This is a genomic window from Actinomyces ruminis (genome assembly GCF_002154335.2).
GTDB classification, from domain to species: domain Bacteria; phylum Actinomycetota; class Actinomycetes; order Actinomycetales; family Actinomycetaceae; genus Actinomyces; species Actinomyces ruminis.
In genome coordinates, this window is sequence record NZ_MTPX02000031.1 from 1 (window position 1) to 57355 (window position 57355).

General features: G+C 67.7%; 52 protein-coding genes and 4 pseudogenes (1 of these 56 cut by a window edge). 40 read left to right on the forward strand and 16 right to left on the reverse strand.

The genetic code is table 11. The features are described from left to right. Positions 1-100: 100 nt before the first annotated feature. The 3 genes from BW737_RS04575 to BW737_RS04585 form a co-directional block, all read right to left on the reverse strand. Entirely contained in the window at positions 101-1183 is a 1083-nt protein-coding gene (locus BW737_RS04575) for a hypothetical protein (protein ID WP_086614977.1), read from the reverse strand. Next, on the reverse strand, positions 1174-2193 hold the full coding sequence (locus BW737_RS04580) for a PrsW family glutamic-type intramembrane protease (protein WP_086614976.1): 1020 nt from the start codon (positions 2191-2193) through the stop codon (positions 1174-1176). The genes BW737_RS04575 and BW737_RS04580 overlap by 10 nt, the downstream gene beginning before the upstream one ends. A 335-nt stretch (positions 2194-2528) precedes the next feature. Continuing rightward, positions 2529-3332, reverse strand: a complete 804-nt coding sequence (locus tag BW737_RS04585) for a 3'-5' exonuclease (RefSeq protein WP_086614975.1) — start codon at positions 3330-3332, stop codon at positions 2529-2531. A gap of 55 nt (positions 3333-3387) precedes the next feature. Here BW737_RS04585 and BW737_RS04590 point away from each other — a divergent pair, with 55 nt between their 5' ends. Next, on the forward strand, positions 3388-4221 hold the full coding sequence (locus tag BW737_RS04590; RefSeq protein WP_086614974.1) for an NADPH-dependent oxidoreductase: 834 nt from the start codon (positions 3388-3390) through the stop codon (positions 4219-4221). 10 nt (positions 4222-4231) lie between these two features. Continuing rightward, complete coding sequence (locus tag BW737_RS04595) at positions 4232-5053, forward strand: serine hydrolase domain-containing protein (RefSeq protein WP_420835703.1); 822 nt, start codon at positions 4232-4234, stop codon at positions 5051-5053. Between the two features lie 45 nt (positions 5054-5098). Here the strand turns inward: BW737_RS04595 and BW737_RS04600 are convergent, their stop codons facing one another. Further along, entirely contained in the window at positions 5099-5905 is an 807-nt protein-coding gene (locus tag BW737_RS04600) for an exodeoxyribonuclease III (protein WP_086614973.1), read from the reverse strand. Between the two features lie 62 nt (positions 5906-5967). Here BW737_RS04600 and BW737_RS04605 point away from each other — a divergent pair, with 62 nt between their 5' ends. The 9 genes and pseudogenes from BW737_RS04605 to pyrE all read left to right on the forward strand — a co-directional run bounded on the left by BW737_RS04605 (position 5968) and on the right by pyrE (position 15370). Beyond that, positions 5968-6804: an SDR family NAD(P)-dependent oxidoreductase gene (locus BW737_RS04605; RefSeq protein ID WP_086614972.1), complete on the forward strand. Its 837-nt coding sequence runs from the start codon at positions 5968-5970 to the stop codon at positions 6802-6804. A 119-nt stretch (positions 6805-6923) separates the two neighbouring features. Continuing rightward, positions 6924-7421, forward strand: coding sequence for a cytochrome c nitrite reductase small subunit (gene nrfH, locus BW737_RS04610; protein ID WP_086614971.1), 498 nt, complete (start codon positions 6924-6926; stop codon positions 7419-7421). A 6-nt stretch (positions 7422-7427) separates the two neighbouring features. Further along, positions 7428-8969, forward strand: coding sequence for an ammonia-forming cytochrome c nitrite reductase subunit c552 (locus BW737_RS04615; RefSeq protein ID WP_218961778.1), 1542 nt, complete (start codon positions 7428-7430; stop codon positions 8967-8969). Positions 8970-8986: 17 nt separating this feature from the next. Then, positions 8987-9937, forward strand: a complete 951-nt coding sequence (locus tag BW737_RS04620) for a tetratricopeptide repeat protein (RefSeq protein ID WP_086614969.1) — start codon at positions 8987-8989, stop codon at positions 9935-9937. Positions 9938-9941: 4 nt separating this feature from the next. Beyond that, complete coding sequence (locus tag BW737_RS04625; RefSeq protein ID WP_086614968.1) at positions 9942-10634, forward strand: cytochrome c biogenesis CcdA family protein; 693 nt, start codon at positions 9942-9944, stop codon at positions 10632-10634. 14 nt (positions 10635-10648) lie between these two features. Continuing rightward, positions 10649-11380 carry a cytochrome c biogenesis protein ResB gene (locus BW737_RS17735; protein WP_257210478.1) on the forward strand — a complete coding sequence of 244 codons (732 nt, stop codon included), beginning with the start codon at positions 10649-10651 and terminating at the stop codon, positions 11378-11380. A 68-nt stretch (positions 11381-11448) separates the two neighbouring features. Next, on the forward strand, positions 11449-12192 hold the full coding sequence (locus BW737_RS17740) for a cytochrome c biogenesis protein ResB (RefSeq protein WP_257210487.1): 744 nt from the start codon (positions 11449-11451) through the stop codon (positions 12190-12192). Continuing rightward, complete coding sequence (gene ccsA / locus BW737_RS17745) at positions 12185-13795, forward strand: cytochrome c biogenesis protein CcsA (protein ID WP_257210479.1); 1611 nt, start codon at positions 12185-12187, stop codon at positions 13793-13795. The genes BW737_RS17740 and ccsA overlap by 8 nt, the downstream gene beginning before the upstream one ends. Before the next feature lie 1006 nt (positions 13796-14801). After that, positions 14802-15370: pseudogene (pyrE, locus tag BW737_RS04645) on the forward strand (orotate phosphoribosyltransferase). A gap of 331 nt (positions 15371-15701) precedes the next feature. On the opposite strand, the gene BW737_RS04655 reads toward pyrE, so the two are convergent. After that, a complete protein-coding gene (locus tag BW737_RS04655) occupies positions 15702-17288 on the reverse strand; it encodes an SIR2 family protein (RefSeq protein ID WP_086614965.1) in 1587 nt (528 codons plus the stop codon). A 115-nt stretch (positions 17289-17403) separates the two neighbouring features. Here BW737_RS04655 and BW737_RS04660 point away from each other — a divergent pair, with 115 nt between their 5' ends. Beyond that, positions 17404-18150 (forward strand): TrmH family RNA methyltransferase, encoded by a 747-nt coding sequence (locus BW737_RS04660; RefSeq protein WP_086614964.1) that lies wholly within the window; start codon positions 17404-17406, stop codon positions 18148-18150. Positions 18151-18224: 74 nt separating this feature from the next. Here BW737_RS04660 and BW737_RS04665 read toward each other — a convergent pair whose 3' ends face one another. Next, positions 18225-18656: an Hsp20/alpha crystallin family protein gene (locus BW737_RS04665; protein WP_086614963.1), complete on the reverse strand. Its 432-nt coding sequence runs from the start codon at positions 18654-18656 to the stop codon at positions 18225-18227. 255 nt (positions 18657-18911) lie between these two features. On the opposite strand from BW737_RS04665, the pseudogene fbaA reads away from it, so the two are divergent. The 10 genes and pseudogenes from fbaA (at position 18912) to BW737_RS04710 (ending at position 27340) form a co-directional block, all read left to right on the forward strand. Beyond that, a pseudogene (gene fbaA, locus BW737_RS04670) lies at positions 18912-19958 on the forward strand (class II fructose-bisphosphate aldolase). Positions 19959-20173: 215 nt separating this feature from the next. Continuing rightward, the gene (locus BW737_RS04675) at positions 20174-21202 is read left to right on the forward strand and encodes a hypothetical protein (RefSeq protein ID WP_143233270.1); all 1029 of its coding nucleotides are present in this window, start codon (positions 20174-20176) and stop codon (positions 21200-21202) included. Between the two features lie 153 nt (positions 21203-21355). Continuing rightward, the gene (locus tag BW737_RS16040; protein WP_180272056.1) at positions 21356-21532 is read left to right on the forward strand and encodes a hypothetical protein; all 177 of its coding nucleotides are present in this window, start codon (positions 21356-21358) and stop codon (positions 21530-21532) included. Positions 21533-21996: 464 nt separating this feature from the next. Next, positions 21997-23100 carry a sensor histidine kinase gene (locus tag BW737_RS04680; RefSeq protein WP_086614961.1) on the forward strand — a complete coding sequence of 368 codons (1104 nt, stop codon included), beginning with the start codon at positions 21997-21999 and terminating at the stop codon, positions 23098-23100. A gap of 76 nt (positions 23101-23176) precedes the next feature. Then, positions 23177-23923: a response regulator transcription factor gene (locus tag BW737_RS04685; protein ID WP_086614960.1), complete on the forward strand. Its 747-nt coding sequence runs from the start codon at positions 23177-23179 to the stop codon at positions 23921-23923. 275 nt (positions 23924-24198) lie between these two features. After that, positions 24199-24372 carry a hypothetical protein gene (locus tag BW737_RS16045; protein WP_180272057.1) on the forward strand — a complete coding sequence of 58 codons (174 nt, stop codon included), beginning with the start codon at positions 24199-24201 and terminating at the stop codon, positions 24370-24372. A 282-nt stretch (positions 24373-24654) separates the two neighbouring features. Continuing rightward, the gene (locus BW737_RS04695) at positions 24655-24879 is read left to right on the forward strand and encodes a hypothetical protein (protein WP_086614958.1); all 225 of its coding nucleotides are present in this window, start codon (positions 24655-24657) and stop codon (positions 24877-24879) included. A gap of 209 nt (positions 24880-25088) precedes the next feature. Continuing rightward, on the forward strand, positions 25089-25811 hold the full coding sequence (locus BW737_RS04700; protein ID WP_218961779.1) for an ABC transporter ATP-binding protein: 723 nt from the start codon (positions 25089-25091) through the stop codon (positions 25809-25811). Positions 25812-25922: 111 nt separating this feature from the next. Continuing rightward, positions 25923-26750, forward strand: a complete 828-nt coding sequence (locus BW737_RS04705) for a DUF7224 domain-containing protein (protein ID WP_143233271.1) — start codon at positions 25923-25925, stop codon at positions 26748-26750. After that, on the forward strand, positions 26747-27340 hold the full coding sequence (locus tag BW737_RS04710; RefSeq protein WP_086614955.1) for a hypothetical protein: 594 nt from the start codon (positions 26747-26749) through the stop codon (positions 27338-27340). The genes BW737_RS04705 and BW737_RS04710 overlap by 4 nt, the downstream gene beginning before the upstream one ends. Positions 27341-27451: 111 nt before the next feature. On the opposite strand, the gene BW737_RS04715 is transcribed toward BW737_RS04710, so the two are convergent. From BW737_RS04715 to BW737_RS17750, 3 genes are all read right to left on the reverse strand, one after another. Then, on the reverse strand, positions 27452-28438 hold the full coding sequence (locus BW737_RS04715; protein WP_143233272.1) for a hypothetical protein: 987 nt from the start codon (positions 28436-28438) through the stop codon (positions 27452-27454). A 251-nt stretch (positions 28439-28689) separates the two neighbouring features. Next, on the reverse strand, positions 28690-29085 hold the full coding sequence (locus BW737_RS04720) for a type II toxin-antitoxin system VapC family toxin (protein WP_086614953.1): 396 nt from the start codon (positions 29083-29085) through the stop codon (positions 28690-28692). Beyond that, positions 29082-29225, reverse strand: a complete 144-nt coding sequence (locus BW737_RS17750; protein ID WP_257210480.1) for a hypothetical protein — start codon at positions 29223-29225, stop codon at positions 29082-29084. The genes BW737_RS04720 and BW737_RS17750 overlap by 4 nt, the downstream gene beginning before the upstream one ends. Positions 29226-29586: 361 nt before the next feature. Between BW737_RS17750 and BW737_RS04730 the strand changes: the two genes are divergently transcribed. The 4 genes from BW737_RS04730 to BW737_RS04745 all read left to right on the forward strand — a co-directional run bounded on the left by BW737_RS04730 (position 29587) and on the right by BW737_RS04745 (position 33415). Beyond that, complete coding sequence (locus BW737_RS04730; protein ID WP_086614952.1) at positions 29587-30930, forward strand: ABC transporter substrate-binding protein; 1344 nt, start codon at positions 29587-29589, stop codon at positions 30928-30930. A 147-nt stretch (positions 30931-31077) separates the two neighbouring features. Next, the gene (locus tag BW737_RS04735; protein ID WP_086614951.1) at positions 31078-31923 is read left to right on the forward strand and encodes a carbohydrate ABC transporter permease; all 846 of its coding nucleotides are present in this window, start codon (positions 31078-31080) and stop codon (positions 31921-31923) included. 44 nt (positions 31924-31967) lie between these two features. After that, positions 31968-32828: a carbohydrate ABC transporter permease gene (locus BW737_RS04740; RefSeq protein ID WP_176760762.1), complete on the forward strand. Its 861-nt coding sequence runs from the start codon at positions 31968-31970 to the stop codon at positions 32826-32828. Between the two features lie 14 nt (positions 32829-32842). Next, on the forward strand, positions 32843-33415 hold the full coding sequence (locus BW737_RS04745) for a MusI family membrane protein (protein WP_338063865.1): 573 nt from the start codon (positions 32843-32845) through the stop codon (positions 33413-33415). Positions 33416-33626: 211 nt separating this feature from the next. Here the strand turns inward: BW737_RS04745 and BW737_RS04750 are convergent, their stop codons facing one another. Then, a complete protein-coding gene (locus tag BW737_RS04750) occupies positions 33627-34919 on the reverse strand; it encodes a hypothetical protein (protein ID WP_257210481.1) in 1293 nt (430 codons plus the stop codon). A 209-nt stretch (positions 34920-35128) separates the two neighbouring features. Between BW737_RS04750 and BW737_RS04755 the strand changes: the two are divergent. Then, a pseudogene (locus BW737_RS04755) lies at positions 35129-36414 on the forward strand (adenylosuccinate synthase). A gap of 63 nt (positions 36415-36477) precedes the next feature. Here the strand turns inward: BW737_RS04755 and BW737_RS15560 are convergent. Further along, on the reverse strand, positions 36478-37356 hold the full coding sequence (locus tag BW737_RS15560; protein ID WP_143233273.1) for a hypothetical protein: 879 nt from the start codon (positions 37354-37356) through the stop codon (positions 36478-36480). Continuing rightward, a complete protein-coding gene (locus BW737_RS17755; protein ID WP_257210482.1) occupies positions 37299-39362 on the reverse strand; it encodes an LppM family (lipo)protein in 2064 nt (687 codons plus the stop codon). Before BW737_RS17755 ends, BW737_RS15560 begins: the two co-directional genes overlap by 58 nt. A gap of 157 nt (positions 39363-39519) precedes the next feature. Here BW737_RS17755 and BW737_RS04775 point away from each other — a divergent pair, with 157 nt between their 5' ends. The 3 genes from BW737_RS04775 to BW737_RS04785 all read left to right on the forward strand — a co-directional run bounded on the left by BW737_RS04775 (position 39520) and on the right by BW737_RS04785 (position 43370). Then, complete coding sequence (locus BW737_RS04775) at positions 39520-41370, forward strand: phosphoenolpyruvate carboxykinase (GTP) (protein ID WP_086614949.1); 1851 nt, start codon at positions 39520-39522, stop codon at positions 41368-41370. Positions 41371-41679: 309 nt separating this feature from the next. After that, positions 41680-42540, forward strand: a complete 861-nt coding sequence (locus tag BW737_RS04780; protein ID WP_257210483.1) for an endonuclease domain-containing protein — start codon at positions 41680-41682, stop codon at positions 42538-42540. A 251-nt stretch (positions 42541-42791) separates the two neighbouring features. Next, positions 42792-43370, forward strand: coding sequence for an isochorismatase family protein (locus BW737_RS04785; protein ID WP_086614948.1), 579 nt, complete (start codon positions 42792-42794; stop codon positions 43368-43370). A gap of 6 nt (positions 43371-43376) precedes the next feature. Here BW737_RS04785 and BW737_RS04790 read toward each other — a convergent pair whose 3' ends face one another. The 4 genes from BW737_RS04790 to BW737_RS04805 all read right to left on the reverse strand — a co-directional run bounded on the left by BW737_RS04790 (position 43377) and on the right by BW737_RS04805 (position 48066). Further along, positions 43377-44858, reverse strand: a complete 1482-nt coding sequence (locus tag BW737_RS04790; RefSeq protein ID WP_086614947.1) for a hypothetical protein — start codon at positions 44856-44858, stop codon at positions 43377-43379. A 95-nt stretch (positions 44859-44953) separates the two neighbouring features. Further along, positions 44954-45199, reverse strand: coding sequence for a hypothetical protein (locus BW737_RS04795; protein WP_086614946.1), 246 nt, complete (start codon positions 45197-45199; stop codon positions 44954-44956). Positions 45200-45240: 41 nt separating this feature from the next. Further along, positions 45241-46497, reverse strand: a complete 1257-nt coding sequence (locus tag BW737_RS04800) for a hypothetical protein (protein ID WP_086614945.1) — start codon at positions 46495-46497, stop codon at positions 45241-45243. Positions 46498-46746: 249 nt separating this feature from the next. Beyond that, a complete protein-coding gene (locus tag BW737_RS04805; RefSeq protein WP_086614944.1) occupies positions 46747-48066 on the reverse strand; it encodes a hypothetical protein in 1320 nt (439 codons plus the stop codon). A gap of 332 nt (positions 48067-48398) precedes the next feature. On the opposite strand from BW737_RS04805, the gene BW737_RS04810 reads away from it, so the two are divergent. The 10 genes and pseudogenes from BW737_RS04810 to BW737_RS04855 all read left to right on the forward strand — a co-directional run. Continuing rightward, positions 48399-48632 (forward strand): hypothetical protein, encoded by a 234-nt coding sequence (locus tag BW737_RS04810; RefSeq protein WP_086614943.1) that lies wholly within the window; start codon positions 48399-48401, stop codon positions 48630-48632. A gap of 72 nt (positions 48633-48704) precedes the next feature. Further along, entirely contained in the window at positions 48705-49958 is a 1254-nt protein-coding gene (gene purD, locus BW737_RS04815) for a phosphoribosylamine--glycine ligase (protein ID WP_086614942.1), read from the forward strand. Between the two features lie 3 nt (positions 49959-49961). Beyond that, on the forward strand, positions 49962-50588 hold the full coding sequence (locus tag BW737_RS04820) for a hypothetical protein (protein WP_143233275.1): 627 nt from the start codon (positions 49962-49964) through the stop codon (positions 50586-50588). A 45-nt stretch (positions 50589-50633) separates the two neighbouring features. Beyond that, positions 50634-51587, forward strand: coding sequence for a phosphoribosylaminoimidazolesuccinocarboxamide synthase (locus tag BW737_RS04825; RefSeq protein WP_086614940.1), 954 nt, complete (start codon positions 50634-50636; stop codon positions 51585-51587). After that, a pseudogene (locus BW737_RS04830) lies at positions 51584-52188 on the forward strand (hypothetical protein). The gene BW737_RS04825 and the pseudogene BW737_RS04830 overlap by 4 nt, the downstream one beginning before the upstream one ends. Continuing rightward, positions 52185-53051: a PsbA protein gene (locus tag BW737_RS17760; protein ID WP_257210484.1), complete on the forward strand. Its 867-nt coding sequence runs from the start codon at positions 52185-52187 to the stop codon at positions 53049-53051. Before BW737_RS04830 ends, BW737_RS17760 begins: the two are co-directional and overlap by 4 nt. Positions 53052-53624: 573 nt before the next feature. Continuing rightward, positions 53625-53909, forward strand: a complete 285-nt coding sequence (gene purS, locus BW737_RS04840) for a phosphoribosylformylglycinamidine synthase subunit PurS (protein WP_086614939.1) — start codon at positions 53625-53627, stop codon at positions 53907-53909. Continuing rightward, on the forward strand, positions 53910-54605 hold the full coding sequence (gene purQ / locus BW737_RS04845) for a phosphoribosylformylglycinamidine synthase subunit PurQ (protein WP_086614938.1): 696 nt from the start codon (positions 53910-53912) through the stop codon (positions 54603-54605). Positions 54606-54782: 177 nt separating this feature from the next. Continuing rightward, positions 54783-56489, forward strand: a complete 1707-nt coding sequence (locus BW737_RS04850) for an ABC transporter substrate-binding protein (RefSeq protein ID WP_086614937.1) — start codon at positions 54783-54785, stop codon at positions 56487-56489. A 193-nt stretch (positions 56490-56682) separates the two neighbouring features. After that, positions 56683-57355, forward strand: partial view of an ABC transporter permease gene (locus BW737_RS04855; RefSeq protein WP_218961780.1) — the 5' portion only. It continues 125 nt past the right edge of the window; the window shows 673 of its 798 coding nt (coding positions 1-673); it begins with the start codon at positions 56683-56685; its stop codon lies beyond the right edge, outside the window.

The following is a 57355-nucleotide window of genomic DNA, read 5'->3' on the forward strand; positions in this document are numbered from 1 at the left end:
AACTTATTGTGCTTCTGGAGCTCGAGGAGTCGTTCGTATAGTTCTTGTTCGGCGATGTGCCAGTGTATGGGGGTGTTGGTGCCGGTGGCGCGCACCGCCCCTACCTGCTTCCAGGCCTGCTCCTGCATGTCGGGGATGATGTGCTCGCCCCAGGCTTGTTCATGAGGTTGGCCAGGCCCTCGCCCTTGGCCTCGATGAGCACGCCGTCCTTGAAGCCGTCGAACTCCTTGCCGTTGACGAAGTAGGAGTCGTCCACGCGCACGCCGGTGACCTGTTCCTCATACGTCGCCGAGCGCCAGGAGGGACTGTTGTTCTTGCCCTTGCGCCAGGTACCGACACCGCCCTCACTGGACCCGCGCACGGGTTTGCGTACACCGGGGTAGTGCTTGCCGGCACGTGGATCGAACATACCGGGTTTAACCGCGCCGGTCTCATCGCTCAGGTACTTGCGCACGGCTCGGTTGCGTTCCTTGACGTAGCTGCGCCAGGCGGGCCGGTTGTTGCGCCACAGCCAGTACTCGTAGCGGGCCTCGCGGGCGGCCTGCCGGGAGGCCCAGTGGGCGCCACGGGCGGCCTGGCCGCCCATGCCGCTGACCGCACCGCCGCCCACAAAGGTCAGTCCCGCCAGTGCCAGGTCCAGGGCGATCTCCGCGGGCGTATGGGTGGACAGATAGCGGCGCACGGTGCCGGACGGGTCCCGCATCAGATCGGCGGCTCCGTGGGAGGCTGCGAACACAGTGGAAAGCCCCATGCCGACCTCAAAAGCCAGACCCAAGGTTCCGCCGGTCAATATCACGATAGCCCCGGCCAGTGCCAGCACCATGGCCTTCTGCCCCAGGCTGAGCCCCTCCCACCAGGTTCCCAAGGCATGAAGGATCCCCGCCAACCACCATGAGAACCCAGAACTGCTCAGCTGCTCCTGCAGCGCAGCGGCCAGCACCGGAGTAAGGGCCAGCAGGCCGACGGCCGCCGCCAGGGCGCCCGCCCCCGCCAGCCGCCAGCGCCACCAGCGCTGGGGCGGCGCGTCCAGAACGACCCGCACCGCCTCCTCCCGGCCAATGCGCAGCCTGGACGGCGCAACCGCCAGCAGCCCCGGCCGGCGGGTGCTAGTGGCCTCCAACAGCGTGCGGTACGCCCAGCGCCACTCGATCCCGGCGGTGGCCACCAGGTCAATCAGCACCACCCGCAGCGGTCGCCAGCGATCATAGGGCAGCGCTTGATGCGCCGCTCCCGCCACAGTCCCAACCGGCCCCCGCCGTCGCTGCCCTCAATCGACAGCGTGTAACCACCTTCCCACAGGGTGCGCACGTCCAGCAGCCATGCCACACTCAGCAGCGCCAGCAGCACCCAGCCGCGCCCGTGCCCACCCAGCGTCAGCGTCGAGGTAACGCCCACCGGCCACCACGGCGCCTGGTCCCCGGTCTGCGACCAGGCGCCGTACTGACTGGCATTGCGGCCGGAGTGATCCACCATCGCCACCCACAACGCCCACGGTGGCGCAAGCACACACGCGGCGCGCGCCACCACGCGCCTCCAGCCGGCCTTGCCTCCGCACCGGCGCCATATGGCGATCGCCACGCCCAGTGTTCCGGCCGCCAGACCGGTGAGAATCGCGTGCCCGGCGAAAACCAGATACTCCCCCGTCTGACCCGAGAACGGGCTTAGGGAGAACATGGACGCACCCAGGCACTCCAGATCGCCGACGCCCTGGTAGGAGCACGTCAACAAATCCAGTGCACCAAACAAGCCCGGCTGTGTCTCCAGGATGGCGACCCGCCGCGCCATCTCCTCAACCGCCTCAAACCCTGCACCACAGGCCACCCCCAGCACCAGCCAGTCGCTCGCCAGTAGCCGCCGCACCCGTCCCGGAGCCGCCAGCGCCAGTACCGCCAACGGCACTAGTTTCAGGACCTCCTCCACCAGCGGCGCCACCACGACCTGGGCCGCCGTGTATGAGACTCCCACTTGGGCGCGTTCCGAGATCCACGTGCTTATCGCGGCGATAACCCCTGCCCACGGCATCGCCGCCGCCAACACACCTGACACCAGCACCCAAGACACGGTCTTCGCCCGGGCCAGCGCGAACCAGCACAGCACCAGCCACAGGCAGCCCACCCAGGCGCCCAACGCCGCTCTAAACGTCGGCGACACGATCAGCCCCAGCAGTACCACCATGGCCGCCAGCAGGAACACACCGCCCGAACCCTCATCAGCCGCCCGAACCAGCGGGCGCCGCTTGCGCGATCGCGCAACACCTCCCACCACTCCGCACGACCTTCAGCGGACGAACCGGTCTGCCAAGCTCCGGCAGACTGCGCGGGGAAAACAGACATCAAGGGAACCTTTCAGCAGGGGAAGGGCTCGGGTCGACGGCAGTAAATCACAAATCGGAATCGGTCGCGCTTTACTCAGGGGCAAGCACGGAGACGAGAGCGATTCTCGGTGACCTCTCGTCGGCGGGATCGATGCGACCGCTCAGACCGGCACTAATGACGTGCCGAGACCGGCAGAAAACGGCACCCGGCTCCTCACCGTCGGCCGTCGTCGACCTGGCGCAGCACGCCGTCGCCGCGGCGCGGCACCAGCCCGGACTCCTGGGCGCTCGCGGCCGCCTCGCTCCAGCGCCAGCCGTTGAAGGCCACCGCCTCCGCCAGCGAGCGCGACCAGGCGACCGGCTCCTCGCCACGCTCCCGCCCCACCGCCAGGTAGTGGCGCAGCAGGCCCGCGCTGGCCAGGGCGTCGTCGAGGGCCGTGTGGTGCCGCCCGATCTGCACCCCGGCGGTCTCGCAGCAGGTCACCAGTCGCCGCGACGGCGTAGCCATGAAGTGCCGCGCCAACTCCATGGTGCACACGCGCGGCACCCGCGCCCCGCGGTCCAGATGGTTCAAGCCGCCCAGCGCCTGGGTGAGGAAGCCGACGTCGAAGCGGGCATTGTGGGCGACCACCGCCCGCCCCGCCAGATCCCGCACCAGCAGATCGGCGACGTCGGCCAGAGCGGGCGCCCCCGCCAGGTCCTCGGCCACCAGCCCGTGAATATGTGTAGGCCCCACATCGACTCCCGCGCCCGGGTTCACCAGGGTCGCCCAGGTCCGCTCCACGGCGCCGTCGGGATCGGCCAGCACCAGCCCGATCTCAATGATTGAGTCCGATGCCGGCGACAGGCCCGTGGTCTCCAGGTCGACGACGGCGTAGCCACCTGAGAAACATCCACAGCCTCGAGCGCATCCGTGACAGGGCGGGGCTGGAGGGTCTGGCGCAGCGGGCGACGCGTGCGGTGATAGAAGGGCATCGCCCCCATCGTAGGTGTTCGCCGCCGGGCCGTCCCCGTCCACTGTTCGGTCCCGACTCTCTCGGCCGGGACTGGGCCGACCGGGCTAGAGTCGAGTCATGACGACCACGCCTGCAAATGAGTCCGCCGCCGCTGCTACCGCGCCCACCGACGCCCTAACCACCCCGGCGACGACGCCCGTCACCAATCCCACCATCGCCGCCCAGCTGGCTCACCGCACCATCCGCGCCTACACCTCCGAGCCGGTGGGCGAGGACGTCGTGGAAACCCTGCTCGACGTCGCCCGCCACGCCGCCACCTCCTCATTCCAGCAGCAGGTCACCGTCATCCGGGTCAAGGACCCCGCCGTGCGTGAACAGCTCCACCTCGCCTCCGGTCAGCCCTACGTGGGCGGCGATGCCGGTGAACTGTTCGTGTTCGTGGTCGACCTGCACCGCAACGCCGTCATTCGTGAGCGCGCCGGTGCCTCCCTGGAGCCGCTGGAGCGCACCACCCTGTTCCTCCAGGGTGTCGAGGACGCCGTCATTGCCGCCCAGAACGTTGTCGTCGCCGCCGAGTCACTGGGGCTGGGAACCGTCTACCTCGGCTCCATCATCGGGGACGTGCGCCGCGTCATCACCGCCCTGGGCCTGCCCCAGCGCACCTACCCGTTGCTCGGCCTGCTCGTGGGCCACGCCGCCCAGGAACCCCAGTACAAGCCGCGCCTGCCCCGCGAGATCGTCACCGCGGTGGACACCTACCCCGACTTCGACGCCCACGCCGACGCTCTGGCCGCCTACGACGCCGAGGTCGAGCAGTACTACGACCTGCGCGACACCAATAACCGCGTCGACTCCTTCACCACCCAGATCGCCCGCGCACTGGGCGGCGGCCCGGCCTCGCAGGCCCCCGTCCTGGACGTCCTGCACGAGCAGCTCCTCTGCCTGCACTGAGGCGGCGACGGTGCTGACGGGATTCGGCTTTCCGGTCGCACTCATTGCCACCGAGCGGGTAGACGGCACCGGGGGAGCCTTCCCGGAGTTCCGGGTCCTCGCCCAGGTGGGCGACGTCCACGCGGTCTACCCGCTCGCCTCGCTGACCAAGCCGATCGTGGCCTGGAGCGCTTTGGCCGCCGTGGACCGCCACCTGCTGGACCTGGATGCGCCCGCCGCGCCCGAGCTGCCCGGCGCCACCATCCGCGACCTGCTCGCCCACGCCTCCGGCATCGCCTTCGACTCCGATGCCGTCCTGGCGCCGCCGCGCCACCGTCGCATCTACTCCAACCGTGGCTTCGAGCTCCTCGGCCGACGCCTGGAGGAGGCGACCGCGACCCCGCTCGAGGAGTGGGTTGAGACCAGCGTCCTCGAACCTCTCGGCATGGCGAGTGTCCGCATCCCCGGCTCGCCCGCCCACTCGGGGACGGGCAACGCCGCGGACCTGGCCGCCTTCGCCCGGGAACTGGCGGCCCCCACGCTGGTCTCGTCCGCTCTGGCCGAAGCCGCACGCCGCCCCGTCCACCCCGGCCTGCCGGGCGTGCTACCCGGATATGGGCGCCAGGACCCCAACGACTTCGGCCTGGGCCTGGAGATCCGCGGCGCCAAACAGCCGCACTGGACCGCGTCGACGGGCAGCCCCGAAACCTTCGGCCACTTCGGCCAGTCCGGATCGTTCATCTGGGTCGATCCGGTGGCCCGCCGCCAGGCGGTGTTCCTGGGGGAACGGCCCTTCGGAGCCGTCCACAGGAGGCTCTGGCCGGAGCTCAGCGCCCAGATACTCGCGCTCTGAACGTCCTGCTGCCTACGCCGTCAGCGGCTCGGGCGGCCCATCGGCTCAGTCGAGGTCCACGACGACCGGCACGTGGTCGCTGGGCCCCTTGCCCTTGCGCTCGTTCCGGTCGATGGCGGCGTCGCGCACCCGGGCGGCGAAGGCCGCCGAGCCGTAGACGAAGTCGATGCGCATGCCCTCATTGCGCGGGAAGCGCAGCTGCTGGTAGTCCCAGTAGGTGTAGTTGGTGACGCGCTCGCGGGTCACCTCCTGCAGGCCGGCCCCCTCCAGCGCTGCCAGTGCCGCCCGCTCCGGGGCGGACACGTGCGTGGCACCCTCGAAGACGCTCATGTCCCACACGTCCTCATCCCGCGGCGCCACGTTCCAATCGCCGACTAGCGCCAGCGACTGGCCCGGATCGGCCGCCAGCCAGTCGGCCACGGCGTCGCGCAGCGCCGCCAACCAATCCAGCTTGTACCGGTAGTGCGGGTGGGTCAGCTCCCGCCCGTTGGGCACGTACAGGCTCCACAGGCGCACCGGTTCGCCGTCGGCGCCCCCGACGGTGCCCCCCAGCGCCCGCGCCTCCACCACCGGCTCGGCCCCCGCCTTCGCCGCCCAGCCGGGCTGGCCGGGGAATGCGGTTGCGACATCGTCGAGCCCGACTCTGGAGGCAATAGCCACCCCGTTCCACTGGTTCAACCCGTGCACGGCCACCTCGTAGCCCGCCGCCTCGAAGGGCGCGCGCGGGAACTGGTCCGGGCGGCACTTGGTCTCCTGCATGGCCAGCACATCCACGTCCCGGCGCGCGAGGAAGTCGATGATCCGGTCGACGCGGGTGCGGGCAGAGTTCACGTTCCAGGTGGCCAGACGCATGCGTGCAGGCTACCGCGGCCGCTTGCCGACGACGACGAGGCCGGGCGATTAGGCTCGCCCGTATGGGAACCGCACTCATCACCGGCGCGACCAGCGGCATCGGCCTGGAGCTGGCCTGGCAGCTCGCCGAGGCCCACCACGACCTCGTCCTCGTCGCCCGCACCCGGACGCGGCTGGATCAGGTCGCCGCAGAAATCAGCCAGGTGGCGGGCGTCGGCGTGCAGGTGATCGCCGCGGACCTGTCGGTTCCCGACGACGTCGCCCGCGTCGCCGAACGTCTGCGCGTAGAGGCGTCCACGCCCGGATACGAGGCGGGGGCGACCCCTTCGGACGCCCCGCACACCGCCGAACAGGTGGCCGCCCGGCCCATCGACCTGCTCGTCAACGACGCCGGCTTCGCCGTGGGCCAGCCCTTCACCACCGGTGACATCGCCCAGGAGCGCCGCGCCCTGAACGTCATGGTGGGCGCCGTGATGGAACTGACCCACGCCGCGCTGCCGGGCATGATCGCCCGTGGGCACGGCGCCGTCCTGAACGTCTCCTCCGTGACCGCGCTGACCGCGATGGGCACCTATGCCGCACACAAGGCCTGGGTGCGCACCTTCACCGAGGGCCTGGCCAGCGAGCTGCGCGGCACCGGGGTGACGGCCACGGTAGTCAACCCCGGCCTGACCCGCTCGGAGTTCCACGACCGCGCCGGCATGGATGCCGCCTGGCCGGATATTGCCTGGTTGCGGGCCGAGGACGTCGCCCGGGCCGCGCTCGCGGCGGTGCGTCGCGGCCAGGTCATCTGTACCCCGTCGCTGCGCTACCTCGGCGTCAACGCACTGCTGCGGATCGCGCCCCGTGGGGTGGTGCGCCGCGTCGCCGGGCATGCCAGCGTGCGCACCCGTTACTGACGCTTAGTCCTGACTTTCCTGACGCTGTGTGATATCCTTCATAAAGTCAGGAAGCCCTGCGTCAGTCCGTGTCCCCAACGGACGGGGCGTGACATTCCCGGAGCGTGAGGGGGTGCCGCGTGGTACGTCTGTTCAAGGCGCTATGGCGCGGATACACGCGCCTGTTCACCGGGTGGACGCGGGTCGCGCTGGCGGCGCTGCTGGGCGTGCTCCTGGGAGTCGGCGGGTTCACCGTGTACTACTCGGGCGTGACCGGCTACCTCGGCGACGATCCGGCCACCTGCGCCAACTGCCACGCGATGGATGAGCAGTACGAGGCCTGGCAGCGGGGCAGCCACCACGACGTGGCCACCTGCAACTCCTGCCACGCCCCGCACGACAACATCGTCTACAAGTACATCAACAAGGCGGACAACGGCTTCTGGCACTCCTTGAAGTTCACCTTCCAGAACTACCCGGAGAACATTCAGATCCGCGAGCACAACCGCGAGATCACCGAGGCGGCCTGCCTGTACTGCCATGGCGACTTCGTCGACCAGGCCACCAACAGTTCCACCCACAAGGACGAGACGGTGTCGTGCATCCGCTGCCACGACGGCGTCGGGCATATGAGGTGATGCGACATGAGTACCGAAAGGGAAGATGCTGCTATGGAGGACCCCCAGGTGGATGCCCTGGAACCCGACGACGACGTCGTCGACCCCGACGCCGGGGATGCGGATGACGTCAAGCAGGCGGCCCGGTCGGGCCGCTCCCGCAAGTGGGTGCCCGCCCTGGTGCTGGTGACCGTGGCCGTGGCGGCAGGGGTCGTGACCTGGCTGCTGACCACCATCTTCGAGCACAAGCAGGAGTCGGCGGCCTCCTTCACCGAGGTGGTGGAGCTGACCGACACCTCCTACGACCCTGCCGTGTGGGGCCAGAACTTCCCCATCCAGTACGAGCAGTACCTCAAGACCGCTGAGGACACCGACGGCGACTTCATCGCCGTCACCCCCACCGCCGACGATCCGCGCGAGTACCACACCATCTCCCGGATCGAGTCGGAGACCCGCGCACAGCGGATGTGGCGCGGTTATGCCTTCGCCGTGGACTACACCGAGCCCCGCGGGCACGAATGGGCGCTGGCCGACCAGCGCTACACCGAGCGCACCGATGAACGCTTCAACCAGCCCGGCACCTGCCTTAACTGCCACGCCTCCATGCCCGAGGTCTACGACGAGTTGGGCGACGGCGATCGCGAGGCCGGTTTCCACGCCATGAACGCCATGAGCTACGACGAGGCCTACGAGCACGCCTCCTCCTCCATCGCCTGCATCGACTGCCACGACCCGCAGACCATGGAGCTGACCATCACCCGGCCCGCCTTCATCGACGGCATTCGCAAGGCCAAGGCGGCCGAGGGCATTGAGGACTATGACGTCAACCGCGACGCCACCAACCAGGAGATGCGCACCTACGTATGCGCCCAGTGCCACGTCGAGTACTACTTCGCCGGCGACTCCAAGACCCTGACCTTCCCGTGGGACAACGGCCTGACCGTGTACGACGCCATGGACTACTACGACGAGGTCGGCTGGACCGACTTCACCCACGAGGAGTCCGGCGCCGAGCTGCTCAAGGCGCAGCACCCCGACTTCGAGACCTGGTCGCAGGGCATCCACGCCGCCAACGGCGTCACCTGCGCCGACTGCCACATGGCCTACAGCCGGGTGGGTGCCGCCAAGGTCTCCAACCACCAGATCATGAGCCCGATGGCCAGCGACGAGACCATCAACGCCTCCTGCCTGACCTGCCACCACTCCACCACGGAGGAGATGCGTGATCGCGTCGAGGGCATCCAGACCCGTTGGCAGGACTCGCTGAACGTCTCCTTCACCGCCCTGGACGCGCTGATCACCGACATCTCCGAGGCGGATGCGGACGGCAGTGCCACCGCAGAGGATCTGGCTACGGCCCGCGACTACCAGCGCAAGGCACAGTTCGTGATCGACTACTCCTTCTCCGAGAACGGCCGCGGCTTCCACGCCCCCGCCTACTCGATCTCCATCCTCAACCAGGCCACCGACTGGGCCCGCTCCGGGCAGCTGGCACTGCGCGGCGTCGACGTCGAGAACGGGATCGGCCCGGCCATCCCCGAGCAGCACCTGCCGGACGCCGGCAACTGACGGGGCGCGGCAACGGTATGCGTGAAGCGCAGGAAAACGAGGAATCGCGAGCACAGGGCGTCGGTGGCCAGCCGGACCGGGAGGAGCTCGCCGCCTTTCTGGCCACCGCCCCGGAGGGACTGAAGGAGTGGGCGGACGCCCAGATTGCCCGGCTCGGGGCCGAGCAGACTGACACCGCCGCTGCCACCAACGAGCCCGAAGGTGGTGTGGGGAACGAGTCGGACGAGGAGGACGCGGCCGACGTCGAGGACCTGTTGGCTGATGACGACGCCGACGTCGTCCCCTCTGCGCCCTCCGCAAAGGCCGCGCCGCGGGGGCAGCGCACCCCCTCCGCGCTGGAGCGCCGCACCGGCGTGTCCCGGCTCAACCTGGTGCTGGTGGCGCTGCTCGCGGCCGCCGTAGTCATCATCGTCCAGCAGGCGGGCCGGGGCGACGTCACCGCTGATTCGGCACTGCCCTCGGGCCACCCGTCGGTCGCGGCCACGGCCGACGCGAGCGCCATCGCCGCCATGGACGAGGCCGAGCCGGTTGACACCGAGCGGGAGAAGGAGCTCAAGGTCCAGGCGGAGGCGGACCCCGCCGATGTCGAGGCCCGCCAGGAGTTGGGCGTCATGTACCTCAAGGCGGCCCTGTACCAGGACTCCATCACCTGGCTGCAGCAGATCCTCGACGTCGATCCCGACAACCTGGACGCGCTGCTGACCATCGGTGTGGCCGAGTATCAGTCCAACCTGTATGACGAGGCGGAGGCGCACTGGCTGCGCGCCTCCGAGATCGACCCGGATGTGGCCGAGCCCTGGTACAACCTCGGCTTCCTGTACATGGCCCGCACCCCGCCCGACGCCGACCGGGCCACCGAGTGCTGGGAGAAGGTGCTCCAACTCGCCCCCGACTCGGAGATGGCCGCGAACGTCCGCGGCCACGTGGGCACCATGGGCACCGCCACAGCGACGCCGAGCGCAGGGTGAGCGGATGGAACTAACCCTTCCGGTCGCCCTGCTGGCGGGCCTCGTCTCCTTCGCCTCACCCTGCTTCCTGCCGATTGTGCCCGCCTTCGTGGGACAGCTGGTGGGGGTTGACGCAGGCCGGGTGAGCCGTCGCACCGCCCTGGCCAACTCGGTGAGCTTCATGGTCGGCTTCTCCGCGGTGTTCATCGCACTGTGGGCCGCCCTCGGGCTGCTCGGGCGCTCACTGGGCCCCTACGTGGTCTACGCCCGCATGGCGGGCGGGGCGGTGCTGGTGCTGATGGGGCTGCACGTGGCGGGCATTCTGACGCTGCGGCCCTTCGACACCCTGGTGCGGGCATCCGGCCCCGCCGACGCCGCCGGCTCCCCGCTGCGCGCCGCCCTAATGGGAATCGCCTTCGGGGCCGGCTGGACCCCGTGCATCGGTCCGATCCTCGGCGGCATCCTCGCCCTGGCGACGGCCAGCCCGACGGCGTGGTCCGGCATCACCCTGATGGTTGCCTACTGCCTGGGACTGGGCATGCCGATCATCGCGGTCGCCCTGGGCTCGGCGCAGGTGACCCGGAGGTTCAACTGGTTCCGCCGCCACCACGTGGGCGTGTCCCTGGTCAGTGGGGGCGTGCTCGTCGTCATCGGGCTGCTTATGATCGCCGGACTGCTGGGAAGACTGTCCGCCCTGATCCCCGCCCTGGGGCTTTAAGGAGGCATCTAAAGGTGAAACAGACCGACACCGGCACTGCGCGCGCCGAGACCGCCGAGTCGACCGGGCGGGCGAAGCCGTCGGACACGACACCGACGGGAATGGGTGCTGCATCCCGCGGCTCCACGGCCGTGGACGGCCTTGACGATCAGGCCGCGCTGTCCCCGGGGCAGGTGGCCAAGCAGATCTATGCCTTCTTCTACAACAAGACCGTGGGACTGGTGCTGATTCTGCTGGCCGGACTGCTGGGCCTGATGGGGGCGATCCTTCCGCAGATGCCCGCCTCCACCGCAGGCGACGCCCAAGCCACCGAGCAGTGGCTGGAGCAGGTGCGGCCGGCCTTCGGCGGCTGGACCGGCATCCTGCACACGCTCGGGGCGTTCAACATGTTCACCTCGGTGCCGTTCCTGGTGGTGATGGGGCTGCTGGCGGCCTCCATCCTCGCCTGCACGGCACACCGGCTCCCGGTGATCTGGCGGGCCTCCCGCCACCCGCGCACCCGGGTGACCGCCCGCTTCTTCGAGCGGGCCCGGCTGCGCTCCCACTTCACCGCGCCGGTCAGCACCGAGAAGGCCTTCGAGACCGTGTGTGTCGACGCCCGCAGGCACCACCTGCGCGTAATCGTCGACGAGCGCGGCCCTGGCCACAACGCCTACCTGGACCGCAACCACTGGGCTCCGTTCGGCACGGTCCTGGCCCACCTGGCCTTCGTGGTGGTTATGGCCGGGTTCGTGGTCTCCTCCTGACGGGCTTCCGCGACCAGCAGTTCACCCTGACCGTCGGCTTCCCCAAGGATGTCGGCCACGGCACCGCCCTGACGGCCCAGGCCAACAGCTTCCAGGACACCTACTACGAGGACGGCTCCCCCAAGGACTACGTTGCCGACCTGACCCTGCTGGATGCCGGCGAGCAGGTCGCCTCCCAGCAGGTGCGGGTCAACACCCCGCTGAGCTACCACGGCATCATGTTCCACCAGTCCTATTTCGGGGTCTCCGCCGTCATGCGCGTGGCCGACGCCTCGGGGACGGAGATCCTCCACGACGGCGTCGCCTTGGAGTGGACCACCTCGGACAAGATCTTCAACTACGGCCACACCACCCTGCCCGACGGCACTGTCCTGTACGTGGTGGAGGCGGCCTCCGGGCAGGTCGGCACCGGCATCGAGCCCGGCCAGGTGCGTGTCGAGCTGTACGCGGGCGAGGCCACCACCCCCAGCGCCGAGGCCATCCTGGACCAGGGTGAGCCGAGCGTGGTGGGCGACTACACCCTCGCCTTCGAGCGGGAGCAGCAGTTCACCGGGATGATTGTGCGCCGCGACCCGGGCGCACCGGTCGTGTGGGTCGGCTTCGGCCTGCTGGCGATCGGCGTGTGCATGACCATGTTCTTCCCGCACCGGCGCATCTGGGTGCGCGTGACCGATGCCGACGACGGCGCCCTGGTGCAGCTGGCCTCCCCCGACCGCCGCGACTTCGGATTCAGCGCCTTCTTCACCGACATGGCCGTCCGCCTGAGTGGACGAATGACACAGCACGCGGAAAGGAACGACGTCGATGCTTGAGTACTCCCAGGCTCTACTGCTGATCACCACCGGCCTGGTGGTGGTCTCCACCATCGCCTATCTGGGCGCCTTCTTCGCGGCCCGCATGTCCCGGGCCGCTGCACCGGCGTCGACCGGGGCCGCGGGCAGCACCGTTATCGTCGACACCGGCGACGGCGAGCGCACCGTGGAGGTGACCGGCGGCGTCCAGCGGGCCCCGATCAAGCGCTTCACCGTCACCTGGTGGGCCGCCAAGTCCACCCAGCTGGCGCTGCTGCTGCTGACCGGCTCGCTGATCGCCCGCACCATTGCCACCGGGCACGCGCCCTTCTCCAACCACTACGAGTTCGCCATCTGCTTCGCCTGGGGCATGATGCTGGCGCAGGTGGTCTTCGAGTGGCGCTACCGGGTGCGCACCGTGTCGATCATCGTGCTGCCGGTGATCCTGGCGATGCTCATCTACGCCTCCACGCTGTCATACCAGCCCAGCCCGCTGATGCCGGCGCTGCAGAACTCTCCGCTGCTGACCCTGCATGTGTTCACCGCGTCCCTGGGCTACGGGGCGGCGGTGGTCTCCTTCGCCGCCGCGGTCATGTACCTGCTCGCCCCACACGTGCGCTGGCGGGGCTGGCCCCGGCAGGAGGTGCTCGACGACCTGGCCTACCGGGCCACCGTGGTTACCTTCCCCATGCTGACCCTGATGCTGATCCTGGGGGCGCTGTGGGGCAACGTCGCCTGGGGGCGCTACTGGGGCTGGGACCCCAAGGAGACGGCGGCCCTGGTCACCTGGCTGATCTACGGCGCCTACCTGCATGCCCGGGTGACACGCGGCTGGCGGGGCAATCGCGCCGCCTGGCTGCTGATCCTGGCTTCGCCGCCGTCCTGTTCACCTACCTGGGCAACCTGTTCTTCGGAGGACTGCACTCCTATGCGTGACGATCTGCCGGAGGAGAACTCCACTGACGTAGACGACCGGCTCGACGCCGTGCCGCCCACACCCCGGGACGAGGACCCCGACGAGCCCGCCTGGCGCGCCGGCATCCGCGGTTCCCGCTTCGGGCAGGTTGCCGTGGTGCTAGTAGCCGCCTTCGCCATCGCCATTGCGGCCTGGTGGGCGGTGGGACCGGACGACACCGGGCCGGCCCAGGCCGAGACCGCCGTGGTCACCGAGGTGGACGTCGCGGGGGCGAGCACTGCCCCGGTGGCGGGGCAGACGGCCCCGGCCTTCACCGCCACCGGCATCGACTCCGCGGAGGTGTCGCTGGATCCGACGGCGTCGGAGGGGCGGCCGGTGTGGCTGATGTTCGTGGCCACCTGGTGCACCGGCTGCCGCACGGAGATGCCGGATGTGCAGGCGGCGGCCGCCGCCTACGGGGACGACGTCGAGGTGATCGTGGTCTACGTGGGGGAGGATGCCGCCGCGGTGAGCGCCTACTCCGAACGCGTCGGCAACGAGTTCACTCAGGTGCCCGACCGCAGCCAGACGATCTCCGCCGCCTACGGGATCATGGGCGTGCCCTCGCACTTCTTCATCGGCGCCGACGGCGTGGTGCAGCAGGTCCACGTCGGCCTGCTCACCCCCGAGCAGATGGACGAGTCGCTGCAGGCCCTCACCGGCAACTGACCCCGCAGCCCCGCTCAGTCCCTCGCCGAGACCGGTGGGAATCACGTGGCGCTTTCGGTTTGCGGCTGTGGTGGGCCGATCCCGGGTGTAGGCCGCAGTGGAATGTCCAGATTCGGCACGAACGGTGCGAGCCGTGTCAGCGGCCGCAAACAAAACGTTGAAATCATGCGGATGCCGCATCGGACTGCATTCGCTTCGACGGCGTTAATGCCGAATATGGACATTTTCGGCCTCCGCCCGGCACCACGCAGTGCGCAGCCGCGAATCCTCCACAACCGTCGGCACTCCACCATCCGCACACCCCATGCCCTCCTCGCCATCACACCCTCAAGCGCCAGGAGCCGAACCCGCGCACGGGTGGGCCCGGCGCGAGCACGCGCCGCATGCTCATTCGCGGCGCGTTTCTAGCGATTTGGTGTAATTACGCGGAAAACACGTCAACTGATGAACGGTGTAGTTGGCTCCCATGTGCGGCGACCCCCGCGGCGCACATGGGAGCCGGCCAACCTCCGCGTGCCCAAAACCAAGAACCTTGAAATACCAGGCAAAACCCGCTGACCGGTCAGAGCCGCAAGGTGATTGAGCGTGCGCCACCCCCGGGAGCACTCACCCGACCAGGACCTAACCACCCCTGACTGGCACCACCGTCGACCCATACACGCCCAGCCGAGCCCACCACACCCCAAACCGGAAGAGCCGGTTTGAGGTTGTGATGGTGGCCGGGGTGCTGCGAGGGGAGCGGCAGTACGCGTGCGTAAGGGTGTCGGGTCGGCTCGCCACGCCGGAGTTGACTGCTTGGGTCTCCCGGCTCGCTGGTGAGGACATCTGCAACGCTACTTCGAGGTTAACAACGCCGGTTAACGGTCTGTTGAAGCTTGTGGGGCATACAGCAGACCGTTAACCGGCGTTGCTGACGCACAACCGGCGTAGTAAACGCCCCGGCCCACCCCGGACTGAATCGTCCAGCAGCCACCGCCGGGTTAGCCTTGGTGGCGTGAGTACCGACGTGATCGCCAACGACTCCCACCGCGCCCGCCTGGCCGAACTCATCCGCGAACTCGCCGTCGTCCGCGGAAAGGTGACCCTCGCCTCCGGGCTGGAATCCGACTTCTACGTGGACATGCGCCGCGCCACCCTGCACCACGAGGCCGCCCCCCTCATCGGCCACGTCATGCTCGACATGCTGGAGGAGGCCGGCCTGGGTACCGAGGACGTCGACGCCGTCGGCGGGCTCACCATGGGCGCCGACCCCGTCGCCACCGCCATGCTGCACGCGGCCGCCTCCCGCGGTCTCGACCTGGACGCCTTCGTGGTGCGCAAGGCCGCCAAGGATCACGGTATGAAGCGCCGCATTGAGGGGCCCGACGTCGCCGGCCGCAACGTCGTCGTCCTGGAGGACACCTCCACCACCGGCGGCTCCCCGCTGGAGGCCGTCGCCGCGCTGCGCGAGGCGGGCGCCAACGTGCTCGCCGTCGCCGTGATCGTGGACCGCGCCACCGGGGCACGCGAGCGGATCGAGCCGCCGGCCTGCCCTACTACGCCGCTCTCGGACTTGCGGACCTGGGACTTGACTGACGTCGCCGACCGCATGGGCCAGGCGTCACGTTACCGGCTGTCCGCGCATCAGCGGGCCAGCAGACATCCATCAGCTACGAATCGGCGACGGTCAGGCGCTTTTCGCCGTCCTCGACTGCGGTTCGGTGCGTTGCGGCTTGGGCTGCATGCGAATGTTGCGGCGGCCGGTACGTACGGTCACCAGACGGAACCGAGTTCCGTCGCTAGTGACCGGGACGGCGACAACACGCTCTTCCTGTGCGGGCTGGTTCGGTGACTGCGGTAGAGGCTGCATCATCATCGTCATGTCTGCTCCTTAAGAGACTAAATCAGGATACATGACTCGGGGCGTCTAGGCGAGGGGCCCTACCTGGCCTTCAAGAACATCGGCTACGTCCTTGATGAGCTTATCAAGGTAATCGTGCAGGGCGTGGTCATCGACTATGGCATCCGCGAGATCCTGGGCGTTTTTCGGACCGGCGTCAGCATCATCTGCGAGTTGGACTGCGATCGTGACGGATCCGCATACGGTTGGTGGTTTGTCCGGCTGGGAGATTGTCACGCGCTGTCCAAGAATTGCGTCCCAATGCTCTATGTCTTTCGTCTCCACTTGCTGTGTTTCAGAATGAAGCGCCTGTGCTGCTACCCACATACTGCCTGGTCGGGTGCCTATCGTCTTGACGACCTCCGGAATCAGGAAGACGTGTCCTTGCTTGCCGATCCTGTGCAGTTGATGGGAGCCGTCGGCAAGCCATACCGAGACGTCTGACCGTGCAAGCCGGTCGTCCTCCAGGTTTAGCGTGGCGCATCTGGCGAGCGCTCGGGATGTAGTCTCGAGACGGTTGCCGCTGACAATGCTGTTGAAGATGTGAGAAACGCGTTCTTGGGGTGACTGGTGGCCGCTGCGGGAGGTGGAGCCGGCACCATAGCGATACAGGTGTTCCTCGATTAGCGTCGTTGCGTCAGAAAAGTGTTCCGTGATAAGCACCGTGATGCCGAGTTGTTCCCACTGCTGTTCAAGAAGTCGGCGGTATTCCGCGAAATCGGCGTCCCCCAGATCTCGTAGCCGTCCTAGGCTCTCCTTCGCGATCACCAGGTAGCCCAGAGGTACGCTCTCGGTGGGAGATGTTGAGTCGTCACTGCTGTGTGAGTTGGATGCGGAGTCTCGTATCGCTTCGAACCATGCCTGTAGATCGTGGTCCGTCAGTGAGTGTCCGACTATGAACAGGCTGAATCCAGATGCTCTGATCGCCTTCAGTAATTCGAGTTGCCAACTGCTCCTGTCGCGCAGTACTTTATTGTAGTCGGACTGGGTTACTATGGGGTTGGCGGACGTGAATCCTGTGAGAGTTCCGCCCTCCTGTGACATTGTGTCATCAACATAACCGTGCAGGTGAAATACCGTAGGGCGATAACTGTCGTCTCTACTATCGTAGTTGATGAAAGATTCGCCCAGTTGGAAATCGTCTCGAACAAAAACCTCTGATCTGTTAAAGTCTGATGCGGCTCCTTCGTGTAGCAGATCGAAATTGGTAGTCAGGATCGGAAGCCCGTGAGTGGTCGCGTGCCTAGCGAGAATGTGATGCAGGGTGGTTGGAGGTGCGATGGCGTCATCGGGGGTGTTGGCGGGATGCAGCGCGCGGGCTACTAGCAGTAACCAGGCGTCGTCCGGGTTTTGTCCGCGTCTACGTGAGTCGTCGTAGCATGCCGCGCGGGCGCCTTCCGCGATGACTTGTCTGTTGCCGACAGCGGCGAGGTATCCGCGCGCGGAGTCTCGATCCGGCAGTGCGCCCGAGCCCACCAGCAGGTTGATTACGAACTCGTCCCAAGTGGGGTAGCCCGCCTCGTAGGAGACTCCCGAACCGGTGAGAAAGATCAGTTTGTCTGGAGGTGTGACGATGCGATCGATCAGCTCCCGGGTGATGTCGGGGAAGGCCATGGGACTCCTTGGATGACGTCGTCATGTTAAGGCCGTGTCAGTAGGACGGTTATTAAGCTACCGCGGGTGCGATCGTTGAGGTGGTCGTATGTGGTGTACTGGCAGGGGGCAGATAATGTCGGGTTACCGAGGTGAACGGTGTGTAGGTGACGCCGGTGGCGCGGGCATCCCAGACGTCATCGACGCCGCCGACCGCCCGGAGTCGCCCGGGCCAGACGCGCGGCCGGAGGTGGAGCGCGTGCCGCGTGAGGTCGGCGTCGGCCCCTGGCCCGGGGGACCGGACGCCTGGCCCGACGACCCCCGCTACGACCCGGTACTGCTGGCCGACGGCGACCGCCGCAACGTCGTCGACCGCTACCGCTACTGGACCGTGGAGGCCATCCGCGCCGATCTGGCCGGCCGCGCCCATGCGCTGCACGTGGCCGTGGAGAACCTCTCCCAGGACCTCAACATCGGCTCGATTGTGCGCACCGCCAACGCCTTCAACGTCGCCGCCGTGCACATCATCGGGCGCCACCGCTGGAACAAGCGCGGCGCCATGGTCACCAACCGCTACCTGGACGTGCGCCACCATCCCGAGCCGGACGCGCTGCTGGCCTGGGCCGCCGATGCCGGCTACGAGGTCATCGGGATCGACAACGGCCCGCGGGCGGGCCTGCTGGAGGAGGCCGTGCTGCCGGAGCGTTGCCTGATGGTGTTCGGCAGCGAGGGGGAGGGCATCAGCCCCGCGCTGCTGGAGCGCTGCTCACGGGTGCTGCGGATCGGCCAGTACGGCTCCACCCGCTCCATCAATGTGGCCGCGGCGGCCGCCGTCGCCATGCACACCTGGGTGCTGCAGCACGCCGGACCCGCACCAGACTGAGTCGGGCACGGGCCCGGGAGGGACGACGGCGCCGACCGGTTCCGTACCGCCAGCGCGGGCGCGTCGTATCAGCTCTACTCGGCCTCGATGACCGGGTGGTCGGCGGGTGCGTGGGTGACCTCGATCTTGCGCGGCTTGGCCTCCTCGGCCACCGGGATCGTCAGCGTGAGCACGCCATCGGTGTACTGGGCGGAGATGCGGTCCAGTGCCAGCCCGTGACCCAGCGTCAGCTGGCGGGCGAAGGTGCCGGTCGGGCGCTCATGGGCGAGCCACTGCACACCCTCGGCCTCGTGCGCCGGGCGCTCGGCGCGCACAGTCAGGGTGCGGTCCTCGACGTCGACGTCGATCGTCGCCGGGTCCACGCCGGGCAGGTCGATGCGGGCCACGAAGGTCTCGCCCTCGCGGTACAGGTCCAGCGGCATGCCCACGGACGCGGGTGTGCGCACCAGTCCGCCAGTCAGCCAGCGGTCCAGATCGCGGAACGGGTCGAAGGATGTTGTTGCCATGTCAACCACCTCCAGTGGTTACGGCCTCGGTGGTTCCGAGAGTCGAACGGTGGCGGCGTCCTTGCTCGCCGACCGCCGGTGGCTCAATTGTGGACCTCCTGACGCCGAAGTGATCCGAGTCATCGCCAACGGTGAAACCGGCGGGTAGCGGGACGGTGCGACCAAACAGAACCATGATCCGGTTCACGCGCACGCGAATCCGTGACAGAATCAGCACCGCACCACTGACAATTCACTTTCATCAGGAGGCACCCAGTGGCCATTGCAACCCCGGAGTCCTATGCCGACATGCTTGACCGTGCCAAGGCCGGCAAGTACGCCATCCCCGCGATCAACGTCACTTCCTCGCAGACCCTGTCTGCAGCGCTCAAGGGTTTCGCCGACGCCGAGTCCGACGGAATCGTCCAGATCTCCAACGGCGGCGCCGCTACTGGTCCGGCTCCTCCCGCCTCGACCGGGTGAAGGCTCCATCGCCTTCGCGGCCTACGCCCGCGCCGTTGGTGACCTCTACCCGGTGACGATCGGTCTGCACACCGACCACTGCCCCAAGAAGATGCTTGAGCCGTGGATCCTCCCGCTGCTCGAGATCGAGGCCGAGCAGGTCAAGCGCGGCGAGCTGCCGATGTTCAACTCCCACATGTGGGACGCTCGGCCGAGTCCCTGGATGACAACATCGACATCGCCGTGGACATGCTGGCCCGCGCCAAGGCCGCCAACACCGTCCTGGAGATCGAGATCGGCGCCGTCGGCGGCGAGGAGGACGGCATCACCGGTGCCGAGAACGCCAACCTGTACACCACGGCCGACGACGCGTTCCGCGCCATCGAGGCCCTCGGCCTGGGCGAGAACGGCCGCTACATCACCGCCCTGACCTTCGGCAACGTGCACGGCTCCTACAAGCCCGGCCACGTCAAGCTGCGCCCGGAGATCCTCGGCGACATCCAGAAGGACGTCGCCGCCCGCCTGGGCGACCGCCTGTCCACCAAGGTCGGCGTGAAGGACTCTCCGTTCGACCTGGTCATGCACGGCGGCTCCGGCTCCACCGACGAGGAGATCGCGACCGCGGTGCGCAACGGCGTCATCAAGATGAACGTCGACACCGACACCCAGTACGCCTTCACCCGTCCGGTTGTGGACCACATGTTCAAGAACTACGACGGCGTGCTCAAGATCGACGGCGAGGTCGGCAACAAGAAGACCTACGACCCGCGCGCCTGGGGCAAGGCCGCCGAGGAGGGCATGGCCGCCCGCGTGGTTGAGGCCTGCGAGCGCCTCGGCTCCGTCGGCTCCGCCAAGCGCTGATCGGCCCGACGACGACGGCGCGCCCAGGCGGCGTGCCTCGTCTCCGGGAAGCGTGAGCATCGGCTGCGGCCCCGGCACCCGTGCGGTGCCGGGGCCGCAGCCGCGTTTGGTGGGGACCGTTCCGCTCGGTCTGGTGTCGCGGCGGCACGGTGTCTGTTCCCATGGGCAGTGGTCACCGTTGCGCGCCGAGATCATTGGGGAAGAACATTTCACCCATGAGCGTTTCCAGTAGTTTTCATGGGCCTGGTGTGCCGGGCGGATTCTCGCCGTCGGCCCAAATGCGTCGTACGCAGAACCCGCCTTCTCCGCGCAGCACCGAGGAGATCGTCGCGCTCGTGCTGCTCCTCTTGACGTTCATGACGACGTTGGTGCTCGCCCTGATAGCGATCGGATCGCTTGTTGTAGCTAACGCGAGTGGGAACCCGTACGCGATAGTCATGGTGCTGATCTACGGACTCTTGGACCAGCCCGGCTGGCTGCTCGTCGCGGTAGCGCTGGAGGTGGTGGCTCTGGCTCAAATGCGGCGGCGGCGGCCGGCGAGCGCGGCGGCAGGGCTGCTTGGTCTCGGTGTGCCGATCCTCCCAGACTTGGCAACGAGTGTGGCCTATTCTCAGTCCGAGGTGACTGTGTTGGGCGGGAGCTCTGTCGGGGCTGCCTTGAGATTGGTGCTGCTGCCGCTGGTGATCGCGACGGGCGTCGCGGCGGTGATGGCGGGGCGCAGGGGTATGCGTGCTCAACCTGCTGCTGTATCCGTGGGGGTAGGAGCATCCCTGTTCTTGTTGTTGTTGGCGGTGATCGAGTTTGGGCGCGCGTCGCTGAGCCTGGTGTGGTTCGCCTTCTGGGAAGCGATAGCTCCGGAAGGGGGGCGAGTATTGGAGATCGGGCTGTGGCTGTTCCCAATGATCATCGATGCTGATGTTGTTTACGGACTGCCCTTCCTCGGGGTTGGAGGCGTGGTGCTGGTGGCGGCGTGCGCTTTCGGGATGCTGGCCGTGATCGCATGGAGCACCCGGATGTGGAGAGCGTTCATAGCAGGGGCGATCGGCGGGCCGGTCGTGCTGTTGGTTCATCACCTGGCGGTTTGGGCGGTTTATGCCGATATCCTGTCCGGCTGGCGCTTGCCGTGGATGGGCTTGACTGTCTTGGGTCCCGGGATTCTGTTGGCAATGTCCTTGGCCGCAGTAACGCCTGCGGCGCGCCAGTGGTTCACCGCTCCGAGGCACTTCGTCGTCGCGCCACGGTAGCGGCGCGGGGCGCTGGAGGGCATGTGTACCTCCTGGAACGGTGGCCCTCCCGCGGCGCGGAGTTGCCGAGTACACTAGTGAGCCCGGCCTAAGGAGAGTCCCAAGAGCGTCACCGGCGAAAGCACACGGCACCGTCGGCCGACGGCCTGGCAAGTGGCCGCGCAGTTCCTGTGGTCGCTCATGGTGGCGCGAGTTCTGCTGGGGCTGGAAAACGGCAACCTGCTGTCCATCGAGGCGTGGCTCACCCCGCGTGTCTGGCTATATCCACTGTTCTTCGGGGTCATGGGCGTGTACTCCTACCTGTACTGGATGCGCCACCGAGACGACTGAGAAAACCACCTGACGAGGCGTGTTGCGCTCGCCGCCGGCGTGGGAGAATCGGCTCATCGATGCCCTGAGCTGGGTCTGGGCCTTGGCCCTGTGCTCCGGAGGATGGGGTGGGCTACAGGCGGACGCCGACATTCGTCGATGGCGCCGGCGCGGCTCGCCGTGGAAAATGACCACAGGCAACGCTCGATGATGAGATGAAGGGAGCACGCCACGATGAAGCGAGCTACGGCTGGGATGCTACTGGTGGCGGCGCTGGTGGGCGGTGCGGCGCCAGTAGTGACGGCGGAGCCGGTGGCAGCAGATGGCTTGGCAATATGGGAGGCTTACTCGCGGGGGAGCGATACAGACAGTACCCGTGGGCTGCTGTGTAGAGTGTTGCCTCAGTGCTGTAGCAACCAAAAATGATGCCGGGACGGGTGGTTGGGCGCCCATTTGCTGCCGTCAGGACGACCCTAGGGAAAAGAGTGTCCTATGCGATCATTGCAGCGGTCGCATTGGGTATGGACCTGGGTGCCTGGGACGATGGTAAGTCTGCTGCGTTGCGTACCGCACTGACCACTCTCATGGTCTCCGGTTCCCTGCTGTTGGGCTGGTATCCGCGGTTCGCCGGAGTACTGATCGTCGTCTGTGCCATCGCTGATGAGGTATTGTCTGCGAATGTCGCGGCTGCCTCGCTCGCGCTATTGCTTGTTGTGGTGGATTGGTTATCCCGGCGCTGGGACATTGCCGCAGCAGTCGCCGTCATAACGCACACATTGGTTGGTGCCGCTTCTGCTGGAGACCTCATGTGGTTCCTGCAAGCGCAAGCATTGCTGATGTCGATTGCGGTGATTGTTGGCATGGCACTGCGGCAGTACGAGCACAGGCTCGCTGAACTGGCGGAGAGAGAGGCTCGGCTACGCTTGGAGCTTGAAAATGAGGAACTGCGGGTTCGCTCCGAGATCGCGTTGACACTACATGACTCGATCGCAACGGACCTTGCTCAGGTCGTGGTGGCGGGGCAGAGTCTTGCCCGGGACCTGCCCGCCGGTTCCGAAGGGGACCGTGCACATGCCATTGTGGATTCCGGGCAGCAGGCCATGAAGCATCTTCGCGGACTCATGGATGGGTTGCGTACACCGGATTCCGTGACGGAACGCGAGAATACGGACTTGCACACCGCGATCTCGGAGTGTCGCCGGATGTTGGAATCGCGAGGAGTCCTGCTTGAGGTTGCCACGTCCGTACCGTGGGACGTGCTGCTGGGAGATCTTGATCATCCGTCGCAGACCCTGCTGGTATTGGCGCTGCGTGAGGGTACCATCAACGCCCTCAAATACGCACCGAGTGGATCAACGGTAGTGGTAGAAGTCGAGCAGACTGGTGAGCATGTCAACCTTGAGATTTCCTCCGCCAGGCAGGCCGGTGACGGGCAGTCGGCCACAATAGAAGAGATGCGCAGGCAGGGCATGAGCGGAAGCACTGGTCTCAGCGGTTTGGCCATGCGTGCGGCGCGCCTGGGCGGCAAGGTTGTTTACGGCCCCGCAGGCGATCGTTGGTTGCTTGGAGTGACTGCGCCGGTAGCTTAGGCGCGCACCCGGACGGCGAAGCCGACGTCCCTGTGGGAGTGGAGTCTGTCGGTGACACTGGGGGGAGACTGGCGACATGACCGCCTCATCCAATACCGCGCCTTCCTCGAGAAGCGGTCCTCTGCGTGTGCTGCTTGCGGAGGACAATGTCCTTGTTCGTGAGGGCTACGCGGCCATGCTCTCCGATGAACCAGGGATCGAACTAGTGGCCGCCGTCGAGGACGGATTCGCCGCGCTGCGCGAACTCGACCTGCACCGGGTGGATGTGGCGCTGGTTAACGTGGAGATGCCCCGGATGGACGGCGTCGAGGCGGTTCGGGCGATTGCTACGCGCCATCCCGGGGTCGTCGTGGTCATGTTGACCGCCTTTGAGAACAAGGCCCGCCTGGAGGAGGCTCTGGGGGCGGGGGCGCGCGGATTCCTCACCAAAGACATGGACATCGAGCAGATCGTCGTCGGCGTACGGGATGCCGTGACGGGCAAGACGGTTCTGGGACCGGAGCCGCTCGAAGTCGCGGCGCAGGGCCTGCGGCGGCGGGCCGTAGAGCGGGAGGCCAACGCCGAGTTCATCCGTGGCGTCGATGCGCTCTCTTCCCGCTATGCCGAGGTGTTCAATCTTGTGGCGCGAGGCCTGAGCAACCGGCAGGTGGCAGCAAAGACGGGGCGAACAGAGTCGACCGTGCGCACGTACCTCTCGGAGATTCTCCAAACCCTGAACTGCTCCTCTCGCACCGAACTCGCGGTCAAGGCCAACCGCCTCGGGCTGGTGGCGGACGATTCAGCGCGATGGCATCGGCCGAGTCGCAGAGTGGGGCGTAAGTAGCAGCCTTGGCGGTTCTCGCTCCCGCTGGGCGCAGCAAGGTTACTGACATTTGTCGGTGTTCCAGGTGAGGGATGAGTCATACCCTCGTATTGCATCGGCCGGCGGTTGGTCGATGAGCAGGTGACTGTTTTTCAAAGGAGAATCATCATGTCGGTCAAGGGTGCGGGACGTGTGGTATTCGGCGTGCAGCTGGCCGCCGCAGCTTTCACCTGCAGAGGAGAGTTGTGAACTCGATGGCGCCTCAGCGCCGTAGGCCACCGATGTGGCGGCTTGCGGTGGAGTTCTTTTGGGGGCTGCTGTTGGCTAGGGTGATACTAGGGCTCATTGACGGCGACAACCTGAGGTCGACTGAGGCCTGGTTGACGCCCCGCGCTTGGGGGTATCCGCTTTTCTTCGCCGTCGTCGGGGTGTACTCCTACCTGTACTGGATGCGTCACCGGGATGACTGACAGCTCTGGCCAGGAGAACAAAAGCTCGTACGGTAGCGCGATAGCTCGGGACACGGATGCGATGATGCGGGGAGGACGGGCGCCGGGAGGTGCGCCCCGGCCCCGGTTCGCGCGACGTAAGCGGGCTACTGCCGCTCCACGACCGAACCCCTCGGCTCCCACATCCAAGCGCAATCGATCCCAGACAGCCCTGACATACCCCGCACCGGAAGGTCTGAGCAGGCATGGGCGGAACCGTGAGGCGCCCACTATAATGGAAAGCGTTTACAAAGGAGGTCGCAGATGACCGCTGTTAGCGGACGTGTGCAGCGCCGTCGGCTGACGGCATGGCGGTTGGTTGCGCAGTTCTTCTGGGTGCTGCTGGTAGCCAGAATCATCACGGGACTAACACTCACGGGGTTGTCTCTTGATTCTTGGTTGGCTCTTCGCACTTGGCTCTTCCCGTTGGGCTTTGCGGTTATCGGGGTGTACTCCTACCTGTATTGGATGAGCCACCGAGACGACTGAGACTTCCGTCCGATTGGACGCGACTGGAATCACCCTGTGAGTCCGGCAGGTGAATCAGGGCCTGGTCAGGGGATTCCCGCATGGCTGGGCCCGGGGAATCGGCGTACAACCGAAACATGGAGACGCTGACGTCGGATGGGCCAGGCACCCAGCACCGCCAAGGCAAACGGTCGCGTGAAGATACCCGGCCGGTCGTCACCTTGGACCAGGTGTCGCGAGAATTCGGCAGGCTTCAGGCACTCGCCCCGCTCGATCTGGAGGTCGGTGTGGGGCGAGTGCTCGGCCTGCTTGGCCCCAACGGCGCCGGCAAGACCACGCTGATGTCGATCATGGCCTGTGAGCTGGCGCCGAGCACCGGGGAGGTGACGGTCGGCGGCACTCTGGTTACCGACACCTCTGCCGCCCGTCGGGCCCGCCGTCGGCTCGCGCTGATGCCCCAGCGCCCGGCGTCGGTCCCGGGATTCAGTGCTCTCGACACGGTCGAGTACGCGGCCTGGGCCAAGGGCCTGCCCACACGCGGGCGGCGGGAGCCCTGCATGAACGCGCTCGACCGTGTGGGGCTGGCGGCGCAGGCCAAACGGCCGTTGCGCACCCTGTCCGGCGGCATGGTGCAGCGCGTGCACCTGGCCGCCGCTCTCGTCAGCCGCCCGGCCCTGCTGCTCCTCGATGAGCCGACCGTGGGCTTGGACCCCGCTCAGCGCATCGCCTTCCGCGCCCTGGTCGAGGAGCTCGAAGACACCGCCACTGTGCTGGCCACCCACTTGGTCGAGGACGTGCGCGCACTCAGTGACGAGATCATGGTGCTCGACGCCGGGCAGGTCCGCTTCCGCGGCACCACGGCGGAGTCGGAGGCGAGGGCAACATCCGACGCCCCCGGAGACAACCAGCTCGAGCGTGGCTACATGAGCGTGCTCAGTCAGGAGCAGTCATGAGCGGCGTGCTGCGCATCGAAATGCGCCGCTGTCTGCTGGTGCGCATAGCGCCGTTGGCCGCCGCGGGGCTGGTGGCCTGATGCTCAGTGACCGTCACCAGTGGCAGGGTGTGTGGCCTGCTTCCTCAGGCTCGCTATTACCCAGGGCACGGGTGTCGGCACGCCGGAGAGCCGCTTGACCCGTATCTTCCTCTCCGGCCACGCCTGGGTGGAATTGACACCCGCAGGGGTGACGCTCGCCGCCGTTGAGGCCGCGATTGTGATTGCCGCCGCTCTGGCGCTGCCGGGTCTGCTCGCCGCTCTGCGAGCCCGTCGTGAGCGCACCGGCTTCCCGTGGCCGCGGCGAACCCGAGTGGCCGTCACCGCGGGCTGTGCGGTGTGCGTGCTCGGGGCCGGCCTCGTGCTGACCGGTCCGCCGCTGACGGTCGAGCGGGCTATTCCCGAACATCCCGTGTGCACCGATACGCAGCTGCGGCTGTGCGTGTGGCCCGAGGACGCCGCCCGGCTGCCCGCGCTGGCCACGCTCGCCGAACGGGCCAGTGCCCAGGCGGATGCGCTCGGCCTGGAGCTCCCCGAACACGTCAGCGCGTACGGGCTGGAGCCGGGGGCGTCGAGCTTCATCATCGAGTCCGATTCCGTTTGGTTCGCCGCCGACGACCTGGCGGGAATCATCGTCGGCTCGGCGGTGTCGGTCGATTGCCTGCCGACGGACGCGGATCCTGGCGTGGAGGACTTTTATCGGGCGTTCGGAGAACTCCAGGGGCTGCTCGAGCTGCGCCTGCAGGCGGCCGACAGCCGCCCCGCGGGCATGGGGGACACCAGAGCGATCGACCACGCGGAGATCGCACGCATAGCCAAGTCCGATGCGGCCACGCAGGACGCCTGGATGCAAGAGCGCCTCGACACCATGCGTGACATTGCCGCGGAGCAGTGCCAATGAGGCTCTACGTGCGCTCCCGCAGGCTGCTCGCGGCCTGCGTGCTCATGGCGATGCTCGCAGCCATCAGCGCAGTGAGCGGCACCAACATGCTGACGCTCGTATCCCGCGGCGACCCCGTGGCGGTGCCCTACCTGCTCGTGCTCGACGCCTTCATCGCGGTACTGGCGGTCGGCAGCCTGGCCTCCCCGGTGCCCGCCATGGACCGCGGGGACGTCGGCGTCGTCGCCCGGGCCAGGTGGCTGCACCTGGCGGGCATGGGGGCGCTGGGTCTGGTGCTCGTGGTGGCGGCGTCCCTGCCCCGTTCGGGCATGGGCGCCCTGGAGGCGGGGCGCGCCTACCTCGCCTGGCTCGGCCTGGCACTGCTGGCCGCCGGCATCCTCCGCGAATCCCTGGCGGCAATCGGACCGTTGGCGGGATTCTTCGTCATCGCCTGGTTCGGGCACCCGGCGGGAGTGCCCGCGTCGTGGAACTGGGGGCAGGCGCCCGCTACTGTGTTGACGTCCTGGTTGGTCGCCGTCGGGCTGCTGGCAGTCGGCCTGCTCGTCTGCGCCCGCCGCTGGCGCGGGGAGCTCGGTCTGCCGCGCCCATGATAGGAACACGCCCTTCACCTCTGGTACGAGCTTTTGCACTCTGCTCCGATGGGTATACCCGCACACCAGGGTGCAAAGGCTCGCATCAGCCGGTTGGTGCACTCCAGCGTCTTATGAGCCGGCTGTCACCGGCGCCACGGTTGTCCCTACCGCCGACCGGGCAGCCAGGGACATCGCTAACAGAATCCCGGATTGCAGGACGAGGATCGCCAACGGCATCCACTGCGATCCCCGGCCGAACAGAGCGCTGTTCGACACCACCCAAACCGCTACATGGTGAATCAGCAGGGCTACCGGTCCACCCACCGCCCCTGCCAGGAACAGCCCTCGAATCCGGAAGGCCGACGCCGTCACGGCCAGCAGCGCGAGTAGGAACACCGCGACCAGCATCACGCCACCGGCACCGATGAACGGCAGACCGTGTTCGGAGCCGTTCAGGTTGACCTCCGTGGACAGCCATGGGCCCACCGCCGCGTCGATTCGCACGGGCGCGTACCAGCAGAGGCTCGCTACATACTGGTAATTGAGCCATCCTCGGATCAGCTGAATCGCGGAGAAGACGAGCAGGAACAGTGACACCCCCAGGCCCAACGCGACGGACACGGGGCGGGGCCGGGGCATCCGCCGTCCCGCCACCGCGGCGGTAATGCCGGTCGGGATTACCGCGACGAGCAAGGCCACCAACAGGGCGACGTCGCCACCAACGCTTTTCCCCATTACCTGAAATGCCTCATCTGTTCCTGTGAACGCGATCGCGTACGTAAGCGGTCCGCTGACCCACAATCCCGCTACGGCCGCGCTCGCCTGTCGGTGCTTCATGAGCTGTACCAGCCCGACCGTCTCAAGTACGAGCGTGGTGTACAGCCAGCCGCTCATGTTGCTGAGGGCCTCGACCAATTCCCAGATCGCGTCCGGCCCGTCTCCTCCGGTGGAGACCTCGGGCCTGCTCCGCCTGACGTGGTCAACCACGACCAGAAGGGTTATCAGCATTGTCATGACGATGAGCGCGAGCGCAGCTCGCTCCGGAGCAGTGCGTCGGCCAGCCAGGCGGTGCGCGACATTGCCGGATACCTCGATGGGAGTGGACATGCGCCGCATCCTCTTCGGCCGCGTAATCACGGGCAATGGGCACTGCAGCCCATGTCCGCCGATGCAGGCTCGGGACGTGCAGCAGGAACACGTCCTTCACCTCTGGTACGAACTTTTGCACCCTGCTCCGATGGGTATACCCGCACACCAGGGTGCAAAGGCTCGCAGCAGGGAGCAAAGGGTCGTAGTAGGCGAGATGTCCCTGGCTGTCCGGTCGGCGGTAGGGAGAACCGTGGCGGCGGGCCGACGTCGTCGGCGGGTTATACGGCGATGAGGTGCAGCCTGGGGTCGACGGCGTGCAGATCGCCCGGGTCGGAGGTCACCACCGCGTGGCCATGTTTGCGGGCGTGCAGCGCCACATGGACGTAGACGACGTCGGGGTGTCCACTGCGGCCGCACAGCAGCCCCACCGCCCGCGCCGTCACATCGTCCAGCGGGATGACCTGAACCGCGGGGTCGCCGAGTAGGCGGGCGACTCGCGCCTGCCGGGGTCCTCCTCGCCACGCCTGGGCGACTACGCCGGCGGGTACTGCCAGTGCGATCCGGGCGTCGACCGCCCGGCGCAGCAGGGCCCGCATTCTGGCGTCGCCGCGCTCGAGCGCCAGCAGCGCCCCGGTGTCCAGGGTCAGGCCCGCGACCTCGCCGTCGGTGTTCACGCCAGGCCCAGAGCGCGGTCGGCCCAGGCCAGGTCGGCGTCGTCGACCGGGCCTAGTTCGCGATCCAGGTCATCGAGCAGCTCGGTCAGGCCGTCCTCGCGTTCGGCGCGGGCGACCGCCGAGCTGATGTAACCGGACACAGATGCCGCCCGTCCCTGTGCACCGCGCGCCTTATGGAGCTGACCTGCTCATCCGGGAGACTCACCGCAATCTTCTGAGTCATACCAGAATCATACCTCTCGGACTGAGGCCTGCAATGGGTGCCGCCGTCTTTGCAAAACGGTTACAGGATTGCGTCGCGAGCCTGCACAAAACCCTGCGTAGATCCGCGAATTGCCCGAATTGGGCTTGCAAGGCTTGCAACAGGGCAGGGTCTCGTGTGTAATGGACGCGTCATCGCCGTCGCGCTGTGGGCCGTTCCGCGGTCCATGGCTCACGATTGGCAGTTGCTCTCTACCCGGGCCTCGGCCCGGCAACTCCGTGTCCAAGGGAGGACAATCAATGCGACCCATTACCCGTCGCTCCATGCTCGGTGGCTCTGCGGCGGTCGCGCTCGCCGCGACCCTTGCCGCCTGCTCCAGCGGGTCCGACTCCGGCTCCGGCGACTCGGGCACCGGCTCGGTCTACTTCCTCAACTTCAAGCCCGAGTCCGAGGACGCCTTCAAGACCATCGCCGCCACCTACAAGGAGAAGACCGGTGTCGAGGTCAAGGTGGTCACCGCCGCCTCCGGTACCTATCAGCAGACCCTCCAGACCGAGGTCGCCAAGTCTGACCCGCCCACAATCTTCAACATCAACGGCCCGGTCGGCCTGGCCACCTGGCAGGACTACGCCCTGGATCTGTCCGACACGGACTTCGTCAAGGCCCTCACCGACACCTCCTTGGCCCTGACCGACGACGCCGGCACCGTCTACGGCTCCCCGCTCACCATCGAGGGCTACGGCCTGATCTACAACGGTGAGATCATGGACAAGTACTTCGCGACGGACGGAGCCAAGGCCTCCTCCATCGACGAGATCAAGGGCTTCGACAAGCTCAAGGAGGTCGTCGAGGACATGCAGTCCAAGAAGGACGACCTGGGCATCGACGGCGTCTTCGCCTCCACCTCCCTCACCCCCGGTGAGGACTGGCGCTGGCAGACCCACCTGTCCAACTACCCCGTCTACTACGAGTTCAAGGACAAGGGCGTCACCGACACCCCCGACCTCGAGCTGACCTACTCGGACAACTACCAGCAGATCTTCGACCTGTACCTCAACAACTCCACGGTCGCCCCCTCCGAGGCTTCCGCCAAGAGCGTCTCCGACTCCATGGCCGAGTTCGCCCTCGGCAAGGCCGCCATGGTCCAGAACGGCAACTGGGCCTGGTCCCAGATCGCCGAGGTCGACGGCAACGTCGTCAAGGAGGACCAGATCCACTTCATGCCGATCTACATCGGCGTGGACGGCGAGGACAAGTCCGGCATCGCGCTGGGCACCGAGAACTTCCTCTCGATCAACTCCCAGGCCTCCGAGGCCGACCAGCAGGCCTCCATCGACTTCCTCAACTGGCTGTTCACCAACGCCGAGGGGGCCAAGCTGCTCACCGACAACTCCGTGGCCCCCGCCGCCCCCTACGCGGCCTTCGCCGAGCTCGCCCCCGCCGACCCGCTCGGCGCCGAGGTTGTGGAGTACATGAACAACGACGAGCTGTACCCGATCAACTGGGTCTTCCAGACCTACCCGAGCCAGGACTTCAAGGACCAGGTCGGCCAGCACCTGTCCCAGTACGCTACCGGTAAGAAGACCTGGGACGACGTCAAGACCTACTTCGTCGAGGAGTGGAAGGCCGAGAAGAGTTCCTGATCCGCTCCGAGTGGCCGCTGATCGGCCTCTCGCTTGAGCGAGAAACGACGACGGCGGCGCCCGGTGACACTGCCGGGCGCCGCCCGCCGTCACCAGTCGGCGGCCCGGTGCCGCAGCTCCAGACCCCGTGAACCCCTCGAGACACTCATGACCAAGTCACTCAAGAAGTACTTCCTCGTATTCACCGGCCCCACACTGATCGCCTTCCTGATCGCCTTCATCGTGCCCTTCTTCATGGGCCTGTACCTGTCGCTGACCAAGTTCACCACGCTGACCAACGCCAAGTGGGTCGGCTTTGACAACTACCAGACGGCCCTGACCGGCAACACCGGGTTCGTCAAGGCCCTCGGCTTCACCGCCGTCGTCTCGGCCATCTCGATCATCACCGTCAACCTGGGCGCCTTCGCCCTGGCCTACCTGCTCACCCGCAAGCTGCGCGGCACCAACCTGTTCCGCTCGGTGTTCTTCATGCCCAACCTGATCGGCGGCATCGTGCTGGGCTACACCTGGCAGGTCATGCTCAACGCGATCCTGCGCCACTGGGGTCAGACCATCGTCAATGACTGGCGCCTGGGCATGGCAGGACTGGTGCTGCTGATCAACTGGCAGCTGATGGGCTACATGATGATCATCTACATCGCCGGCCTGCAGAACGTGCCTCCGGAGCTGATCGAGGCGGCGCAGATCGACGGCGCCGGCAAGTGGGGGACGCTGCGCAACGTCACCATCCCCATGGTCATGCCCTCCATCACCATCTGCCTGTTCCTCACCCTGGCCAACACCTTCAAGATGTACGACCAGAACCTGGCCCTGACCAACGGTGCGCCGCTCAAGCAGACGCAGATGGCGGCACTGAACATCGTGGACCTGATGTACAAGCAGGTCGGCAAGCAGGGTATCGCCCAGGCGCAGGCCGTCATCTTCTTCATCATCGTTACCGTCATCGCCGTGCTGCAGCTGCGCGCGACCCGCGCCAAGGAGGTTGAAGCGTGAGCACCGAGACCCTCGCCCCCATGGGCCCCACCGCCATCAAGCCGATGCGGCCCTCCAAGCCCGCCCGTCGCAAGCAGACCGTGGGCCAGAACCTGCTCACCGGCTTCCTCACGGTGCTGACGCTGATCTGGATCATTCCGCTGCTGTTCATCCTGATCAACTCATTCAAGGGCAAGTTCTACATCTCCGACTCGCCCTTCTCACTGCCCACCGGCGAGACCTTCGCGGGAGTCGCCAACTACATCACCGGTCTGCAGCTGTCCGGCTTCGCCCGGGCCCTGGGGTGGTCACTGTTCATCACCGTCGGCTCGGTGGCCGTGATCGTGCTGCTGACCGCCATGACCGCGTACTACATCACCCGCGTCAAGACCTGGTGGACCTCCCTGATCTACTACCTGTTCGCGTTCTCCATGATCGCCCCGTTCCAGCTGGTCATGTTCCCGACCGTCAAGATCGCCGACATGCTTGGCCTGGCCACGCCCTGGGGCATGATCGTCCTGTACCTGGGCTTCGGCGGCGGCCTGTCGGTCTTCCTGTTCGCCGGCTTCATCAAGTCCGTGCCGCTGGAGATCGAGGAGGCCGCCTACATGGACGGCTGCTCCCCGCTGCAGAGCTACTTCCGCGTGGTGATGCCGCTGCTCAAGCCGACCGCGGTGACGGTCGCAGTGCTGAACGCCATGTGGGTGTGGAACGACTTCCTCCTGCCCAACCTTGTCATCGGCCAGGACGAGCGCTACAAGACGATCCCGATCGTCATCCAGATGCTCGTCGGCTCCAACGGCAACCGCGACATGGGCGCGCAGATGGCCATGCTGGTGCTGGCCATCGTCCCCATCGTCATCTTCTACGCCTTCGGCCAGAAGTACATCGTCGAGGGCGTCGCCGCCGGCGCCGTCAAGGGCTGAGCCGGCCTTAAGCCATGCCCGGCTTCCTGAGACCCGACTCGGCCTTCTACCGGGCATGGTCTGCTGCCGCCGACCTCGTCGTCGTCAACCTGCTCACCCTGCTGGGGTGCCTGCCCATCATCACCGCGGGCGCAGCGCTTACCGCCTGCGCCCGCGTGGTGATGGAAATGGCGCGAGATGAGGACACCTACACGGTGCGCACCTGGTGGCGCTCCTTCCGCACCAATCTGGTCCAGTCACTGGCTTGGTGGCTGCCGACGCTGGCAGCCGGGGGATTAGCGGCATGGATGAACCTGTCGCTGTCCCAGCTGGGTGGAACTGCCCTGACCGGGCTGGTCGACGCCGGGGCGCTGCTCATCATCGCCGTCCTGACCTGGCTGGTTCCGTTGGTCGCCTTCTTTGACAACACCGTCGGCGCGCACGTAGCCAACGCGGCGCGCTTGGCCGTCGGGGCGCTCGGTCGCACCGCGGTATGCCTGCTGCTGCTTGCTGTTCCCGTAGTCGTGGTGGCGGCCCTGCCTGGCGCGCGCGCCGCCGCCGGCTGGTTCATGGTGCTGCTCGGCGTCGCTTCATCGGTTACCTCATGACCCTGGTGCAGCGGCCCGTGATCGACCGCCTGCGCGACGCCGCCCGTACTCGCCGAGATCGGTAGAAGTTACGTGCCCAGATCGGTAGATACGGCGAACACGTTGACGTCCCGGCGCTCCGGCCGTGAGAGTCTCCCACGGCCGGAGCGTCGGGACGCCTGATGCGGCCGACGGCGGTGCCGGTAAGGGTCCGGTGCCGGGAGTCCGGGCCTCAGTGCTTCAGTTCGGCGTCGATTACCGTCATCTCGTTGGGCACCACGCTCAGATCCAGGCTGGACAGCAGCGTGCCGGTGGAGATCTGCACCAGGTGCAGCTGCTTGGTGGCGGGGTCAGTGACATAGGCGAAGTCTCCGGCCGTCTTCACATTGGGGCCGGGCTCCTGCCAGTTCTCATTCTCCGTCCAGGACGTGACCACGTCGACCTGCTTGGTTACCGCGGCCGTGGCGGTGTCGATGATGTTGAGCTTGCCATCGTTGGTCAGGACCACGCCCTCGCCCGCCTCGCCGCGGCCGAAGGAGCGGAACCAGTAGGCCGAGCCCAGCTCCACGGTCTTCGTGGTGGCATCGGTGGTATTGATGACGCCAACCCGCGTGGGGTGCTCCGGCTCGGCACCGTCAACGGGCTCGACGGTCTTGTAGTCGGTCAGGACGTAGGGAGAGTCATAGGAGCCGAACTGGTTGCCGCTGCGTTGGTACTCCTCCGGCACCGGCACCTTGTGGAACTGCCCGTCACGGAACACCACCGACCCGTTGGTGCAGCCGAAAGTGACCACGTCCTCGCCCTGGGCGGTGGCCTCGCCGTGGACGCCGGGGCAGTCGGTGGACTCGGCACCGATGCTCCCGTCCGCCTTGCGCTCGTGGACCGTGTGACGCTCGTCCTCGGTCCCCTCGGTCACCAGGATGCTCCCGCTGGTCAGGGGGACGGCGACGCCGTGGTGCGGATCGTTCGTCTTGAAGCTGGTCAGCTCGTCGGAGCTGAGTTGACCGTCCTCCAGCGCGTCGGTCTCGAAGACAGTGACAGTGCCGGTGCCGTCGTCGAACACGGCCGTCTTTCCGGCATGGGTGACGACGTGCCCGGGCTTGTCCGCCGCGATTACCGAGCCGGTGAGCTTCGGGGTAGTGGTGTAGTAGTGGTTGTGGTCCCCGTGGGGCTTGACGATCATCCCCAGGTCCAGGACCTCGAACCCTTCGGAGGAGGAGACGAGCACGTGGCGGCCGTCCCCGGCTGGGTTGAGCCGCAGGAAGCCCTCCTTCTTGATATCGGCTACAACGGAGCCGTCGGAGGTATCGACGATCTGGATGCCGCCGTCGTAGGTGATGGCGGCGCGGGGGTCCACGTCGCTGACCTCCACCGGTTTCTCCGACGGCGCCGTGGCGGTCTGCGCGTCGGCAGTGGCTAGGGAGTCGGAGCCGCCCGCTGAAGACGAGCCGCAGGCGGCCAGGGTCATGGTCAACGCCGCTGCGGCGGCCAGAGTAAGAGCACTGAGGTGGGGGAGAGTTCTCATGCCGCAAACGGTAATGATTATCATTAAGTGTCGCAACTCCCCACCCTTCCGCTGCTTCGCTTCCCAAGGCGTGGACGCGCCGCCTGCCGAAGCCGGTCGTCCACCAGTCGGCCCCGGCAGGTTGCGGCGCGTGGCGCTCCGGTAGGCTGTCCGCGGCGCGCCCAGGCCGCGCCTGTCCTTAGGGGCACTCACTCAGTCAGGGAGTAGCAATGCCAGCCGTCGTCGTCGTCGGGACTCAATGGGGAGACGAAGGAAAGGGCAAGGCGACCGACCAGCTCGGTCAGGGCGTCGACTACGTGGTGAAGTTCAACGGCGGTAACAACGCCGGGCACACCGTCGTCATCGATGGCGAGACCTTCGCCTTCCACCTTCTGCCCGCGGGCGTCCTCACCCCCGGGGTCACCCCCGTGATCGGCAACGGCGTGGTGGTGGACCTGGAGGTTCTGTTCCAGGAGATCGAGGAGATCACCTCCCGCGGCAAGGATGCCTCCGCGCTCAAGATCTCCGCCAACGCCCACCTGATCCCCTCCTACAACCGGGTCATGGACCGCACTACCGAACGCTTCCTGGGCGCCCGCCAGCTGGGCACCACCGGCCGCGGCATCGGCCCCACCTACGCGGACAAGATGAACCGCGTGGGCCTGCGCGTGCAGGACCTGTTCGATGAGTCGATCCTGCGCCAGAAGGTCCACTCCGCGCTGGACCAGAAGAACAGCCTGCTGCTGAAGGTCTTCAACCGGCCCGCCATCGACCCCGACGCCGTCGCTGACGAACTGCTGTCCTACGCCGAGCGCGTGCGCCCCATGGTGGTGGACACCTCCCTGCTGCTTAACCAGGCCCTGGACGCCGGCAAGACTGTCCTGTTCGAGGCCGGCCAGGCCACCATGCTCGACATCGACCACGGCACCTACCCCTTCGTCACCTCCTCCAACCCGACCGCCGGGGGCGCCTGCACCGGCACCGGCGTGGGCCCCACCCGCATCGACGCCGTCGTCGGCGTGGTCAAGGCATACACCACGCGGGTGGGCGAGGGGCCCTTCCCCACCGAGCTCACCGACGCATGGGGGAGCGGCTGCGCGCCGAGGGAGGCGAGTACGGGGTCACCACCGGGCGTCCGCGCCGCTGCGGCTGGCACGACGCCGTCGTCACCCGCTACGCCGCCCGCGTCAACGGGCTCACCGACTTGGTGATGACCAAGCTCGACGTGCTCACCGGGCATGAGACCATCCCCGTGTGCGTCGCCTACGACGTCGACGGCGAGGTCACCTCCGAGATGCCGCTGACCCAGACGGACTTCCACCACGCCAAGCCGGTCTACGAGGAGCTGCCCGGCTGGAGCGAGGACATTACCGGCGTGCGCGACTTCGACGACCTGCCCGCCGCCACCCGCGACTACGTGCTGCGCATTGAGGAGCTCGCCGGCTGCCGCATCTCCGCGATCGGGGTGGGCGCGGGCCGCGAGGCCACTATCACTCGCCACCAACTGCTCGGCTGAGCGCCGGCGGAGCGGTTAACGACGACGGCGCCGGCCCCATGTGCGGGGCCGGCCGCTCGCTGTTCAGGCGCCTAGCCATCCGGGTGACGCTTGATCACCGATGGCCGTAGGGGTCGCCGGGCTGCTGGCCGTAGGGCGGCTGACCGGGCTGGTACTGCTGCGGGTTGCCGTAGCCCTGCTGTCCGGGTTGCTGCGGCTGGGTATAGCCCTGCTGGCCGTAAGGCTGTTGCGGCTGGGCGTAGGGCTGTTGCGGCTGGGCGTAGCCTGCTGGCCGTAGGGTTGCTGCGGGGCGCCGTATTGCGTTTGGCCGGCCTGCTGGTACGGCTGGGCCGGGTATCCGGCCCCGGGGTAGCCGGCGGTCGGTACGGAGTGCTTCTTCTGGTTCCGGGAGACGACGACGGCGATCACAACGCCGACGATCACCAGCAGACCCACGATGCCGAGAACGATCGGCAGCAGTGAATGTCCCTCGTCGGAGTCGGCGTCGGCGGGTGCCGCAACGGCTTCGCTCGTGGGAGTGGGCGCCGCGTCTCCGGTGGCAGAAGTCGGCGCGTCGGTGGGCTCCGTGGAGGCAGAGGCGGAGGGGGTGGACGCGGCCTGATCGGCGGAGGCCCAGCCGGTCGCCTGGAGGGACTCGAGTGAGGCGATGTTGTCCCAGTTGGCTTCGTTGCCGGAGATCGTTGCGTTTGCGTCGGCTTCGATGACGTCGCCGGGGAAGGCAACGGTCATGGTGCTGGAGTCGTAGTCGCTCAAGTCGCTGAAGCCGGACATGTCGACGATGTAGGTACCATCCTGGTGCTTGATGGAGAAATCCTCGTCGATGGATCCGACCACCGGCAGGCTGAGCATGGACAGCACGCAGGCGTCGTCCTCGGTGGACAGTGTCACCTCGATGTCGTCGTCGGCGTCCTCGATGTACTGGAGCTCATCAAGGCCGAGCACATCCTCCGTGCAGTAGTAGTCGGCGCTGAAGCTTCGATGTCGATGGTCATGACCAAGTCGGCGGTCTTGTTCTCATACAGCGTGAGGTCAATATGGGCGCTCGCATCGCCGTCGTCGGCGACGGCAAGAGGGCCCACGAGGACGGAGCCGAGCAGAAGCGCGGAGCCGGCGACCACGGAACCGGCGCGGCGTAGGGCGACGGGGGACAGGATGCTCATGCTGAGAGTGTACGGAACCTCCTCAGTTGCAACTAGCGCGACGCCCACGCGTCCGGTGCTGGGCGCGTGGGCGTCGCGAATGGGTTCACTCAGTGCTGGGCGTTGGGGTCTCCGGGCTGGTATTGCTGCGGGTTGCGTATCCCTGCTGGCCGGGCTGCTGCGGGGCACCGTATGGCTGTTGGCCGGGCTGCTGCGGCTGGGCACGTATCCCTGCTGGCCGGGCTGCTGCGGCTGGGCCGGATATCCGGCCCCGGGGTAGCCGGTGACCGGGGCGGCGTTCTTCTTCCGGTTCCGAGACACGATGAAGGCGACAACGCCGGCAATCACCAGGAGCGCCACCACGACCAGCGCGATCCAAACGGCCGAACTCTTGCCGGCCGAGTCCTTGCCGACCGCCCGGATGGTGCCTGCGTCGGTCAGGTCGTCCCAGGTGACCTTGTTGCCGTCGATTGTGGCGCTGTCATCGGCTTCGGTGACCTTGCCGGGGAAGGTGACGGAGATGGAGATCGAGCTGAGGTAGTCGCCGGCGTCCCCCAAGTCGCCAAAGTCGACGATGTACTCGTCGCCCTCGTGCGTAATCGGGGAGTCGGAGCTGTTAAAGGCATCCAGGGAGGCACCGGTAACGGTCAGGGCGCAGGAGTCGCCCTGGGCGGCGACGTCGACCTTGGCCTCGTCACCGAGCTCCGCGATATCGTCGTCACTGATACCACTGAGCGACAGCATGTCTTCAGTGCAGTAGAGGCTGGGGTCGATGCCGTCGATTCCCGTCGATATGGACATGTCGACGAGCTCGTCCTCGTGGAGCACGAGGTCGAGGCTCATGTTTGCGGAGAGTCCGTAGAAACTGTCGTCATCGTCGGCGATTGCGGTGGGACCGAGGAGGGCGGAGCCGAGCAGCAGCGCAGAGCCGGCCACCACGGCGCCCGTGCGGCGCAAGGATGTGGGGAAGAGGTTGCTCATGCCCGGGAGTGTACGGAAGCACCCCCATTCCAGCAACAAAATGATGACGATCACTTCCGTCGTGAACGGTGCCGCCGCAGCGCAGCCGCCCCCACCGCGGCACCGGCGGCCGTCACCCCGGCCACGATCCACGCCCCGTAGCGGTCCCAGGCCGACACGCCTGCGCCCGCCCGGGCTCGTCCGGACGCGCTCACGCCGTCGTACAGCAGGTCGGCATCCTCCAGGTGACGGTGGTGCCTTCACGGCGCCGCCACCGGCGTCCACGACGGCGCCCGGGAAGGTGATCGACAAGCGGGCGTCCACCACCGTGTTCAGTGACTCCGCTGTGGAGTCCGCGGTGGCGGCCTGCGTGGCATCGGCCGCCGCGGCGGAGGGCGCATCCGCGTCGTCCTGGACGCCGTCGACGGTGACCCCGAAGCCGACGAAGTGCACCACGTACAGGTCGCCGTCGCGCACCACCAGCTGGTCCGCCGCGGCCTCCTCGTCCGCGGCGTCGGGGATGGACACCCCGGTGACGTGCACCTCGCAGCCCAGTCCCTCGGCGTCGTCGGCGGAACCAAGCGGGGAGGCGGTCACCGTCACACCGTCGCCGGAGCCGACCAGCGACTCGGCGGTGAGGCTTTCACAGGCGGTGCCGTCGGTGAAAACCGTGCCGGTGGTGTCGCGCATGACCAGGTCGACGTCGTAGGTGCCGGCCGTATCCAGGCGCATGTCCATATGGGCGGTGCAACCCGACAGCGCCAGTGCGGCCGCGACTGCTACGGGCGCGAGGCGACGGGCGCGGGCGGGTGTGCGTTGACGGCGGTCGGCGAGCGGCTTCGGGGGCACGCCCCGACGCTACACGGTGGTGGGTGTGGCGGGAAACACCACCCAGAAGGGGCGAAAACCGCGTTCGGGGGACCTTCGGACGTGACCTGGGGCGCCAGATGAGGAAGGATAGGAGTTGACCCGTTGAGTCACGAGAATCGAAGAAAGAAGGACTCACATGACTGTGTCTGAGCAGGATGTCCGGGCGGCTGCACCGGCCAACGCCCCCGAGGACGTCATTGCTTTCGCCGTCCGCCTCGCCGAGCTCGGCAAGCCGGAGGACGTCTACTTCTGCGACGGCTCCGATGAGGAGTGGGACCGTCTGACCTCCGAGATGGTCGAGTCGGGCATGTTCATCCGCCTCAACCCGGAGAAGCGCCCCAACTCTTTCCTGGCGCGTTCGCTGCCCAGCGACGTTGCCCGCGTTGAGTCCCGCACCTTCATCTGCTCCGAGAAGAAGGAGGACGCCGGCCCGACCAACAACTGGTACGACCCGGCCGAGATGAAGAAGATCCTCAACGAGAAGTTCGAGGGCACCTACGCCGGCCGCACGATGTACGTGATCCCCTTCTCCATGGGCCCGCTCGGCGGTCCGATCTCCCAGTTGGGCATCGAGATCACCGACTCCCCGTACGTCGTGGCCAACATGCGCATCATGACGCGCATGGGCGCCAAGGCCATGGACCTGATCAACGAGGGCCGCACCTGGGTCCCCTGCGTGCACTCCGTTGGTGCTCCGCTGGCTCCCGGCCAGGAGGACACCACCTGGCCCTGTAACGACGAGAAGTACATCACCCAGTTCCCGGAGACCAACGAGATCTGGTCCTACGGCTCCGGTTACGGCGGCAACGCCCTGCTGGGCAAGAAGTGCTACGCGCTGCGCATCGCCTCGACCATGGCCCGCCGCGACGGCTGGATGGCCGAGCACATGCTCATCCTGCGCCTGACCGACGAGAAGTCCGGCAAGCAGTACCACGTCACCGCCGCCTTCCCGAGCGCCTGCGGCAAGACCAACCTCGCCATGCTCCAGCCGACCATCCCCGGCTACAAGGTCGAGACCGTCGGCGACGACATCGCCTGGATGCGTCCCGGTGAGGATGGTCGCCTGCGCGCCATCAACCCCGAGGCTGGCTTCTTCGGCGTCGCCCCGGGCACCGCCTACACCACCAACCCGGTGGCCATGGACACCATGAAGGCCAACACGATCTTCACCAACGTCGCCCTGACCGACGACGGCGACGTCTGGTGGGAAGGTATCGACGCCGAGCTGCCCGACCACCTGATCGACTGGCAGGGCAACGACTACACGCCCGCCGACGCCGAGGCCGGTAAGAAGGCCGCGCACCCGAACTCGCGTTTCACCACGCCCGCTTCGCAGTGCCCGATCATCTGCCCCGACTGGGAGGCCCCCGAGGGCGTCGCCATCGACGCCATTCTGTTCGGTGGTCGCCGCGCCTCCAACGTGCCGCTGGTGGCCGAGCAGTACAGCCCCGCCCACGGCGTCTTCATCGGCTCCTCGGTGGCCTCTGAGGTCACCGCTGCCGCCACCGACGTCAAGGCCGGCTCGCTGCGCCACGACCCCTTCGCCATGCTGCCCTTCTGCGGTTACCACATGGCCGACTACTGGGGCCACTGGCTGGAGATGCAGGAGAAGCTGGGAGACAACTTCCCGAAGGTGTACCAGGTCAACTGGTTCCGCAAGGACGAGAACGGCAAGTTCCTGTGGCCGGGTTACGGCGACAACTCCCGCGTGCTCGACTGGATCGTGCGCCGCGCCGCCGGTGAGGTCGACGCGATCGAGGGCGTGACGGGTCTGTACCCGAAGTTCGAGGACTTCAACCTCGACGGCCTGGACATCGACGAGTCCGTCTGGAACAAGATGTATGACATCGACCCCGACGCCTGGGCCACCGAGATGGACTCCACCGAGGAGTACTACGAGCAGTTCGGTGACAAGGTCCCTGCTGCCCTCCGCGAGGAGCTCGCCAAGTTCCGTGAGCGCATCGCCGCCGCCAAGGCCAACGCCTGACGCATCGGCTAACGCCTGACGCAGCGCGGGGCCCCCGGTCTTCTGACCGGGGACCCCGCTGCATCTGCCGGCAAACTGTCCAAAACCGGCAGGAACGCCCTTCGCGCCTGCCGACGGCGCATCATGAGTGGAGTCATTTCAACGTTTCGTGCCGGCCCGGTCCGCGCCCGCGGCCCGTTAGTGCCGTTTTTGGACATTCGCTCCACCGAAAGTCACCGGCGCCCACAGGTGCGGTTCGTGCAGGGTGAATCCACAAGGCTCGTCGGGGGCGTTGGCGTGGCGGCGCTCGTCCGGGGCAGCCTCGGAACCATGAGACAGTGCGACGACGACATTCTGGCGCGGGTACGGGCCTGTTGCGGCGCCGTGCGGCTGCGGGACTTGAGCCTGGATCGCACGGAGCGGCGTCGCGCCCGGCGGCTGGTCGAGGCTCGCCAGCTGTTCGCGCACCCACATGGGGTGGTGAGTCTGCCCGGGGCGGGCTGGGACCTGATCCTGGCGCGCATCCATGGCGGGGTGATCACCTGCCAGCACGCCGCCAGGTACTACGGCTATCCCTGTCCCCGCCTATGGGTGCCCGTCCATCTGGCGGTCCCCCACAGCGCAAACCGCACCTCGATCCGGGGAGAGGTGCTGCATGTCGAGAGCGAGCTCGAGCTGCCGCCGCTGACCCAGTTCCCGGTGGCGCCGGTGCCGCTCATGCTGGCCCGTTACCTGCGGTGCGCCCCACGCCGCGAGGGGCCCCTGATGGCCTGCGATGCGGCACTGCATCAGGAGCACACGTCGGTGGAGGCGGTTGCGGCGCTGCTACATGGCCCGGGCTCGATTCAGGCCCGGGGGCGGCTGGGGCTGGCCAGTGCGCGGGCGCGTTCGCCGCTGGAAACGCTCGCTCGGCTGCAACTGTACGACGCCAACGTCCCCTTCGCTGACGGCGTGGACATTCCCAGGGTGGGTGAGGTGGACCTGCTGGTGGACGGGAGGCTGGTGCTGGAGCTGGACGGCTACACCTACCACGAAGATGAGTTTCAGTTCGCGCGGGACCGCACCAGGGATCGCGAGCTGATCAGACAGGGGTACCGGGTTGCCCGATTCACCCGCAAGGATGTGGAGCAGGGCCGAGTGGGGGCGGAGGTTCACCAACTCCTCGCCCCGCCAAGCCGCACACGCCGCTGATAATGACCAAAAACGGCAGAAACGCTTCATGGGCGCGAACCGGCACGGCACGAAACGTTGGAATGACGCCAGTCGTGATTCGCGGTCGGCGGGCATGAAGCAGTTCCTGCCGGTTTTGGACAGTTTGCCGATCCTGCAGGGCAATCTCGGAGAGCGACGACGCTGCGGTGGGCGGACCGGCGTGGTCCATGCGGTCGGGTCGGGCGAACCTCCTCCTTGTGTCAAGACACCCGGGTGGTTAGGTTGGGGGCATGACCGCAAGCCGTCACCGCGCCCTAATCATCGTGGACGTTCAACCCACCTTCTGCGAGGGTGGTGCCCTGCCGGTGGCTGGCGGGAACGCGGTCGCCGAGCGGGTGGCCGCCTACGTCGCCGCTCATCGCGACGACTACGACCTGGTGGTCACCACCCAGGACTGGCACATCGACCCCGGCGAGCACTTCTCCGCAGCCCCCGACTTCGTGGACACCTGGCCGCCGCACGGGGTGGCCGGCACCGCCGAGGCCGAACTGCACCCCGCGCTGGCGGGGCTGGCCCCGGACGTGAGTGTGAAGAAGGGGCAGTACGCCGCCGCCTACTCCGGCTTCGAGGGGGTGGACTCCTCCGGCGCCGCCCTGGACGAGCTCCTGCGTGCCCGCGGCGTCGAGGCGCTGGACGTGGTCGGCCTGGCCGAGTCCCACTGTGTGAAGGAGACGGCGCTCGACGGCGTGCGCGGCGGCTACCGGGTCCGCGTCCTGACCGACCTGACGGCGCCCGTCAGCCCGGAGCAGGGGCAGGCGGCGCGCGCCGCCATGGCGGAGGCGGGTGTGGCGCTGGTGCCCTCCGCCTGAGGAGGCCTAGTCGCCCAGCTCGGCACGTGGTGCCCGCCAAATGCCGAAACGCTCGATCTCGGCTCGCAGCGCCGGCCGCGCGGCGATCTCGTCCCATGGTAGAAACACGCGCCGCATGCGGTCGTCCACGAGCATCAGCACCTGGCTGTCGGCGTCGTAGCCGGTGAGCTGCAGGCGGGACATGTCGGCCCAGCGCACGGAGGTGTGCCCGGTTAGGCGCCAGGTGCCGTTACCATCGCGACGACGCTCCTGCCAAAGGGCGGCCAGCGTGTGCTCACTGACGCGCAGGCTCTCGGGGCGGGCGATGTCGATGTTGCGGTCGGGGTCGTAGGGGAGTGCGACCTCCATGCGGGCGGGCTCCTCCGGCACGTCCCAGACGATGTAGCCGTAGCGCTCGGCCAGCGCGCGGGTGGAGTTGTTCAGGGGCACATGCACGCTGGCGCGCAGCTGGTCGTAGGCGCGGCGCACCCCGGCGGAAGTCGGATGCAATTCGGCGCTGCGGCCGGTCAGGTGCAGATGCCGGTCGAGCGCCGCCATTTCCTCGGCCCCGAATTCGTCGAGCGCGGCGTCGACGACGGCGTCCGGGATGGGCAGCGGGTTGTGGATTAGCTGCTCAATGATGCGGCGCAGCAGCATGGGGGTCGGCTCCTGCTCCTCCAGGTGGAGGCAGCAGTAGGCGGTGTCGCGCAGCTCCACCACGTTCAGTCCGAGGTTGTCGAAGACGTTGAAGTCGCGCAGTATGCGGACCGACTGGTGAGCCAGCGCGCGCATGGCCACCAGCGTGTTCGTGCCCGGGTTCCCGACCGCGCTCAGCAGGATGCGCCCATCGTTATTGCAGGGCAGCAGCGCGGGGCGGCGATCCAGGTACAGGGGCGGCCGCGCAGGGGCCGCGCCGTAGGCGGGCTGGGCGGTCCATCCCACCCCGACCAGGTAGGGGTCGTTGGTGTCGAATACGTGCCGGACCTCGCCGCGGCGAGGGTCCAGCCGGGCCAGGAGGGCTCGTACCGCCTGCCAGGCGGCCTCGCCGTCGGGTGCGTGCACGCGCAGGTTGCCGAGCGTCTGGGTGTTGGTGCCGACATAGGTGGCCAGGTCGCGGTCCCAGACGACGCCGGGGCGCTGGATCGGAGACGCGTCGGTGGCCAGCAGGCCAGGGTGGGCAAACAGGTCGCCCAGATGCTCCCAGGCGCGCAGCACGGCCTCGCGGCGCCCCCAGATGGCGATGGTGAGGCTGACGGCGGTGAAGCTGGCGTTTGCCTCGGGCACCACCACCTCGCCGACGCCGACCTCAACCGGCCGCTGCAACTCGGCGCGCAGCGCCCCGCACAGGCGCGCCAGGGTGTCGAGCGCGGCAGGCGGTTCGTCGACGGCGCCGTAGTCCAGGCTCACCCCCAGCAGCGCCTGCCCGGGTTCCAGGCCCGCGGTGCGCACCATCCAGTCGTGTCCGGCGAAGGTCTCCCATTCGTGCTCGGGCTCGACGACGTCGTTCATCGCGGCTCACCTGCCTGACTGCGTGTTCGGGTATGGACCGCGGCCGGCCGCTGCCGGGTCTGGCGAGGCGAGCCATCCCGGCCGGGCGGGCGCGGTCATTGGATAAGTCCGAAGGTACCGCGCGGCAGGCGCCAGATGCCGCGGCGTTCCAGTTCGGTGCGCAGTTGCAGGTGGGCGGCGACCTCGTCCCAGTACATATTGACGGTGCGCAGCCGGTCGTCTATCAACTCCAGGTACTGGTCGGAAGGGTCGTAGCAGGCCATCACCAGCCGCGTGGAGTCCACCCACCGGTAGCCGGCGGAGTGGTCGGGATGCCAGCGTCGGGGCAGCCCCCGCTGCACCCACTTGAACTGGTGAGTCTGTATCTGGTGGGCGGTGAGTCTTACGGCGTCGGGGTGGAAGTCGTCGCGCCGGTGTTGTGGCCCGTCATGGAGGAGGATGACGTCGCTCCGGGCTCGTCGATGTGTTTCCAGAGCAGGTAGCCGGCTTGCTCCGCCAGCGGCTCGGTCTCCTCACGCATCGGCAGGTGCACCGAGGCGCGGATCTGAGCCAGGGCCCGCCGCACGCCGTCGGCGGTCGGCTGCACGTTGCCGGTGCGACCGCTGGTGCGCAGCCGCAGGGCGTGGTCGACCGCATCGGAGGGGCCGTAGGCCGCCAGCGCCCACTCGATGAGCGCGTCGGGCACGGGCTCGGGGTGGGCGACGACGGCGTCGTGCACGGCCATCACCTCTCGGCCGCCCAGGCGGCCGTCGTTGGTGTTGAGCGCGAAGCAGCAGTAGAAGGCGTCGCGCAGGGGTATGTACTCGTAGCCGAGGCGGGCCTGCATCCCCATCCGGTCCAGCAGGCTGCCGATCAGGCGCTGCATGACGAAGCCGGCCACATAGGCGTCGGCGCCCGGGGTGGCGGTGCCGGAGAGCACTACGCCGTCGTCGGGCGGGCACAGCACGAGGGCCGGGCGCCGGTCGAGGTACATGGCCGGGCGGGTGGGAGCCGGCGCGGCGGGCGGGTCGGCCGTCCAACCGACGCCGACCAAGGTGGGATCGTTGGTGATGAACACGTGCCGGACCGCGCCGCGGCGCGGATCCAGGTGGGCGAGCAGTTCGCGCGACAGCTGCAGTCCCGCCTCGCCGTCGGGGCCGTGTATGGGCATGTCGGCCAGGTTCATGGCGGAGACACCCGCGTGGGTGGCCAGGTCGCGGTCCCAGGCGTTGATCTGGCGGGGGAGTAGCGGCGCATCGGCGGGCAGATCCGGGCGTTCGAAGAGCTCTCCCAAATGCGCCCAGGCGCCGAGCACCGCAGCGCGGCGGCCGCGGATGCGCAGTCCCAGCATCGACGGCTCCAGCTCGACGGCGACCTCGGGTACTGAGACCTCGCCGACGCCGATCTCGATCGGGCGCTGCAGCTCGGCGCGCAGGGCCCCGCATAGGCGGGCGGCGGCGTCCAGGCGGGCGGGCGGCTCGTCCACCAGGCCGTAGTCGAAGTAGGCGGCCAGCAGCAGCTGTTCGGGGTCGGGATCGGCGAGGACCAGCCAGTCGTGGCCGGCGGTGCTGGCCCAGGTGGCGACGTCGCCGAGGTCAGGGGGCAGGGTGGCGGGCACGGGGGAAGCGCCGGTGGGGAGTACGCCGTATCCGTCGGTCATCGGGGTGGTCCTTCCTGCGACGCGGCCGGGAACCGCGCACACCCGCAGGCTACTCGGGTGAGCCCGTGCCGCGATGGGCAACGGTTCCCACGGGCGCTTCGCCCGCCCGGCCCGCTCCCGTCGCCGAGGTCGGTAGACACTACGTGCCGAGGTCGGTTGATATGGCGGCGGCTGGCGCGGTTGTGAAGCCTGTGAGCCGCATCCGGTGCAGAGGGGCGCCATTGGGCGGGGATTAGCCCGCGTAGCGGGTCAGGCCTTCGAATTCGCCGATGTTGACCTCGACTTCGCCTCCGACACTGACTTCCACGCCGGTCCGGCCGACTCGGAAGAGACGCATGAGATGGCCCCAGGTAGACAGTTCCTGTCCGAAGGGTCTTCCGTATCGACCTTCGAGGGCCTTGGCCAGCCACCAGCCCAGCCCCAGCACCTCCCGCGTCTCGTGGGTGACGCCCCGTGGCGGATAGGGCAGGACAGTAACGGTCCACGTGCGAGATGCTCCTCCGCGTGCCACCTCTCACCGATCAGGGCGGGTCTGCCGTGGAGCTCCCCGGCAGTGGCCCCCATCTTCGTAAGGACATCGATCGCAGGCTCCCCACGCAGCAATCCGTCTACCAGGTCCAGGACTTGGGGAATCGTCAGACCCGGTTGCATGGGATGCACCTCCCGAGCTCGTGGCACAGGACGATTGGTGCGGGCGGGCCCCGCCTCCACGAGGGCGCGCAGCTTCTCCAGACTGATGCCCGGGCGTGGCGTGTCCTCTTCGTCATCCCACCCCGGCTCGGGGACGGGGATCTCCGCTCCGAGGGTGCTGTAGCGACCCGGCGTCATAATGAATAGATCCCCGGTGCGCAGATCGAAGCCCTCGACGTCGAGAAGCCGGATGTCCGTGGCCAGCCCGCCTCCCGCCAGCCCCGCCAGGATGTCGGCGACTGTCAGACGATGATGGCGGAGCACAGGCGGCGGGACCAACAACCGACTAGGCTCGGCCTGCCCATCACGACTCGTGGCCACGATCTCGATACCCTCGGGGTTCGCCGCCATGCGGACTCTGCTCCAAGGGGAGGTGGCGGGCATCTCCCACAGGTAGGCGAAGTGCCTGCGCCATTCCGGCGGAGTGAGCGCCACATCCAGAGGCCAATCACCCATTACGGGGTCTAGGGTGTCCTCCAGCCCCGCCCAGGTTGCAACCGTAGTAGCCGAATCGGGATCCCACATCTCCACCAGGCGGTCACTGGGTTCCTGATCGATCCCGACCAACCACAGGTAGGGCAGGGAGTAGTCCAAGACGCCGTACTTGAACCACCGGTACTCGATGTCGTCGACCACCTCCGTGCTGAAGGACTGCACCTTGAGGCTGTAGTCGGTGCCGATCCCCTTACCGGCACCGACCTGCACGACGCGATCATCGAGGAACCAGCGGAACCTCACGCCCGGACCCACCATTTCCCGTGGCGGCGAGCCCAGGAGCGCGGCCGTGTCCAGGAGGAACCGGTGCACATCTTCCTGGCTGACGTCGACGTCGAGCAGGGCGGCGGCTCGTTCCTCCAGTACAGCGGCAGGGGCGTCCATTTTGTTCTCCTCCGGTTGCAGGCGCTCGCAGGTGCCGGGGTGCGGCCAGGGCGGACCGAGGTGCTACTCGGTGTAGTGGGCCGTGGGCCTGGTCCCGCCGTGAATGAAACGCTGGAATCATACGGGTTCCGCATCAGGCCTGGCAGGCGTGGGCGGCGCTTGTCATCGATTAAGCGTCACCCGTAGCCAGGGCCGCACACCACTGCTCAGCGACTAAGACCCACGAACCGTCATGTTGAGTGCCGTACCGTCGACCAGGCACAAGTACTGTCAGCCTCAGTAGGGGCGTCGTGAGAGCGGCGGATGCCTGATAAGGGACGAGGGAGAAACCGATGGAGATACCGGTCGGAATCACCGGGAGAATTCTCGATGGGGAGTACGCGGGCTGGAACATCGAAGTGATGGACGACACCGAGGGGACCGGCGGCTACTACATCTTCCTCACTCGTGGCGAGCAGGGGTACGACGACTGGGTGGAGGACGCCGATAGCCTCCGAGGCTACTTCGAGGAGACGAATTGGCGTATCAACTGGGGTGCGGTGGCTGGCGCCAGCATCGACGACTGAGCTCGGCATGTAACTGGTGCCGGTCTCGGTGAGGGGCGGGACGGATCGCGACGAGACCGTTAGGCTGGGGGCGTGAAGATCCTGCTGCTGGGGTCCGGCGCGCGCGAGCACGCCCTGGCCCGCGCCCTCGCTTCCGACTCCGCCACCACCGAACTCGTCGTCGCCCCCGGCAACCCCGGCACGGCCGACATCGCCACCAACATCAAGATCGACCCCACCTCCCCGGAGGAGGTGGTGGACCTGGCCACCCAGATGGCCGCCGACCTAGTTGTCGTCGGCCCGGAGGCGCCGCTGGTCGCCGGGGTCGCCGACGCCGTCCGCGACGCCGGCATCCCGGTCTTCGGACCCGGCGCCGAGGCCGCCCAGCTGGAGGGCTCCAAGTCCTTCGCCAAGCGGGTCATGGCGTCGGCCGGCGTGCCCACCGCCGACTCCGTCACCTGCACCACCGAGGCCGACCTGACCACCGCCTTGCAGAACTTCGGCGCGCCCTACGTCGTCAAGGATGACGGCCTGGCCGCCGGCAAGGGCGTCGTGGTCACCTCCGACTTCGAGGCCGCCCTCGCCCACGGGCGCGCCTGCCTGGCCAAGGAGGGTGGGGCCGTCGTCGTCGAGGACTACCTCAACGGCCCGGAGGTCTCCCTGTTCTGCGTCTGCGACGGCGCCACCGTCCGCCCGCTCGCCCCCGCCCAGGACTTCAAGCGGCTGGGCGACGGTGACGTCGGCCCCAACACCGGTGGCATGGGCGCCTACACGCCGCTGACCTGGGCGCCCGCCGACCTGACCGAGCAGGTACTGCGCGAGGTCGCCCAGCCGGTGGTCGATGAGATGGCCCGCCGCGGCACCGCCTTCATCGGCCTGCTCTACTGTGGCCTGGCCCTGACCGACAAGGGCGTGCGCGTGGTCGAGTTCAACGTGCGTTTCGGCGACCCCGAGACCCAGGCCGTCCTGGCCCGCCTGGACTCCTCCCTGGCCGAGCTCCTGCTGGCCGCCGCCACCGGACGCCTGGCCGAGGTGCCCGCGCCCCGCTGGTCGGAGCGGGCCGCCGTCGACGTCGTGGTGGCCGCCCCCGGTTACCCGGGCACCGTCACCACCGGCGGCCTGATCACCGGCATCCCCGACGCCGAGGCCCTGGACGGTGTCCACGTCCTGCACGCCGGCACCGCCCGCGACGATGACGGCAACCTGATCGCCTCCGGCGGGCGGGTGCTGTCCGTGGTCGCCCTGGGGGAGACGGTGGCCGATGCTCGCGCCCGTGCCTACGAGGCCGTCGCCAAGATCCACCTCGACGGCGCCCAGTACCGCACCGACATCGCCGCCGGGCGCTGACTCGTGCGTGTAAGGCCCCCACAGCCCCCACGGCCGGAGTCCGACGGGAACCTCCCCGCCGCCCCGACGGCGCCCGGGCCGCTGCTGTCCAAACGCGCGGGCAGCGCCGTGGCCATCGTTATGGCGGTGCTGTTCGCGGGCATGGTGGGGTTGTGGTTTGCCCCGGCGACCGGACCGGCCGGGTTGCTGCACGCCCTGTGGTTCACCTCCGGCTGCACCTTCTGGTTCCTGGCCTTCCTCCTGGTGACTGTTGCGGCCGCGCGCCGACGCCGGGCGCTGGGCGGCCAACGCCGCGCCCCGGTCATTGCCGGCTTCGCGGTCTTCGGCACGATCATATTGGCGCTCGGGTTGGTGACGGTGTGGTCGAGTTCCCTGCTGGCGGTTGACCTGGTTCGCGGCACGAGCACCGTGGAGGCGGCCCGCTGCATTCGCATCGACTACGGATCGCGTAGCAATTTCGACGATGCGGTGCTCGCCCTGCCCGACGGCACCACCGCCAGCAGCGAGCTCTCGTTTGCCTTCAAAACCGACGCCGACCGGGAGCTGCGTGCGCTGTGTGGCACCGACGCCACCTTCACCATGGAGTACTGGCCGGCCACCGCCACCGTCCGCCGGGTTGCCGCGGAATGAGCTACGCCGATCGCCGTCGGCACCTGGCGGTGGCAGGATGGGGCCATGAGCGAGACCAGCACCCCTGACGCCGCCGCCCCGCCGGGAGCCGCACAAGCGCCGTCGGCTCCCGCCCTGCCCGGCTGGGAGCACGTCGCTTCCGGCAAGGTACGTGACGTCTACGCCCCCGCCGACGCCGGCCCTTGGGCAGGGCAGGACGTGCTGCTGCTGGTCGCCTCCGACCGCATCAGCGCCTATGACCACATCCTGTCCACGCCGGTGCCGGACAAGGGCAAGGTGCTCACCGCCCTGTCCGTGTGGTGGTTCGACCAGCTCGCCGACATTGTCCCCAGCCACCTGGTGAGCCTGGACGTGCCCGCGGCGGTTGTGGGCCGCGCCATGATCTGCCGCCGCCTGGAGATGTACCCGGTCGAGTGCGTCGCCCGTGGCTATCTCACCGGTTCCGGCCTGGTCGAGTACCGCGACTCGGGCACCGTATGCGGCCTGCCGCTGCCCGCGGGACTGACCGAGGCCTCGCGCCTGCCCGAGCCGATCTTCACCCCCGCCGCCAAGGCGGAACTCGGCGAGCACGACGAGAACGTCTCCTTCGAGCGCGTGGTGGAGATGGTTGGCCGCGACGCCGCCGAAGCGCTGCGTGAGACCACCCTCGCCTTGTACACCCGCGCCGCCGACATCGCCCGCGAGCGCGGCATCATCCTGGCCGACACCAAGTTCGAGTTCGGCCAGGACCCGGCCACCGGCCGTCTGATCCTGGGCGACGAGGTGCTCACCCCCGACTCCTCTCGCTTCTGGCCCGCCGACGCCTGGACGCCGGGCCGCCCCACCCCCTCCTTCGACAAGCAGTACGTGCGCGACTGGCTCACCTCCCCCGCCTCCGGCTGGGACCGATGCTCCGGCGAGGTGCCGCCGACCCTGCCGGACGACGTCGTTGAGCGCACCCGGCAGCGCTACCTGGAGGCCTACGAGCGGCTGACCGGCGCCCCACTGGAGCTGCCATGAGCGTTCCTCGCGCAACCCCGGACCCAGCCGCTGTGCGCACGACCCGCTCCTTCCAACCGGGCCCCGGCTTCGTGGCCGCCCTGGTCGCCGTCGGCGCGGTGCTGCTGCTCGCGCTTGCCGCCGCGGCTGCCGGCGCCTTCGGCGCGACCGGCCTGTCCGCCATCCTCGGTGGCGTGGCGTTGATGATAGTGGGAGTCGGACTGCTGTTGCTGCTGCGCGTGCCGGCGCGAAGCGTCGTCGTGAACGCCCCCCGGCTGCGGCTGGAGCGCAACCGGGCACGGATGGCGCGCCACAGCGGTGGGAGGCAGAGGACTGCCACCCCGGGGCACCCGGAAGAAACAGTGCCGCTGACGGTGCCCGGCACCGACCTCATCATTCCCGACTCCGGTGGACGGCGGGAGCTGACCACGCTTGACGTCGTGAGCGGACCGCTGACCACCGCGCTGGCCACCACCGCCGCGGGGCGGAAGGCCGATGAGCTGCTGGCCGGAACCACGATCGGTGAGACGGTGATCCGGGTCCTGCAGCTGCTGGCGGGCACACTCGGATTCCTGCTGCTCGCCTCGGGCTGGCTTCAATCCTTGGGCAGGTGATCGCGTGACGCCGCCGCTGCGCGACCGCCGCCCCGAGGATGAGCGCGGCCCCGTCGACTGGGGCACTGGGGAGCGGGCCAAAGCCTACGCCGCACAGGGCGGCGCGCGGGCCCGCGCTTACGCAGAGGCCGACGCGGAGCCCGACGTGGACTGGGGCTCTCCGGTCTCCCCCACCGACGCGCCGCGCGCCCGCCGGGATGCTCCGGGAACCGATTGGGGCGTGGGCCGCGGGCCAGCGCCTGCTACCAGCGGGACGCCCGGCCGCACTCCCTGGCCGCAGGCGGTGCGCCGTCAGCGTCTGGCCGGCATCCTGTTCGCCCTGGCCGGCCTGGCCCTGGCGACCTGGTCGGCAATGAACCTGGCCACGAACGCCGAAGCGGGGCATCCCTGGTTGCCGCCGTGGCTCGTCGTCGTACTCGGTGGGGCCGGACTGGTCTCCGCCGCCGGCTACCTGGCGTGGGCCGGCGGCACCGCCGTGCGTCGGGAGGCCGAGCGGTGGGAACCCACCGTGGTGGATGCCGCGGCGGGGCTGACTTCGGGCACCGTCGACGTCGCCGACCCGCATCATCTGCTGACCGCGTCCGGCTCCTCGGGACCCGCGCTGCCACCGGGGCGGCTGGGTACGGGCAGCGCCGGGGTGCGCGTGGACTCCGGCCCCAAACCGGTCATGGGCACCTCCACCATGGACCAGTCGGTGCACGCCCCGGCGGGCGTGGCCGGGGCGGTCGGCGGCTTCATGCTCGCCGCCGCCGTGGTATGCGCGATCCTCGCCCTGGTACTGGGTACCGAGTGGCTGCTAGGAACGGTGGCCCTGGCACTCGGTGGCATCCTCGCCGTGCGCCTGGCCGGCGACTGGCTCGGCACGATCTGAGGCCCGAGGTCCTAAGGACCCTCGCCCACATTCCCCTCACCGAGACCCACATGAGATACACATCGAGACCGGTAGATGTGACGGCGTGCGGACGGTATGGCCCATGTGCGGACCCTGAAGTAGAGCCCAGCTCCTCATCGCTTCAATCGGCTTCAGTTGTGCTATTGGTGCCGGTTTCGGGTCTCTTCCGGCGGGGTGCTCCGAGCGGGACTCGCGGCCCGGGCCGGTGATGAACTCTCGCCGGGTGGCGAGGCGTCCGGGGCGGGGCGGGCCGCGACGCAGAGGCTGCTTCGTGTGCTGTGCGGGCTTGGACAACTACAGCACGACCTTGGTGCGCGTTCCACGACCACCCCGGGGTCGTGCAACCGGCACCAAGGTCGTAAACCGCACCGGACACCTCACTGCCAACCCCGCCACCACACCCGCAAATGCACAAGCCGCGGTTACTTCTGCCGGCTTCGATGCGTCATTAGTGCCGGTTTGGGTGTGTTACTGGTGCCGGTTTCGGGAGGAGGGACGGGCCGGTAGGCTGGGCGCGGACCCGCTCCCGCCCGACCGCATCCAGGAGGACCGATGGGACGCATCGTCGTCGAGGTCATGCCCAAGCCCGAGATCCTTGACCCGCAGGGCAAGGCCGTTATGGGTAACCTTCCCCGCCTAGGATTTGACCAGTTCACGGCGGTGCGCCAGGGGCGCCGCTTCGAGCTCACGGTTGACGGACCCGTCACCGACACCCACCTGGCGGCCGCCGCCGAGGCCGCGGATAAGCTTCTGTCGAACCCGATCATCGAGGACGTCGTCTCCGTCACCGCCGACCCGGCCGACGGGGACGCCTCGTCGAACTCCGAGGAGGCCTGAGTGACCCGCATCGGCGTCATCACCTTCCCCGGCACGCTCGACGACGTCGACGCCGCCCGCGCCGTCCGGCTCGCCGGCGCCGAACCGGTCTCCCTATGGCATAAGGACGCGGATCTGCACGGTGTGGACGCCGTCGTCGTACCCGGCGGCTTCTCCTACGGCGACTACCTGCGCTGCGGCGCCATCGCCCGCTTCGCCCCCGTGATGGACGAGGTCATTGCGGCCGCCGGTCGAGGCATGCCGGTGCTCGGCATCTGCAACGGCTTCCAGATCCTCACCGAGGCCCACCTGCTGCCCGGCGCGCTCATCCGCAACGACCACCAGAAGTTCATCTGTCGCGAGCAGCGCCTGCGGGTGGAGTCCACCACCACCGCCTGGACCAACTTGTTCGAGGAGGGGGAGGAAATCGTGGTCCCGCTCAAGAACGGCGAGGGCAACTTCATCGCGTCCCCCGACGAGCTGGACCGCCTTGAGGGCGAGGGGCTTGTTGTCTTCCGCTACCTGGGCAACCCCAATGGTTCCGCGCGCGACATCGCCGGCGTGCGCAACCAGCGTGGCAACGTCGTCGGCCTGATGCCGCACCCCGAGCACGCCGTCGAGCCCGGCTTCGGTCCGGACTCTCCGGCCGGGGCGCGTCAGGGCGTGGACGGGCTGCGCCTGTTCCAGTCCGCCATCAGCGCGCTCGTCGGCGCCTGAGGTCGCGGCGCTGAACCCTGTCATCGCGATTGGGATGATGGTCCCATTGCACTTAGTTAAGTAAGTGAGTTAAGTTGTGGTGGTCGTTAGAGACCATGACCGCTCCAGCGGCGACACCCTTCCCGGCCGCGTCGAGAGGTCCGCGCAACGTTGGCGAATACGGAAAGTAGGCACGCAATGCAGCTGCGCAATGTCCCCATCACCCGCCGTTCCTTCCTGGCCTCGACGGCAGCGGCCGCCGCCGTCGGCACCCTCGCCGCCTGCGGAGGAGGTTCGGGATCAAGCTCGTCCAGCGGAGGGGCGGGTGCCTCCGGCGGCGGCACCCTCACCATCTTCAATGGGGCGACGGGTACCGTCACCGCCAACTTCAACCCCCAGAGCCCGACGGCGCTCCAGCCCACGCGCGGCGTCATCTACGAGCCCCTGTTCTTCTACAACCTCGTCACCGGCGAGGACCCTCAGCCGATGCTGGGCACGGAGTACAGCTGGAACGACGACGGCACGGTCCTGACGGTTAAGACCCGCGAGGGTGTCACCTGGTCCGACGGTGAGCCCTTCACCGCCAACGACGTGGCCTTCACCTTCAACCTCATCCAGAAGACACCAGCACTGAACACATCCGGGCTGGCAGCCACGGCGGAGGCACCCGACGACACCACCGTGGTGCTCACCTTCCAGCAGACGTCTTTCACCTCAGAGGCGGACACCCTGGGAAACCAGGCGATCCTCCCCGAGCACCTGTGGAAGGACGTCGCCGAACCCGACACCTACACCAATGAGGAACCCGTGGGTACGGGTCCCTTCATGCTGGACAGTGTCTCCTCCCAGTCCTACTCCCTGGTCGCCAACGAGAACTACTGGAACGGCAAGCCGCAGGTCGAAGAGATTCGCTACATCTCCCTGGAAAACGCCGACTCGGCCTCCGCCTCCCTGGTCGCCGGTGAGGTCGACTGGATGAGCGCCTTCCTGCCGAGCATCGACGACATCATCGCCTCCAACCCGGACCTCACCTACGTAAACACCCCGACACTGACCAGCTGCATATACGCGTCCTGCAACCCCGACCTCGGCTCCACCGGCCCGCAGACCGACAAGGCGGTGCGGCAGGCGATCTACTACGCGATGGACCGCAGCCAACTCAACCAGCTGGCCGGCGGCGGACTCGCTGGCGAGGCATCGCCCTCATACCTGGTCCCCGGGCGCGACGACGACTGGATCGTCGACCAGAACAACCTAGTCGTGCCGCAGAGCGCGGACGTTGCGAAGGCCAAGCAGATCCTCGAAGACGCGGGCTGGACCGAGGGATCCGACGGGGTCCGCGTCAAGGATGGCGAGCGCTTGGCGCTGACCATCCAGACTGTGACCGGTTGGTCGGACTTCATCTCCATCAACGACACCCTGGTGCAGCAACTCGCCGAGGTTGGTATCGAGCTGACCACCTCCCAGGTGTCCTGGAACGAGTGGAACCAGAAGGAGGTCACGGGTGACTTCCAGCTCTCCCTGGACTCGCTCAACCTGGGCGCCTCCACCGACCCCTACTTCACCTACAACCGCATGCTGCACTCCGACAACACCGAGGAGGTGGGGGAGTCCGCCACCGGCGGCAACTACAGCCGCTACGTGAATGAGAAGGTCGACGCCGCCATCCGTGCCGCGGGGCAGACCGACGACCCCGAGGACAAGAAGGAGCAGTACGGGATCATCCAGGAACAGATCGCCGAGGACCTGCCCTATATCCCGATCTACGTCAACTCCATGCTCACCGAGTTCAACACCTCCCGATACACGGGCTGGCCCACCGAGGACGACCTGTACGCGCTGCCCGCGTCCTGGGGCAGCTGGTCCTCCGGCATCATCCTGCAGCGCCTGGAGTCCGCCTCCTGAACCACGACGACGGCGGACCCGCCACGGGTGAGTCCGCCGTCGCCGTTGGTAGGTACTGTCCATTCGGAACCCTAAGGACACCAGGTTGCGTTTTCTCTTACGAAAGATCGGGTTTTACGCCATCGCTCTGTGGGCCGCTGTAACCCTCAACTTCCTCCTGCCCCGGCTACTGCCGGGAAACCCTGTTGACATCATGGTCTCCCGCCTGGCCACACACGGTCAGGTCAGCCCCGCCACGCGTCAGGCGATCGAAGCCCTGCTGGGCGCCGACGCCGGCGCCAGCATGTGGGACCAGTACGTGCAATACCTGGGCCAGCTGCTGCGCGGCGACCTCGGTGTATCGGTGGCCTACTTCCCGACTCCGGTCGGGCAGGTAATCGGCCAGACACTCCCCTGGACGATCGGCCTCGTGGGATTGGCAACCATCATCTCCTTCCTGCTCGGCATCGTGATGGGCACGGCTGCCGGATGGAAGCGTGGCCACTTCCTGGACAACATCATTCCCGGGCTGACCATGCTGCAGTCCGTGCCCTACTTCTGGCTGGCACTGATCCTGCTGTTCCTGTTCTCCTCCACTTGGCGAATCTTCCCGATCCATGGTGGCTACGACGTCTACGGCACCGTGGTCGGACTCAACTGGCCGTTCATCAAGTCGGTCATTTACTACGGAATACTCCCGGCGATTACCATCGTGATCTCCTCCGTCGGCGGCTGGACGCTGGGCATGCGCAACATGATGGTGTCCACCATGAGTGAGGATTACATCCTCACCGCGGAGGCCAAGGGGCTGCGCCCTCGCCGCATCCGCACCTGGTATGCGGCCCGCAATGCCATATTGCCCTCCATTTCGGGCTTTGCGATCTCAT

Bases quoted from the DNA above. Each gene is read 5' to 3' on its own strand.
- BW737_RS04590 (WP_086614974.1), top strand. From the start codon at position 3,388: ATGACGACCACGCCTGCAAATGAGTCCGCCGCCGCTGCTACCGCGCCC.
- BW737_RS04600 (WP_086614973.1), bottom strand. From the start codon at position 5,905: ATGCGTCTGGCCACCTGGAACGTGAACTCTGCCCGCACCCGCGTCGAC.
- BW737_RS04605 (WP_086614972.1), top strand. From the start codon at position 5,968: ATGGGAACCGCACTCATCACCGGCGCGACCAGCGGCATCGGCCTGGAG.
- BW737_RS04615 (WP_218961778.1), top strand. From the start codon at position 7,428: ATGAGTACCGAAAGGGAAGATGCTGCTATGGAGGACCCCCAGGTGGAT.
- BW737_RS04620 (WP_086614969.1), top strand. From the start codon at position 8,987: ATGCGTGAAGCGCAGGAAAACGAGGAATCGCGAGCACAGGGCGTCGGT.
- BW737_RS04625 (WP_086614968.1), top strand. From the start codon at position 9,942: ATGGAACTAACCCTTCCGGTCGCCCTGCTGGCGGGCCTCGTCTCCTTC.
- ccsA (WP_257210479.1), top strand. From the start codon at position 12,185: ATGCTTGAGTACTCCCAGGCTCTACTGCTGATCACCACCGGCCTGGTG.
- BW737_RS04655 (WP_086614965.1), bottom strand. From the start codon at position 17,288: ATGGCCTTCCCCGACATCACCCGGGAGCTGATCGATCGCATCGTCACA.
- BW737_RS04660 (WP_086614964.1), top strand. From the start codon at position 17,404: ATGTCGGGTTACCGAGGTGAACGGTGTGTAGGTGACGCCGGTGGCGCG.
- BW737_RS04665 (WP_086614963.1), bottom strand. From the start codon at position 18,656: ATGGCAACAACATCCTTCGACCCGTTCCGCGATCTGGACCGCTGGCTG.
- BW737_RS04675 (WP_143233270.1), top strand. From the start codon at position 20,174: ATGAGCGTTTCCAGTAGTTTTCATGGGCCTGGTGTGCCGGGCGGATTC.
- BW737_RS04685 (WP_086614960.1), top strand. From the start codon at position 23,177: ATGACCGCCTCATCCAATACCGCGCCTTCCTCGAGAAGCGGTCCTCTG.
- BW737_RS04695 (WP_086614958.1), top strand. From the start codon at position 24,655: ATGACCGCTGTTAGCGGACGTGTGCAGCGCCGTCGGCTGACGGCATGG.
- BW737_RS04710 (WP_086614955.1), top strand. From the start codon at position 26,747: ATGAGGCTCTACGTGCGCTCCCGCAGGCTGCTCGCGGCCTGCGTGCTC.
- BW737_RS04715 (WP_143233272.1), bottom strand. From the start codon at position 28,438: ATGCGGCGCATGTCCACTCCCATCGAGGTATCCGGCAATGTCGCGCAC.
- BW737_RS04730 (WP_086614952.1), top strand. From the start codon at position 29,587: ATGCGACCCATTACCCGTCGCTCCATGCTCGGTGGCTCTGCGGCGGTC.
- BW737_RS04735 (WP_086614951.1), top strand. From the start codon at position 31,078: ATGACCAAGTCACTCAAGAAGTACTTCCTCGTATTCACCGGCCCCACA.
- BW737_RS04740 (WP_176760762.1), top strand. From the start codon at position 31,968: ATGCGGCCCTCCAAGCCCGCCCGTCGCAAGCAGACCGTGGGCCAGAAC.
- BW737_RS04745 (WP_338063865.1), top strand. From the start codon at position 32,843: ATGCCCGGCTTCCTGAGACCCGACTCGGCCTTCTACCGGGCATGGTCT.
- BW737_RS04750 (WP_257210481.1), bottom strand. From the start codon at position 34,919: ATGAGAACTCTCCCCCACCTCAGTGCTCTTACTCTGGCCGCCGCAGCG.
- BW737_RS04775 (WP_086614949.1), top strand. From the start codon at position 39,520: ATGACTGTGTCTGAGCAGGATGTCCGGGCGGCTGCACCGGCCAACGCC.
- BW737_RS04780 (WP_257210483.1), top strand. From the start codon at position 41,680: ATGAGACAGTGCGACGACGACATTCTGGCGCGGGTACGGGCCTGTTGC.
- BW737_RS04785 (WP_086614948.1), top strand. From the start codon at position 42,792: ATGACCGCAAGCCGTCACCGCGCCCTAATCATCGTGGACGTTCAACCC.
- BW737_RS04790 (WP_086614947.1), bottom strand. From the start codon at position 44,858: ATGAACGACGTCGTCGAGCCCGAGCACGAATGGGAGACCTTCGCCGGA.
- BW737_RS04800 (WP_086614945.1), bottom strand. From the start codon at position 46,497: ATGACCGACGGATACGGCGTACTCCCCACCGGCGCTTCCCCCGTGCCC.
- BW737_RS04805 (WP_086614944.1), bottom strand. From the start codon at position 48,066: ATGGACGCCCCTGCCGCTGTACTGGAGGAACGAGCCGCCGCCCTGCTC.
- BW737_RS04810 (WP_086614943.1), top strand. From the start codon at position 48,399: ATGGAGATACCGGTCGGAATCACCGGGAGAATTCTCGATGGGGAGTAC.
- BW737_RS04825 (WP_086614940.1), top strand. From the start codon at position 50,634: ATGAGCGAGACCAGCACCCCTGACGCCGCCGCCCCGCCGGGAGCCGCA.
- purS (WP_086614939.1), top strand. From the start codon at position 53,625: ATGGGACGCATCGTCGTCGAGGTCATGCCCAAGCCCGAGATCCTTGAC.
- BW737_RS04850 (WP_086614937.1), top strand. From the start codon at position 54,783: ATGCAGCTGCGCAATGTCCCCATCACCCGCCGTTCCTTCCTGGCCTCG.